Source organism: Pseudomonas sp. H11T01 (assembly GCF_048515765.1).
In the GTDB taxonomy this organism is placed as follows: Bacteria; Pseudomonadota; Gammaproteobacteria; order Pseudomonadales; family Pseudomonadaceae; genus Aquipseudomonas.
Genome location: NZ_JBLYED010000026.1, coordinates 1 through 57,671 on the forward strand (window position 1 = coordinate 1; position 57,671 = coordinate 57,671).

The 57,671-nt window shown below is 58.1% G+C and carries 42 protein-coding genes and 1 pseudogene (1 of these 43 running past the window's edge); 14 read left to right on the forward strand and 29 right to left on the reverse strand.

The genetic code is table 11. The features are described from left to right. Window positions 1–161: 161 nt before the first annotated feature. The gene (locus tag ACN1C3_RS26550) at window positions 162–995 is read right to left on the reverse strand and encodes a phosphatase PAP2 family protein (protein WP_419118760.1); all 834 of its coding nucleotides are present in this window, start codon (window positions 993–995) and stop codon (window positions 162–164) included. A 35-nt stretch (window positions 996–1,030) separates the two neighbouring features. Beyond that, window positions 1,031–1,705 (reverse strand): histidine phosphatase family protein, encoded by a 675-nt coding sequence (locus ACN1C3_RS26555; RefSeq protein WP_419118706.1) that lies wholly within the window; start codon window positions 1,703–1,705, stop codon window positions 1,031–1,033. A gap of 442 nt (window positions 1,706–2,147) precedes the next feature. Here ACN1C3_RS26555 and ACN1C3_RS26560 point away from each other — a divergent pair. From ACN1C3_RS26560 to ACN1C3_RS26590, 7 genes and pseudogenes are all read left to right on the forward strand, one after another. Then, window positions 2,148–3,074: pseudogene (locus ACN1C3_RS26560) on the forward strand (methyl-accepting chemotaxis protein); the annotation flags it as partial. 144 nt (window positions 3,075–3,218) lie between these two features. Further along, window positions 3,219–3,932: a methyl-accepting chemotaxis protein gene (locus ACN1C3_RS26565; RefSeq protein WP_419118761.1), complete on the forward strand. Its 714-nt coding sequence runs from the start codon at window positions 3,219–3,221 to the stop codon at window positions 3,930–3,932. Window positions 3,933–4,125: 193 nt separating this feature from the next. Further along, a complete protein-coding gene (locus ACN1C3_RS26570; protein ID WP_419118707.1) occupies window positions 4,126–7,428 on the forward strand; it encodes a Tc toxin subunit A in 3,303 nt (1,100 codons plus the stop codon). A 26-nt stretch (window positions 7,429–7,454) separates the two neighbouring features. Beyond that, on the forward strand, window positions 7,455–11,324 hold the full coding sequence (locus ACN1C3_RS26575; RefSeq protein WP_419118708.1) for a neuraminidase-like domain-containing protein: 3,870 nt from the start codon (window positions 7,455–7,457) through the stop codon (window positions 11,322–11,324). After that, window positions 11,321–15,823, forward strand: coding sequence for a SpvB/TcaC N-terminal domain-containing protein (locus tag ACN1C3_RS26580; protein ID WP_419118709.1), 4,503 nt, complete (start codon window positions 11,321–11,323; stop codon window positions 15,821–15,823). Before ACN1C3_RS26575 ends, ACN1C3_RS26580 begins: the two co-directional genes overlap by 4 nt. After that, entirely contained in the window at window positions 15,820–18,621 is a 2,802-nt protein-coding gene (locus ACN1C3_RS26585; protein ID WP_419118710.1) for an RHS repeat-associated core domain-containing protein, read from the forward strand. Before ACN1C3_RS26580 ends, ACN1C3_RS26585 begins: the two co-directional genes overlap by 4 nt. Before the next feature lie 431 nt (window positions 18,622–19,052). Then, on the forward strand, window positions 19,053–19,421 hold the full coding sequence (locus ACN1C3_RS26590; protein WP_419118711.1) for a DUF6124 family protein: 369 nt from the start codon (window positions 19,053–19,055) through the stop codon (window positions 19,419–19,421). 66 nt (window positions 19,422–19,487) lie between these two features. Here ACN1C3_RS26590 and ACN1C3_RS26595 read toward each other — a convergent pair whose 3' ends face one another. The 3 genes from ACN1C3_RS26595 to ACN1C3_RS26605 all read right to left on the reverse strand — a co-directional run bounded on the left by ACN1C3_RS26595 (window position 19,488) and on the right by ACN1C3_RS26605 (window position 22,687). Next, window positions 19,488–20,948 carry an N-acyl-D-amino-acid deacylase family protein gene (locus tag ACN1C3_RS26595; protein ID WP_419118712.1) on the reverse strand — a complete coding sequence of 487 codons (1,461 nt, stop codon included), beginning with the start codon at window positions 20,946–20,948 and terminating at the stop codon, window positions 19,488–19,490. Window positions 20,949–21,009: 61 nt separating this feature from the next. After that, window positions 21,010–21,921 carry a LysR substrate-binding domain-containing protein gene (locus ACN1C3_RS26600; protein ID WP_419118713.1) on the reverse strand — a complete coding sequence of 304 codons (912 nt, stop codon included), beginning with the start codon at window positions 21,919–21,921 and terminating at the stop codon, window positions 21,010–21,012. A 175-nt stretch (window positions 21,922–22,096) separates the two neighbouring features. Beyond that, on the reverse strand, window positions 22,097–22,687 hold the full coding sequence (locus ACN1C3_RS26605; protein ID WP_419118714.1) for an NAD(P)H-dependent oxidoreductase: 591 nt from the start codon (window positions 22,685–22,687) through the stop codon (window positions 22,097–22,099). Window positions 22,688–22,887: 200 nt separating this feature from the next. Here ACN1C3_RS26605 and ACN1C3_RS26610 point away from each other — a divergent pair, with 200 nt between their 5' ends. Then, window positions 22,888–23,202 (forward strand): putative quinol monooxygenase, encoded by a 315-nt coding sequence (locus ACN1C3_RS26610; protein ID WP_419118715.1) that lies wholly within the window; start codon window positions 22,888–22,890, stop codon window positions 23,200–23,202. Here the strand turns inward: ACN1C3_RS26610 and ACN1C3_RS26615 are convergent. Next, the gene (locus ACN1C3_RS26615) at window positions 23,192–23,956 is read right to left on the reverse strand and encodes a sulfite exporter TauE/SafE family protein (RefSeq protein ID WP_419118716.1); all 765 of its coding nucleotides are present in this window, start codon (window positions 23,954–23,956) and stop codon (window positions 23,192–23,194) included. The genes ACN1C3_RS26610 and ACN1C3_RS26615 overlap by 11 nt on opposite strands. Window positions 23,957–24,209: 253 nt before the next feature. Between ACN1C3_RS26615 and ACN1C3_RS26620 the strand changes: the two genes are divergently transcribed. The 3 genes from ACN1C3_RS26620 (at window position 24,210) to ACN1C3_RS26630 (ending at window position 26,305) form a co-directional block, all read left to right on the forward strand. Beyond that, the gene (locus tag ACN1C3_RS26620) at window positions 24,210–25,106 is read left to right on the forward strand and encodes a LysR substrate-binding domain-containing protein (protein ID WP_419118717.1); all 897 of its coding nucleotides are present in this window, start codon (window positions 24,210–24,212) and stop codon (window positions 25,104–25,106) included. 53 nt (window positions 25,107–25,159) lie between these two features. Continuing rightward, entirely contained in the window at window positions 25,160–25,738 is a 579-nt protein-coding gene (locus ACN1C3_RS26625; protein WP_419118762.1) for an NAD(P)H-dependent oxidoreductase, read from the forward strand. Window positions 25,739–25,921: 183 nt separating this feature from the next. After that, window positions 25,922–26,305, forward strand: coding sequence for a MerR family transcriptional regulator (locus tag ACN1C3_RS26630; RefSeq protein ID WP_419118718.1), 384 nt, complete (start codon window positions 25,922–25,924; stop codon window positions 26,303–26,305). A gap of 129 nt (window positions 26,306–26,434) precedes the next feature. On the opposite strand, the gene ACN1C3_RS26635 is transcribed toward ACN1C3_RS26630, so the two are convergent. The 14 genes from ACN1C3_RS26635 to kynU form a co-directional block, all read right to left on the reverse strand. Then, window positions 26,435–29,044 carry an efflux RND transporter permease subunit gene (locus tag ACN1C3_RS26635; protein ID WP_419118719.1) on the reverse strand — a complete coding sequence of 870 codons (2,610 nt, stop codon included), beginning with the start codon at window positions 29,042–29,044 and terminating at the stop codon, window positions 26,435–26,437. A gap of 32 nt (window positions 29,045–29,076) precedes the next feature. Beyond that, window positions 29,077–29,913: an outer membrane lipoprotein-sorting protein gene (locus ACN1C3_RS26640; protein WP_419118720.1), complete on the reverse strand. Its 837-nt coding sequence runs from the start codon at window positions 29,911–29,913 to the stop codon at window positions 29,077–29,079. Window positions 29,914–30,025: 112 nt separating this feature from the next. Continuing rightward, window positions 30,026–31,309, reverse strand: a complete 1,284-nt coding sequence (locus tag ACN1C3_RS26645) for a hypothetical protein (RefSeq protein ID WP_419118721.1) — start codon at window positions 31,307–31,309, stop codon at window positions 30,026–30,028. A 2-nt stretch (window positions 31,310–31,311) separates the two neighbouring features. After that, window positions 31,312–32,076: an SDR family NAD(P)-dependent oxidoreductase gene (locus ACN1C3_RS26650; RefSeq protein ID WP_419118722.1), complete on the reverse strand. Its 765-nt coding sequence runs from the start codon at window positions 32,074–32,076 to the stop codon at window positions 31,312–31,314. Then, on the reverse strand, window positions 32,073–32,810 hold the full coding sequence (locus ACN1C3_RS26655) for a 3-oxoacyl-ACP reductase family protein (protein WP_419118723.1): 738 nt from the start codon (window positions 32,808–32,810) through the stop codon (window positions 32,073–32,075). The genes ACN1C3_RS26650 and ACN1C3_RS26655 overlap by 4 nt, the downstream gene beginning before the upstream one ends. Before the next feature lie 9 nt (window positions 32,811–32,819). Continuing rightward, the gene (locus ACN1C3_RS26660) at window positions 32,820–35,690 is read right to left on the reverse strand and encodes an aminotransferase class III-fold pyridoxal phosphate-dependent enzyme (protein ID WP_419118724.1); all 2,871 of its coding nucleotides are present in this window, start codon (window positions 35,688–35,690) and stop codon (window positions 32,820–32,822) included. A gap of 45 nt (window positions 35,691–35,735) precedes the next feature. Next, window positions 35,736–36,938 (reverse strand): beta-ketoacyl synthase N-terminal-like domain-containing protein, encoded by a 1,203-nt coding sequence (locus ACN1C3_RS26665; protein WP_419118763.1) that lies wholly within the window; start codon window positions 36,936–36,938, stop codon window positions 35,736–35,738. Next, window positions 36,938–38,233 (reverse strand): beta-ketoacyl-[acyl-carrier-protein] synthase family protein, encoded by a 1,296-nt coding sequence (locus ACN1C3_RS26670; RefSeq protein WP_419118725.1) that lies wholly within the window; start codon window positions 38,231–38,233, stop codon window positions 36,938–36,940. The genes ACN1C3_RS26665 and ACN1C3_RS26670 overlap by 1 nt, the downstream gene beginning before the upstream one ends. Continuing rightward, window positions 38,230–39,312 (reverse strand): beta-ketoacyl synthase, encoded by a 1,083-nt coding sequence (locus tag ACN1C3_RS26675; RefSeq protein WP_419118726.1) that lies wholly within the window; start codon window positions 39,310–39,312, stop codon window positions 38,230–38,232. The genes ACN1C3_RS26670 and ACN1C3_RS26675 overlap by 4 nt, the downstream gene beginning before the upstream one ends. A gap of 1 nt (window position 39,313) precedes the next feature. Further along, a complete protein-coding gene (locus ACN1C3_RS26680; RefSeq protein WP_419118727.1) occupies window positions 39,314–40,588 on the reverse strand; it encodes a beta-ketoacyl-[acyl-carrier-protein] synthase family protein in 1,275 nt (424 codons plus the stop codon). 10 nt (window positions 40,589–40,598) lie between these two features. Next, window positions 40,599–41,168 (reverse strand): acyl carrier protein, encoded by a 570-nt coding sequence (locus tag ACN1C3_RS26685; RefSeq protein ID WP_419118728.1) that lies wholly within the window; start codon window positions 41,166–41,168, stop codon window positions 40,599–40,601. Between the two features lie 377 nt (window positions 41,169–41,545). Continuing rightward, entirely contained in the window at window positions 41,546–42,955 is a 1,410-nt protein-coding gene (locus ACN1C3_RS26690; protein WP_419118729.1) for an amino acid permease, read from the reverse strand. Window positions 42,956–43,043: 88 nt separating this feature from the next. Further along, window positions 43,044–44,357, reverse strand: a complete 1,314-nt coding sequence (locus tag ACN1C3_RS26695; protein WP_419118730.1) for an OprD family porin — start codon at window positions 44,355–44,357, stop codon at window positions 43,044–43,046. A gap of 105 nt (window positions 44,358–44,462) precedes the next feature. Further along, window positions 44,463–45,713, reverse strand: coding sequence for a kynureninase (gene kynU, locus ACN1C3_RS26700; protein WP_419118731.1), 1,251 nt, complete (start codon window positions 45,711–45,713; stop codon window positions 44,463–44,465). A gap of 220 nt (window positions 45,714–45,933) precedes the next feature. Between kynU and ACN1C3_RS26705 the strand changes: the two genes are divergently transcribed. Further along, window positions 45,934–46,407, forward strand: coding sequence for an Lrp/AsnC family transcriptional regulator (locus ACN1C3_RS26705; protein ID WP_419118732.1), 474 nt, complete (start codon window positions 45,934–45,936; stop codon window positions 46,405–46,407). Between the two features lie 148 nt (window positions 46,408–46,555). Here ACN1C3_RS26705 and ACN1C3_RS26710 read toward each other — a convergent pair whose 3' ends face one another. The 8 genes from ACN1C3_RS26710 to ACN1C3_RS26745 all read right to left on the reverse strand — a co-directional run bounded on the left by ACN1C3_RS26710 (window position 46,556) and on the right by ACN1C3_RS26745 (window position 53,871). Continuing rightward, window positions 46,556–47,335, reverse strand: a complete 780-nt coding sequence (locus ACN1C3_RS26710) for a 1,6-dihydroxycyclohexa-2,4-diene-1-carboxylate dehydrogenase (protein ID WP_419118733.1) — start codon at window positions 47,333–47,335, stop codon at window positions 46,556–46,558. 27 nt (window positions 47,336–47,362) lie between these two features. Then, entirely contained in the window at window positions 47,363–48,376 is a 1,014-nt protein-coding gene (gene benC / locus ACN1C3_RS26715) for a benzoate 1,2-dioxygenase electron transfer component BenC (protein WP_419118734.1), read from the reverse strand. A 10-nt stretch (window positions 48,377–48,386) separates the two neighbouring features. Next, entirely contained in the window at window positions 48,387–48,875 is a 489-nt protein-coding gene (gene benB / locus ACN1C3_RS26720; protein WP_419118735.1) for a benzoate 1,2-dioxygenase small subunit, read from the reverse strand. Next, a complete protein-coding gene (gene benA / locus ACN1C3_RS26725) occupies window positions 48,875–50,233 on the reverse strand; it encodes a benzoate 1,2-dioxygenase large subunit (protein WP_419118736.1) in 1,359 nt (452 codons plus the stop codon). The genes benB and benA overlap by 1 nt, the downstream gene beginning before the upstream one ends. A 138-nt stretch (window positions 50,234–50,371) precedes the next feature. Next, window positions 50,372–51,328 carry an AraC family transcriptional regulator gene (locus ACN1C3_RS26730; protein ID WP_419118737.1) on the reverse strand — a complete coding sequence of 319 codons (957 nt, stop codon included), beginning with the start codon at window positions 51,326–51,328 and terminating at the stop codon, window positions 50,372–50,374. 109 nt (window positions 51,329–51,437) lie between these two features. Next, window positions 51,438–52,367 carry a catechol 1,2-dioxygenase gene (gene catA, locus ACN1C3_RS26735; RefSeq protein WP_419118738.1) on the reverse strand — a complete coding sequence of 310 codons (930 nt, stop codon included), beginning with the start codon at window positions 52,365–52,367 and terminating at the stop codon, window positions 51,438–51,440. Window positions 52,368–52,419: 52 nt separating this feature from the next. Next, window positions 52,420–52,710, reverse strand: coding sequence for a muconolactone Delta-isomerase (gene catC / locus ACN1C3_RS26740; RefSeq protein ID WP_419118739.1), 291 nt, complete (start codon window positions 52,708–52,710; stop codon window positions 52,420–52,422). 12 nt (window positions 52,711–52,722) lie between these two features. Beyond that, window positions 52,723–53,871 carry a muconate cycloisomerase family protein gene (locus tag ACN1C3_RS26745; protein ID WP_419118740.1) on the reverse strand — a complete coding sequence of 383 codons (1,149 nt, stop codon included), beginning with the start codon at window positions 53,869–53,871 and terminating at the stop codon, window positions 52,723–52,725. Window positions 53,872–54,007: 136 nt separating this feature from the next. Here ACN1C3_RS26745 and ACN1C3_RS26750 point away from each other — a divergent pair, with 136 nt between their 5' ends. Then, complete coding sequence (locus ACN1C3_RS26750) at window positions 54,008–54,892, forward strand: LysR family transcriptional regulator (RefSeq protein WP_419118741.1); 885 nt, start codon at window positions 54,008–54,010, stop codon at window positions 54,890–54,892. A gap of 12 nt (window positions 54,893–54,904) precedes the next feature. On the opposite strand, the gene ACN1C3_RS26755 is transcribed toward ACN1C3_RS26750, so the two are convergent. Then, on the reverse strand, window positions 54,905–55,918 hold the full coding sequence (locus ACN1C3_RS26755; protein WP_419118742.1) for a helix-turn-helix domain-containing protein: 1,014 nt from the start codon (window positions 55,916–55,918) through the stop codon (window positions 54,905–54,907). A gap of 584 nt (window positions 55,919–56,502) precedes the next feature. Between ACN1C3_RS26755 and antA the strand changes: the two genes are divergently transcribed. Beyond that, window positions 56,503–57,671: the 5' portion of an anthranilate 1,2-dioxygenase large subunit gene (gene antA, locus ACN1C3_RS26760; RefSeq protein ID WP_419118743.1), read on the forward strand. Its footprint extends 220 nt past the window's final position; the window shows 1,169 of its 1,389 coding nt (coding positions 1–1,169); it begins with the start codon at window positions 56,503–56,505; the stop codon falls past the right edge of the window.

Here is a 57,671-nt window from a genome sequence, read left to right on the forward strand (position 1 = left end):
GCGTCAATTGATGGCATTGATGGGCTGAAAGGCCCTTTTTTCCTGAGCACCTCAGAAAAACAAATGCCCCGACAAGTCGGGGCATTTGTTTTTTGGCCTTGGCCGGCTGTGTTTTCACACAGTCTGTTCAGGTGCCGTTTTTTTTTAGACCATCGCGGTTGTCAGCTAATGGACTGAGGCTTGGCAACCACCACCGGTTCTTCGTCCTTACGCAGAACCGGCAGCTCCAGCCGCCCTCGCCCATAGAACGCCAACGCCGTCAGCAAGCAGGCAAGCCAAACGAAGATCCCCGCCCAAAAGGTGTGGGACATGTAGTGCCAACCCTGCAGAACCCGGGTAGTGCCGTAGACGAAACCGAGCAACAGCGAGCCATACAGAATGGCTTTGGAATGGCGCCAGCGATAACGACGAGCCACAAAGTACAAGGCGAGCATGGTGAAGCCACCCGAAGCATGACCGCCCGGCCAGCAGCGTCCCTCGCCTGCGACCTTCAACAGGTCAAAATTCTCGTACCACTCTTTATGTTCGATTTTCCCGGCGTACTGGGTGGTTTCAACCGGGCAATACACGCTGGTATGGCCTTTCAAATAGTGGATGACGCCGGTACAGATGGAAAAAGCGAACACGATGAACAGGAAGTCCCGACGGTGTTTTGTCGCAAACCTGAGCAGCGGAGCGACTCGGATCTTTTCCAGGTACGCGATCAGTTTGACGTGTTTGTCGGCCTTCAGTCGCGGCCAGAGGAATGACAACAACGCGCCGATAATCGCCGCCTCGCCTGTCCAGTTCGGAATGATTCGCGCCCATTTATGGGTGATTTTTTCGAAGAGTTGAACATTATCCAGCGGAAACATTTGCGTCGCCGGATCATAAAAAAGATCACTGAAGGCAATGTCTATTTTTGTCATATCAAACAACAAAAACACCACTGCAGCGCAAATAAGCGGGATACCGAAATTCACCCAATAAAATCGGTAGCGAGAAGAGGTCAGCATCTTTTTTCCTGGTTGAAGAGACAAATCCGTCTCTTTTATTTGAGAGCGACTGAAGGCCAATCGGCGGCTTCAACGAACCCGAGCATCTGAGGTTTTCCAGCAATACCTGCGGTTGAAACAAACAGCGATGCGCCATAGCCCTGCGTCGACGTCGAAAATTTCATTTCTTTTTCGAGTTCCGCCATGCACTCGCTGTGCGTCACCAGAATCAGGTTTCGGCCGGCAACCTTATGGCTGAGGGCATCGGTAAGCATGCGGCCTTTGCAGTTGATTAGCCACTCCTGGGCTGCGCTGACCTTATTGAACATATAAGAAGACGACTGCACCGCACGGGTCAAAGGGCTGTTGTAGATGTCGGCCTTGTCCAGGCCCATGTGTTGAAACTGCGCACCGATCGCCATGGCGACGCTACGGGAGCGCTCGGTAATACCGTCGGCGCTGTCCAGGCAGGCCGCTTTGGAGTGGTCACAACGCTCGACGTGACGAATCAGCACGATCATGTCGCCCTTGGCCCACCCCTCTCGCAGCAGCGCCAGTCCCGAAGCATTGCCATGGGCTAGATCAGGCACTGCCGCCGGCCTTAAAAGAAAAACAGTCAAGGCAATAACAAACAACGCAGACAGCAGCACAGCGGCCACTTTTCTGTAGTTCGTACTGCCATTCAAGCCCAGAGAGCGCTTGATGCCAATCAGATCGAGTCTTAATTCCACGATCAAGCCGCCCCTTTATAAAGATGTATTAACAAGCCGCGCGGGGCATACAAAGCAGTAATGACAGCTGCGCGATGAGAACGAGTGCCCACCGATCGGGCACACGAGCGAGAGCAAACCTAGAGAGAGTGACGTAGGGGAGCGGTGAAATGAATGTGAAAAAAAGCTTAAAGGGACGAGAGAGCTCGAAAAACCGTTTCAGCTCTCGCGTTTGCTGCCGATACATCCCCACACCTTGCTGGCTCAAAAAACAACAATCTTCCAGCCTACTGACGATCAACACGCGCAACGTTCCTGGAGGAATTTGATGAATAGCTGGTTCGGCAATATCAGCGTCAACCTGAAACTGGGCCTGGGTTTCGGCCTGGTACTGGCGCTCACCATGATCCTGGCTCTCACTGGCTGGACCAGCCTGGGCGGGCTGATCGATCGCAGCAACTGGATGAGCGACATCACTCAGTTGAACGCCGGCTTGACCAAACTGCGCGTCAGTCGTTTGCAGTACATGTTGACCAATGGCGACGAGACCGCCGCACAAAATGTGCAAACCACCCTCGATGGTTTCGTTGCCCAGCAACAATCGCTGCTCAATAGTTTCAAAAGCCCGGAAAACCTCAAGCTGCTCAAAGAGCAAAGCGCGACCATCAGCGCTTACCAGCAATCACTGAACAAAATGCGTAGCGCCTACCGCGCCGGCAACGCCGCTCGCCAGACCATGGGTGACAACGCCGAAACCGCCAACACGCTGATCACCACGATCAACACCCTCGTGCAGCAAATGCCCTTGAGCGACCAACGCTTCGAGCAGTTCCAGGCCATCACCCAGGCTAAGGAAGACTTCCAGCTCGCCCGTTATGAAGTGCGCGGCTATACCGGCAATACCAACGCCGAGAACGAACACAAAGCCATAGCCCAACTGGACGCGGCCATCGCTAGCCTGAAACAACTCAACACGCTTTTTGCCGACACGCAGCAAGACGCCCTGCGCCAGCTGGAAAGCGCACTGTCCGGTTATCGCAGCGCGTTGCTGGCCTATAAAGCGGCGAATAGCGACGCGGTTCAGGCCCGCAAGGAAATGACCGACCAAGGCAATGACATCGTTGCCCGCAGCGATGAACTGTACCAGATTCAGCTGGACCGTCGTGACGCCGAAAGCGCCCGGGCCCGTAGCCTGCAACTGATCAGCACCCTGCTGGCGTTGCTGGTTGGCATTCTGGCGGCGGTGATCATCACTCGCCAGATCACCCGTCCGCTGCGCGAAACCCTGGCCGTGGTCGAGCGCATCGCCTCGGGCGACCTGACCCACGATGTGCGCGTCACCCGCCGCGACGAACTCGGTGTGTTGCAGCAAGGCATTGCGCGCATGGGCGTGACCTTGCGTGATCTGATCAGCGGCATTCGCGATGGCGTCACGCAGATCGCCAGCGCCGCCGAGGAGCTGTCTGCTGTCACTGAAGAAACCAGCGCCGGGGTCAACAGTCAGAAGATCGAGACTGATCAGGTTGCCACCGCCATGCACGAAATGACCGCCACCGTGCAGGAAGTCGCGCGCAACGCCGAACACGCCTCGCAAGCCGCTGCCCACGCTGACGGTCAAGCCCGCGAAGGTGACAGAGTGGTCGCCGAAGCCATCGCCCAGATCGAACGCCTGGCCACGGAAGTTGAACGCTCGACCGACGCCATGACCGTGCTGCAGCAGGAAAGCGACAAGATCGGCAGCGTCATGGACGTGATCAAAGCCGTGGCCGAGCAAACCAACCTGCTGGCCCTCAACGCGGCCATCGAAGCGGCTCGCGCCGGTGAAGCCGGTCGTGGTTTCGCGGTAGTCGCCGACGAAGTCCGTGGCCTGGCTCAGCGCACGCAAAAGTCCACCGAAGAAATCGAAGGTCTGGTCGCTGGTTTGCAGAACGGTACCAAGCAAGTGGCCGCAGTGATGAACAACAGCCGCAGCCTGACCGACAGCAGCGTCGAACTGACCCGCAAGGCCGGCACCTCACTGGAAAACATCACCCGCACGGTGTCCAACATCCAGTCGATGAACCAGCAGATTGCCGCTGCCGCCGAGCAACAAAGCGCCGTGGCCGAAGAGATCAGCCGCAGCATTATCAACGTGCGCGACGTCTCTGAACAAACCGCCGCCGCCAGCGACGAAACCGCCGCGTCCAGTGTTGAACTGGCGCGGTTGGGTAGTCAGTTACAGATGATGGTCAGCCACTTCCGGGTTTGAGTCTCAGCTTGCTCCCCCCTCCAGCGCTCGAGCCGACCGGGGGAGCAAGCAGTGTCGAACTCCTACAGGTCGATAGGAGTCTCTTCCGTCCAAACGGCGACTTTTCCAGTTCTCCATACAATGGACGCCTGACGGCTCTCAATCCTCCCGTGCAGTAACGTCGATAGTTCCACTTCATAGGAGACTTATCGGCATGGACGGCTATCCATTACTCCAGGCACTTATCAAGGCCAGCAGTCCCGAGAAATACCTGGAACTGCAAAAACTCTTCAAAGACACACTGCGGCTCACTTCAGTGTTCGATATCACCCGGCTGACCGAAGCCAGCTTCAAGGATAACGTCAAGGCCGCGATCAACCGTGACCATACGCTCAAAGAGCACGCCTCCAGCATCGACATCGGGAGGCTCTACGACAACGCCAAGTGTCTTGCCGCCCAGGTCAGCCATTTGTATCGGGAACAACAACTCTCATCCGGACAAACGCAACACCATTGGCATCCCCCAGGCATTCGTGCCGTCGAGAAACAAGGCCCCACCTATACCAATCTGTTTCAGGAAGACTGGGACGAATCCTGCAAAATCGATTCGATTGCAGCAATCGATTCGCCAGCCGCCTACCTTAGAGCGCTGTACCTGTTTGCCAAGCAACTGGAAACCAGTGCCTCGCAATCAGCAAATGAGGCCGTCAACCGAATCCTGCTGGAAAAACGGCGCCCGGATCTCTCGGTTCTATCGATCGACCAGCAAAATACCTTCACTGCACAGCCCATGCTCAAAATCGTCAATGACATCCTGAACACGAATATTCAGGAGGCACTGAAGAGCACCGCCGACAAAAACAAATCAACGTATGACGTATTGGCGCAACGACGTTATCCCTTCGCTCTTCCCTATGAAATTTACCATCATCAGTGCCTGTTGGGCCTCAGTGCGAATAAACCATCGTTGGGGGAGTTGAACTACCTCACCAGCACCAGTCTCCCCATCACTCAGACAGTCAACATTCAGTATGGTCAGGTACTGGACTCCTCGGCGACCGAAGCCCAACAGCTGTTATCCGGACTAAGTCCGCAGCAGCAGCTATTGCTGACAGATGAGGGAAAAAATAGAGAGAAAGATGACTATTGGAAGAACCTCTATGGCATCGATTCGCCTTCCGGCCTTAGCAACATGAACACCTTTCTGGAGCGTACCGAACTGAAGGCAGAGCAACTCGAAGCGCTGCTGTCTCAGGGCAAACATACTCCACGCCAATCCAGCAATTACCCAACAGCAGTTTCACCTCCCGGCCCCTATGGCGCCCGTTACGTAAACGGCCCGTCCCCTACCGGCAGTACCGCTGCCAACAGTATGGCAATCATCAACAATCAGGAGGGCAAAGAGATCGCCCGGACGACAGATCAACGATTCGAGCGCCTACAACGAATGATCCGCTTGCAACGCTGGCTCGATATCCCTTTCGCCGAGTTGGACACCCTGATCATCAGCGCCTTGGAGTCTCAAGTGCCGAGTAACACGCTCATGCAACTCGACACCTATACCGTGCGCGCCTTGGGGGTTTATCGCTATCTGAGCCGTCGGTACTCGATCAACGCCGAAGAGTTTGGAGCCTTGCTTCATCAGGTGTCCCCCTATGCCACCGGCGATACTCCCCCCCTATTCGACCGGGTATTCGATCAAGCCGGGCTGTTCGACACACCACTTGTACTCGATGGGCGATCATTCTCTGTTGACGACTCGAACCCGGACTCGCACACCATCCTCCAATACTTGAGTGCCAGTCTTGGTCTGCCCCTGACCGAGGACTCTCTATTACTGATCGTCAAGAACACAGAAAAACACCTTGGCCCCCTGAAGTGTGATCTACGTACCCTGTCCTCGATCTACCGGCAGGCGCGGATTACCCGGATGCTCGGTATTTCGATCGCCGAAAGTGTAACCCTGGCACATTTGCTGGGTGGTGAAAGCATCTCTAGATGTTTGGCAAAAGGAAACAACTCAGATGTCCGCACAATCCGAATAGAAGCCAGTGAGGGTAACGAGTATTTCAAGTTGGTAGCACGCTTCCGTTTACCCGAGCAAACCGATCCCGATAATCCTCCCCTGCTGCTGCCAGGATCAACGCTGACACTCAATACTTCACGGTTCGCCAATAAAGATACTTTCAATGAGATTAACGTCAGTTTCCCCGACACCTCGACCCGCGACCTCCCCAGAATCAGCATCGGCCTGATCGAGATGGTTTTCGCTGATGTAAAGACTTCTCTGACGGGGCTTCCAATAACACTGTCCAACGGTGATCTCGATGCACTAATACACAATGAAGTTCCGTTTGCGACTCTAATTACGACGCTGCCCGATAACAACAATCGAAGTCGTACCTACTCCAATGTCACGCTGAGCCAAGATATCCCCCAGGGCGTAGATACGCTTAATCTGCTCGATGTACTGATGCAAATGGACTGGATCACAAACTGGCTCAGTGAATCCGCCTACGACATCCCCAAACTACAACGCCTGTTGGAACCCATGGGCAGCGATGAGCATTCGTTTCCAGGTTTGCAGCAACACCTCACCCAACTGAACGGCAATGCCATCCAGTGCGCAGTAACCCCACGAGAAATAGCAGAGCTGTCGCTTCCAAAAGACGTCGACTGGCGCAAGCTACTGGCTAACACATTGCTTGATGACAAAGGTCTGGTGAGAAACTTCGCGCCAGCAATCGAAGACGATGTGCCACTGAAACTGACCTCTGCGCTGGATAACATCATCGACCCACTGGCACTGGGCAAAGCGCTCAAAGACGACTGCAAGAAGAAACTCAAAGATCTGCTGCTGCTTGCCCATGATCGACAACTGCACCTGATCGAAAAGCTCTTGCAGGAAATCTCCCTGCTACCCATGAACTGCACAAAGGGGGTGCTGTCATGGGCAAATACCCCGGCCCACCAGATCCTGACCGATGCCCTGGACCTAGTACACCCGACCAGGCTTTGCGAAACACTACACCCTGTTCTGCGCCATGCCGAAGCGGCCGTTCAGCTGCACCTGAGCAACAGTGCCCTGCGTTTGTTCCTGAGCCATCCCGACTGGTTGGAAACGCCGAACACGCAACTGAAACTGACACTGACACTGAGCAGCTTGTACTTGCTCGATCGCTTCAACCATTGCATGACCACCCACCAGCACCCTGAAGAAAGCCTTCTGAGCTATATACGGCTCGCCAATTCGGACGCTCCCAAGACAGTAACGAACAGTTTCCTGGCCAAATTGCTGAACTGGACAACAGCTGAAGTCAGTGTGCTGACCGCAAAGCTAACGCCCCAACGAGCCCGAACAATGAAGGACGTGGATTGGGTCATGCGCTGCCACTCGACCTGCAAGGCCACCGGGCTGTCTGCCGCTTCACTCCTCAGCGCCACCACCCTGAACAACACCCGCTCAGCAAACACCTGGAAGAAAGTCGGTGAAGCCGTCATGGCTGCGAGTCATTGATCCCATTACATGCTCAAGGAATGAACATGTCTGCCTCCATTGAAAAGCAACTCAACGAAAGTCTGCGTGATGCTCAGCTCGCGCTCTATCTGTCAGGGATCGTGCCTGATAACGAGACATTGAAGTCCCTGAAGATCGCAGAGCATCTCAAGACGGCCAATGACCTCTACCATTACTGGCTACTCGATGTGCTGGTCACCCAGAATGTGCCCACCAGCCCGGTGGCCTGCGCCACCGCAAGCCTGCAGCAATACATCAACAGCATCCTGGCCAACATGGAGCCCGGGTATCACACGGCGAACATCCCGGCAGACCAGATCGAAACCTGGCAAACCGTAATGCATCACTATCCAACCTGGGCGGCCAACCAGCGGCAGCATTATTTTCCTGCGGTCTATCTGGACCCGACCCTTCGCCAGATCAGGACCGACAGCTTCCAGCAACTGGAAAACGATATCAACCAGAACCAACTCACCTCCGAGTCCGTTCAGACGGCAGTACTGGCCTACCTGACAAGACTCGAAGAAGTTGCCAACTTGACCACGCTCAATGGTTACATCGACGGAAGCGATTTCGCTAACAGCACCTATTACTTCATTGCCAAGTCCCGCGCCGCGAATACCTACTATTGGCGCTCGCTGGACATGGCTCAGCGTCCCCTCACGGGAGCCTCTTCAGCATCCGGCTCTGTCCCCCTCAAATACGATGCACCAGAGCCACAGGCCTGGTCGGACTGGAAGCGCGCCAATCTGCCCATTTCCGAAAGTGCCATCGAACACACCATTCGCCCAGTCATGTTCAACAATCGTCTATACGTGATCTGGGCGGAATGCATCGCTCAGGACAAGTCCGCTGGAAAGGACGACAGTAAAAGAGTCAATCCCCTGTTCCGTTTGAACCTGTGCTACAAAAAATACGACGAGAGCTGGAGCACACCACAGACCTGTCTACAGGGTTACGGTTCGAACGATTTGCTTCACTCTCAGGACGTTGCCCACCTCAGGAAGAACACACACAGCCTTGCCTTCCATGATCATGTTCACTCCCCAGAGTCACTCCTTATTGCTCTCTATGTTGACGGCGACGGATACACGTTGCCATCGAACTTGAAGAACCTGCTTTGGATGTCGGTGCATATCGACAAAGACTCTCATGCCACGCCAACAACCTACTTCGACGGGCTGCCCACACACGTAGTTAATGAAGAGGTGCCAACGTCATTCTTTGAACGACTCCAAACAGAACTCGAAAAATGGACATCGTTATTCCTGCCTCCCAAAAACCGGACCGAGAGAGATGTAAGGCTCCAATTCAAGCAAATGCCGTCAGACATGGAACCTAAGGTACCCAGTATCAAGTCCCGCCAGGACAGCGCTTTAGGCACTGCAGAATTTATTGACTTCTCAGACTCGAACATCAAATCCAGCGATGGCATAACGAATCAAACACGCACACCCATTCGAATGAATATCACCTTCGCCAGGCATCTGATCCAGCGTGCGGAAACGAGCATGGACAGCCTGCTGAGCTGGAATTCTCAGCACCTGCACGAGCCTGCTATTGGAAAACAAGGTACCTCTGAGAGCATGGATTTCTACGGTGCCTATGGTCGCTACTTTGTAGAATTGTTCCTTTATCTTCCATGGTTGGTGGCACACCGCTTTAACCTGGAGCGCCAATACGGTGAGGCCGAACGCTGGTTGCAATACGTGTTCAACCCCGGCCGCAAAAAAGTCAATAACGGCAATCCCGACTATTGGAATGCCGTGCCATTAATCAGCGCCACCCCAGCCCCCGGCCAACCCAGCTACGCCATCCAGGGCCCACAAGACCCGCATCAGATTGGCCTTAGTTATCCAGTGCACTTTCGCAAAGCCTTGTACATGCTCTACATCGATATCCTGGCCAATCGCGGTGACACTGCGTACCGCACGTTGACCCCCGATGGGCTGGCGCAAGCCAAGCTCTGGTACATCCGCGCACTGGACCTGTTGGGCCCTCGCCCGGATCTCAAACAAACCGACCTCTGGTCTACCGTCACACTGCAAAAATTCAGTGACGAGACCAACACCACACTGCGCGCTTTTGAAAATGATCTTGGCAAAAAGAAAAAAAACCAACCTACAACAACAGCCCCCAACGTTGCGCCTCAGGTGTGCGTGCGCCCTTATGCACCACCCCCCTCGGTACACGCGATTGACACGCCACACTTGCGTCTACCGTTCAACCCGGTGCTGATCTCGCGCTGGGAAAAGCTGGAAAGTCGCTTGCACAACCTTAGACATAATCTCGACATTGTCGGCAAGCCACTGAGTCTCTCCCTCTTCACGGCGCCCGCTGCACCAGGTGACTCACTGCGCTCCAATCCTCAGCGTGCGGCAGAACCCGGCATTGACCGACGCCTGAGTCTGGATATCCCGCCTTACCGCTTCAGCACCCTGCATGCCCATGCCATAAGCGCGGTAGATACCGTGATTCAGTTCGGTACAACACTGTTGTCATTCATCGAGCGTACCGAGCAAGCCAGCCATCAGGAAATTCAGCAGCAACACCTCTGGGATCTGGCGAACATTACCGTAGACCTACAAACCCAGGCGTTGAAGATCGACCAAAAGAACAAGGAGGCCTTACTTGCCAGTAAAGCCATTGTCGAAGGGCGTATGGATTATTACAGTCAACTGGTCAATGAGGTGGTCAACCCGGGAGAAGTCGCCGCCGCCGCATTGCACCTGACAGGACGTATTGCTGAAGCCTCTGCCTACGCGGCCCAAGTGGCCGGTCACAGCCTGAAGGTCATCCCCAACATTTTTGGCATGGCAGACGGCGGTCATCGCGTCGAGGGGGTGCCCTTTGCGGTCATGGCCGGAGCTCAAGGAGTGGCAGCAGCTGCTCATGGCGCCGGCGAAGCCCTCGAACGTGCAGCACAATACCGTCGTCGCCATCAGGAGTGGACGCTCGCTCGCGATCAGACAAGGCTCGAAATCGCACAACTCGATGCACAACTGGCACTTGAAGCCGAACGGGAGACAGCCTCCCTGCTGCTGTTGCGACACACTCAAACGGCACTCACCCAAGCCAGAACCACCTACGACTTCCTCAGCAAGCGCTTTACCAACTCGCAGCTTTACCAGTGGTTCGCTGGCCAGTTGTCCATCTTCTATTACCAAGCGTATGACGAAGCCTTGTCGCTGTGCCAACTCACCGAGTTATGTTGGCGCTACGAGATGGCCGACCATTTGACACAGCCGTTCTTCCAACCCCAAGCCTGGAACAGTACCTATCGCGGACTCGGCCCTGGGGAGTCGATGAAGCTGGGCTTGCTGAAAATGAAGAAAACCTGCCTTTTGGGTCACGAACGAGAGTTAGAGATTCGCAAGGCTGTTTCTTTGCGCCACGTGAAAGCCAAAGACCAAAAATCGACGATCAACCTGAACTGGGCAGAGCTCCACAGTAAGTTGAAAGCCAATGGAACCTGCGATTTCGAGCTGACAAACGCGATGTTCGAGGACGACTACAAAGACCAGAATCATTACCTGAGGCGCATCAAGACCATCAGCGTCTCTCTGCCAGCCTTACTGGGTCCCTATGAAAACGTCAGGGCAATGCTGACTCAGACCTCCAGCAAGGTGTTCATGTCCGCAGGTAGCACAGGACCGAGCATGGAGAACCAGCGAGCCAACCAGCAGATCGCCCTTTCCACCGGATTCGACGATAACGGTTTGTTTACCCTGAACTTCAACGATGAACGCTACCTGCCCTTCGAATACACCGGCGCCATCTCCACATGGCGACTGACCTTCCCGAACCACGAAGCGCAGCAAGCCATGCTCGAATCATTGACCGACATCATCGTGCACGTGAGCTACACGGCCAGAGCAGGCGGAGGTTCGCAATGAGTGAACAAACCGCATTGCCGGTTATCGCACCGTCGCTGCCCAAAGGTGGAGGAGCCATTCAAAGCATCGGCAAAGGATGGGGCGCCATTGGCGCACACGGTGCAGCATCGTATGAAATTGCATTACCCATTTCGCCGGGCCGTGGCTTCGCACCGTCGTTGTCGCTGAACTATGGCAGTTCAGTCGGCAATGGCGTGTTCGGTATCGGCTGGGGAATGACATTGCCCACCGTAGGGCGACGCACCAGTAAGGGTGTTCCCACCTATACCGAAGATGACGAAATTGTCGGCCCAAATGGGATTGTGTGGATGCCCGAGCGCAATCCACAAGGCACCATTACCTCAACCGGAATCAATCATTACAACGATCTGAAACTGAATACGACCTACACCGTGGTGCGCCACTTCCCCAGAGTCGAAAGCACCTTCGACCGAATTGAACATTGGTCCTCTGCGAGCGACAAACCGGGTTTCTGGCTGGTGCACAGCGCCGACGGCAGCCTTCACCTGTTCGGGAAAAACCCGGTATCGCGTCGGGTCGATCCGCAAGATTCAACGCATGTCGGCGAATGGCTGCTGGAGGAGAGTCTTAACGCCCACGGCGAACACATCCTCTATCAGTACAAGGCAGAAGATCACAGCAATGGCGCCACAGCCCAGCGCTACTTGAGCCGTGTGAGCTATGGCAACTTCAAGGCCGATGCACACCTTTACTTATGGAACGCAGATCGGTTGGAATCTGTGCAATGGCACTTCGACGTGGTGTTCGACTACGGCGAACGAAGTACGGAATACGAACAGAAACCGGCGTACACCGGGCAACAGTGGCAAAGCCGTAGCGACGGGTTTTCCAGCTTCGCCTACGGCTTTGAACTACGCACGGAACGCCTGTGCCGCCAGGTGCTGATGTTTCACCGTTTTCCCGATGAGCTGGGCGCCTACCCCGTTCTGGTGCGACGCCTGCTGCTAGATTATCGTCAGACGCCTCTGGGCTATCACCTCCTGAGCGCGGCCCATGACCAGGCGTTTGGTACCGCGATCACCCCCGAAAGCCGTCCCCCCATCGAGTTCAGCTACAGCGAGTTCAAGCTCCCCTCTGATACCCATGCATGGCAGCCGTTTCAGAACATGCCCGGCCTCAACGACGGTCAGCGTTACCAACTGGTAGACCTGTACGGTGAAGGGCTGCCGGGGGTGCTGTATTCCAGTGAAAGTGCCTGGTATTACCGCGAGCCCATACGAGCCAAAACCAAAAGCAATGAGGTGGCTTACGATCAGTGGCGCGCATTGCCGAGTCTCCCTACCGCCGACACGGCTAAGCCTGCGCGCCAGTCACTGAGCGACCTCACGGGCGACGGACGACTGGACTGGGTCATCGCCCAGCCGGGGCTCAGTGGTTTTTTCTCCCTCGGCCCCGACCGCAACTGGTCGGATTTCGCCCCGTTCAATGCGTTTCCTATGGAGGTTTTCCATCCACAAGGGCAGTTGGCCGATCTGATGGGCGAAGGGCTAAGCGACCTGACGCTCATAGGGCCGCGTAGCGTTCGTCTGTACGCCAATCAACGAGAAAAGGGCTTTGGTGCTGCCCGCGAAGTGGCTCGTGAAGAGGACGAAGATGCCCTTCCCGTACTCACTTCTTCGCCCACCGAGCTGGTGGCTTTCAGCGATATCCTGGGCAGTGGTCAGCCGCACCTGGTGCGCATTCGCCACAATGAAGTGAAGTGCTGGCCAAACCTGGGACATGGGCGTTTCGGTAAAGGTATCGTGCTGGGATCACCGGCCCTTGCGTACGAGACATTTGACGCCTCGTGCATCCGTCTGGCGGATCTGGACGGCTCCGGTGCCGCCGATCTGATCTATCTGGAAGCGGCGCAGGCGCGGATCTTCATGAACCGTGGCGGCAACGGTTTCGGCCCTTCAGTTGCCCTACCCTGGCCGGAAGGTGTTCGCTACGACCGTTTATGCCAGGTGAGCATCGCCGACCTGCAAGGGTTGGGCTGCTCCAGCCTGATACTCAGCGTGCCGCACATGGCCCCCCAACATTGGCGCTACGACTTCGTCAGTGAAAAACCGTATTTACTCACCGCTACCAATAACAACATGGGCGCCGCAGGCAACATCCGCTACCGCAGTTCAGCGCAGGAGTGGCTGGATGAAAAAGCGGAGAAAAACAAAGCCGCAAAGCCACTCACCTGTCATGTGCCCTTTGCCCTGCATCTGGTCGAGAAACAGACTCAGCTCGACGAGATTACCGGCAATCGACTGACCCAGAACGTTTCCTATCGCCAAGGCTATTACGACGGTATCGAACGGGAGTTTCGTGGCTTTGGTCTGTTACTGCAAACCGACAGTGAAGCCAACCCCAGCGATGTCGACTCGCAAGGTTTTACGGCGCCGTGTCTGAAAAAAAGCTGGTTCCACACTGGGCAAGCAGTCGATGCGTCACGTAGCGGTTATCACCGTGCCGACAAACAGGCGGTAGCGCTGGGCAACGCACTGCTCTGCGAGTACTCGCCTGACACCCGGAGCGACACACTCATCCTCTCACCAGATGAGCTGACCACCCTTGAAATGGCTCGTGCCCTCAGCGGTCATTTACTACGCACCGAACTCTTCGGACTCGATAGGCGTCTGAAAACCAGAACGCTGTATTCGATTCAGGAAAACCGCTACCGGGTGCGCCTGCTACCAGCGCCAGGCAGCAACCAGCGCTACGCCCGGATGTTGCCGCTGCAACTGGAGTCCATCAGCTACCAGTACGAAGGCATCACCGATGATCCGCGATGCCAGCACACCTTCAGTCTGCAGCACGACGCCTACGGCGCACTGACGCATGGCGTGAGCGTCCATTACGCCCGACGCAAAACCGGCAGCGATACCCCACCGTTCAGCGATGCCGACCAACAACAATGGTGGCGCGACGCTCATGATCCGGCGCAACAGTTCTACTACCTGAACGAAACCCGAGCCGAGTTCATTCATCTCGATAGCGCCCAAGGATGGCGGCTGGGTCTGCCTTACCGCCAGCGCACCCATGCGTTGAAACGTCCCAAAGCACCCGAAGCCTTGGGGCTGACCATAAAGGACATGACTTACGAAAAGCTCATCGAGCTCGTCAAGGGAACGGCCTGGACGACCCAGAGCGTCCTGACGGGTCTGTCCGTGCAACGTTACAAGAACACCGCCGCAGCAGAAACCCTGCCGGACGGCGTCGCCCACTTCGAAGCCTTGGCCGACCACCTGGAAACAGCCGAGCTGGACGAAACAGCCCTGAAAGCCTTCAGCGTATTGCCGCAAGACTCTCGCCCCAAGGGAAAACTGCTCGAACGAAGTGGCTATCACCGCATGACCGATTTTCTCCCCGTGTCCACGTCTCCCATAAAACTCTGGTCAGTCAAAAGCGGTTTCGCGACCTACGCCGCGCTGGAGGGCTTCTACAAAGCACAGACCCTACAGGCGAGCAAAAGCCACGGTTTGATCGAGGTCAGCTACGACAAGTACCGCTACCTCATCACCGCGTTCAAACTGCCCGATGGCTGCATCACCAAGGCTACCTACGATTACCGCTCACTCCAGCCCCGGTGCATCACTGACCCGAACGGGAACATTCAAGAGGCTCTCTACGATGGTTTCGGTCAAATACTGGCCACCAGCGTTTACAGCAACAAGAGCAAAAAGCTCATCGGTTTCAAGCCTATCGCCCACTACAAACGTCCGGTGTTCACCAGCCCGGCCGAGGCGATCAACAATGCAAAAGGCGCACTGCTGGACGCCGCCAATGCCATCTATTACGCGCCATTTAGCTGGATGGGCCGCGTCTCGGACACAGCCCTGAAGGACACCGGCTGGCTGACGCGCTGCGTGGCCAACGGTGACTTGCTGTCGACCGGACATATCTGCGCTTCGGTCCGAAGTCGTCTGGCGCACCTAAAGACACTCTCGGCCGATGAAGCGAAACTGAAAATCGAACTCGACACCTCGACCCGTGAGCCGGCGCACATTGCCTCACTGATTGCTGATCGTTACCCCGATGACGACCAGAGGCAAATCCGTATCACCGTCACCTGCTGCGATGGCTTCGCTCGGACACTGCAACACAAACAAAAGGTTGAGTCAGGAACAGCCTACGTCGTCAACGCGAACGGAGCGCTGGGCATCAAGGACGGAAAACCGCAGGAGCAGACCGCTGCAAACCGCTGGCACGTCAGTCAACGGGTGGAATACAACAACAAGGGATTGGCAATCCGAACCTACCGCCCCTACTTCGCCGATCAGCACCGCTACATCAACGATGTGTCCTTGCGGCAGTTCGGCCACTGCGATCTGCAATTTTACGATCCGTTGGGGCGCCCGACACAGACTCGCCTCGCCAAGCAAGGCGATCTTTCCTATATGCGGCGGCAAACCCGCTATCCCTGGTACACCCTGGATGAAGACGAGAACGATACGCTCGAGGAAATAACGCCCAAAAAACCTTCCATTGCCGGGGGTGATGCATGAGCGCGCAACTGCATCGCAAGACTCCGACGATCAACGTGGTCGATAGCCGAGGCCTGACAGTCCGGCATGTCACCTACTGGCGTCGCGACGCTACCCAAAATCCGCAGGCACTCATTACACGCCACCAGTACGACATTGTCGGACGCCAGATTGAGCAGTGGGACCCTCGACTGTTTGGCAAATCCACGAAGGCCAACCTGACGACCGCTTACAGCCTGTCGGGGGCGACACTGCTGAGCGACAGTGTCGACGCCGGATGGCGTGTGAGTCTGCCTGGCGACGCTGGGCAAACGCTACGCAGCTGGGATCAACGTGGCAGCCATTGGCAAACGACCTACGATAATCAGCTAAGGCCGACCGCCATTCAGGGGCAAGCGGCAGGCCAGGATCTGCGCGTGGTCGAATGCTTCAGCTACAGCGATAGCTCACCAGAATCTGCGGCGCGCAACCTATGTGGTGCGCTGACCCGTCACGATGACGGCGCCGGTACCCTGCTCATCAATGACTACGCACTCTGCGCCAAACCCCTTAACCAGATACGGCGCTTCCTCTTCGCCCCCGAACAGCCAAACTGGCCAACAGATGAGAAGGACCGCGATGTACTGCTTGAAGAGGGGGATGGCCACGAAACGATGTGGCGCTACGACGCACTCGGAGAACCCATCCTGCAGATCGATGCCAGCCAGCATCAACAACGTTTCTCGTTTGATGTCGCAGGCCAACTCAAGGCAATAAGCCTGCAAATCAAAGACGCAGCAACTGAACAGATCATTGTGAAGGATCTCGCCTACAACGCGTTTGGCCAGGTCCACTCCCAGACTGCCGGGAACGGTGTTATCAGCCACGCAGTGTTCGATCCGGCCAGCGGTCGATTGACCTCACTCACCGCGTCCGTGTCCGCCAATACATTGCAGGACCTGCACTACACCTATGACGCGGTGGGCAATGTGACGCAAATCGCCGACAAGGCCCAGCCGGTGCAATTCGGCAGTAACCAGCGGGTCGAAGCCGTCAGCACATTCACCTACGACAGCCTCTACCAACTAACCAGCGCGACAGGGCGTGAAGCGGCGGGACCGAACCTTCCCAACCTTCCCACCTCCAGCAGAGCACCGATTGATGCCCGGCAACTGTTCAACTTTATCGAGCACTACGATTACGACAGCGTCGGTAACCTGACCGAATTGCGTCATGTTCGCGACCGCAATAACTACACCCGAACCCTGAACGTTGCAGTCACAAGCAATCGCATGCGGTCCTGGAACAAGGGCGACTCATCACCTGACGTTGCAGCAGACTTCGATGCCAACGGTAACCAGCAGGCACTGCAACCGGGTCAGACTCTGGAATGGAACATCCGCAATCAACTCGGCAACGTGATGCTGATCACGCGTGAAGACGGGCGTAATGATATTGAACGCTACTGCTACGACAGTAGCGGCCAACGCGTACGCAAAATACAAACAACCTATGCCGCGTCGATCACTCATACCCGAGAAGTTCGTTACCTGCCAGGCCTCGAGATCCGCACCCGCAACAACGAACGCCTGGAAGTCATTACTGTGCAAACCGGTCGCTGCAGTGTGCGTTACCTGTACTGGACTGAAGGCCGACCGTCCGCGATTGCAACAAACCAGTTGCGCTACAGCCTTGATGACCACTTGGGTTCCAGCACGCTGGAACTCGACGACCAGGCCTGGCTGATCAGCCAGGAAAGCTATTTTCCCTACGGTGGAACTGCTTGGACAGCGTCCCGTTCTGCCGTGGAGGCCGACTACAAAACCATTCGATATTCCGGTAAAGAGCGAGACGCCAGTGGGTTGTATTACTACGGGCAGCGATATTATGCGCCATGGCTACAGCGTTGGATCAGTCCCGATCCGAAAGGAGTCGCAGACGGGATGAATCTGTATTGCATGGTTGGCAATAATCCAATTCGTTACGCTGACAAACTTGGCACTAACAAAGAAGAGCTAACCACTTACCAAACTATCTTATCCGAAGTGCAGAACAGGGTTAGCCGGCTCAACGACCAGCTCTACAACAGCTTTAGCGAAAAAGACATCTATAAAAGATACGCACAAAGCATTGGTTATAATTTAGCGCGAAACGCCACTGCCACTGCTGCTGGCGTTGGCGCATTGGTACTGGGTCCCGCTGCGGCAGTCGCCGCTGCATCGATCACATCACTGGCAGTCGATGCTGCCGCAAACAAGTTCGAGGCCACTCGCCACTTAACGGTTTCATTAGTCCCACAAGCCTCTCTCCTGGATCCTGAAAAAATAGAAAAGGCAGGGAGAACTGCCTTTTACGATATACACACAAAATCACAGGACACTGTCAAAGAGCACGATATCCGAGTACCGGAAGGGCAAAAGAAACCTTCATTGATACTAACGCGAGCACTATTGGGAAAGGTTATGGTATTGCCCGGCGCGTGGGTTGCAAACTTCGAAACTTCCGTCCAGGTAGAGACTGCGCTCAGAGGATTGGCCCCGAGAAAAATTGAAAAACTGAATAACGCACTTTATCTGCTGGATGACTATTTGAAACACGATACACATGAAATAAAAAAAGCTTTCGACACGCTAGGAATAGAAGAATTTTACTCCAGCGATCCTCTGGGCACGTTGAAATTTTCCTTCGACCAAGCGACCAACAAAATTAGCACCACGGGCTCAAACTCAATAAAACATTCGGATATACAGCGCGACATACACATTACCAGAGCAACAATCCAACGAGGGAAAGAGCTACTTTTCAAACATTCCGAATACAATAAATCACGGCCCACCTAATGGGTGAAATAGCTGAGTCGGTCAGACACTGATCAAACACCAACCGATTCCCGAACGGACCACTGATTGTCATGTCCTGGCTCCCCAGGGCATGGCCTGAATCTGTGGGTAGGCGAAGCGATATTTCCTTGGCCAACAATTAGGGATATTTCTGACAGGTTTTGAGGTTCCGTTGATTTGGGCACGCGGCTAACCTTCGCCAGTCGCTGCACATCAGCGACCGGGCGTCGCGGCCTAGAACTTGATGCATAATCGCTCCATCCGACAGCACGCACTTTTGTGCCTGCTGTTTCGTGTCATGGCGGCTGTGCGCGGGATACCTTCGGGTATGCCGGGTTCCAAGTTCTCGGTCCGCGAACCCGCGTACAGTTGCCACCCTCAATCGCGTCGCGGCGATCGGTGGCAGCTCCATTCATACTTGGAGCTCCACTATGTTCAAAGTCACCCCCAATCCCCCTGCAACCCCAAACGTTTCCCCTTGCGAATCACTCGATTCCAGCAAACTTCACGAGGCTGCGAACCGTGCCCTCGATCATTATCTGACGCCGCCTTCTGGCAATCCCGGATCCACCAGCAACCGTCCGCTGCAAGTCTTCACCGTCGCCCCCGACATCAACACCGAAGCCCTGCTGCCCAACGCCTACGAAACCTTCAGCTCGGCCACTACTCTGGTTTTGGATCTTTGCGATGATCTCGATGGCAAAGAGCGCAACCTGGCCTTGGCCATTCATCAAATGATGGAGTTGGGTTTGTTGTTGATCGAAAAGGCACTGGATAACGAGTGTTCGGTGAAGTCATAGAACTGGGGTTGTCAGTTAACCAGTTGTTTTGATCGTTCCCACTCCCGCGTGGGAACGATCAATTGATTAATGACCAAACCCCAACCGCAAATCCCCTTCCCGCGCCAAAAACCTCCCTTCCCGCCGCCCAGTCACCCGGCCATCCACATAACTGCGCACACCATTGACCCACACCCCTTCAATGCCCTCGGCGGCCCGTTGCGGGTCGGTGAAGTCGGCGACATCACGTACCCGCGCAGGGTCAAACAACACCAGATCCGCCCAATGCCCTTCGCGGATTTCACCCCGCTCGGTCAGGCCGAATCTCGCTGCCGAAAGCCCGGTCATTTTGTGCACGGCGGTATGCAGCGGGAACAGGCCCACATCGCGGCTGAAATGCCCGAGTACCCTTGGGAACGTGCCCCACAAACGCGGATGCGGGAACGGGTCTCCTGGTAAACCGTCGGAGCCGATCATCGATAGCGGGTGCGACAGGATACGCCGCACATCAGCCTCGTCCATGCCGTAATACACCGCGCCGGCCGGTTGCAGGCGACGGGCCGCGTCCAGCAGCGGCATGCCCCAGTCGGCGGCGATGTATTTCAGATCGCGGCCGCCCACCTCAGGATGCGGCGTCGACCAGGTGATGGTGATGCGAAACGCATCGGTGACTTGTTTGAGGTCCAGGGTCGAAGAACTCGCCGCATAGGGATAACAATCACAGCCCACCGGATGGCTCAACGCGGCACGTTCCAGGGACGCGAGCAGTTGCGAGCTGCGGCCCCAGTTACCGGCACCCGCGCATTTGAGGTGGGAAATGATCACTGGGGCTTTGGCGTGACGGCCGATCTGAAACGCTTCGTCCATCGCTTCCAGCACCGGCTCGAATTCGCTGCGTAAATGGGTGGTGTAGACCGCACCAAAGGCTGTCAGCTCTTCGGCCAGTTGCTGCACTTCATCGGTCTCGGCGCAAAAAGCACTGGCGTAGGCCAGGCCTGTGGACAAGCCCAAGGCGCCCGCCTCCAGGCTCTCGCGCAGTTGCTCACGCATGGCTCTGATTTCGCGTGGCGTGGCGGTGCGATACAGATCGTCCAGGTGATTGCTGCGTAACGCGGTATGACCCACCAGCGCCGCCACATTCAGGGTCGGATTCGCCGCTTCGACCGCAGCCCGGTAGTCGCTGAAACTCGGATAGACGAAAGCGCTGGCGGCACCCAGCAGGTTCATCGGGTCCGGCGGCTCGCCACGCAAACTCACTGGCGAGGCGCTGATCCCGCAGTTGCCGACGATCACCGTGGTCACGCCCTGGCTGAGCTTGGGCAGCATCTGCGGCTGACGGATCACCACGGTGTCGTCGTGGGTGTGAACGTCGATAAATCCTGGCGCCAGTACGCGACCGGTCGCGTCGATTTCCTCGTCAGCGCAAGCACCGTTCAGGTCACCGATGCGTTGAATGCGACCCTCCAGAATCGCCACGTCGGCGGCATAACCCGGGGTGTTAGTGCCGTCGATGATCAGGGCATTGCGGATCAGCGTGTCGTACTTCATTTCAATCTCCTGACGGCAGGCAATCAGCGCCGCCTCGGTAGTCGTCCAACGCCAGTTTAATTCAGCCTTCAAACACCGTCATGGCGTAGGCCGCCAGCTTGCTCTGGATGAAGTCGAGGAAGCATTGAATGCGCAACGCCAGCTGCGAGTTACGGTAGTACACCGCGTTGATCGGTTGGCGATAGCCGCTATTGGCCTCGGCCAACACCACCTTCAAGCGGCCGGCCTTGATGTCATCAATGGTCATGAAGTGCGACAGGCACGCAATGCCCTGCCCCTCCAGCGCCAGATGGCGCAAGGTTTCACCACTGGAGGCAGAAATCCCTGGCTGAATCTGCCAGCGATCACCTTGGGCATGCCGCAACGGCCAATGGTTGAGGCTTTCGGTCTGGGTGAAGCCCAGTAGCGAATGCCCGGCCAGTTCCGCCACGGTGGTCGGCGTGCCGTGTTTTTCCAGGTATTGAGGGCTGGCAAGGATGTGCAACGGGCTGCAACCCAAGGAGCGCGCATGCAGCGTGGAATCCGCCAACGACCCGATACGAATGGCGATATCGGTGCTTTGTTCCAGCAAATCGATGATCAGGTCATTGCTGTTGAGCTCCAGCTGGATGTCTGGATACAGACTGCGGAACTCGCTGATGTACGGCACGATGGCGTGGAGCATGAACGGTGAGGCGGCGTTGATTCGCAGGCGACCTGACGGCGTTTGCTGACGCGAGGACAGCCGCTCTTCGAGATCATCCATTTGTTCGAGAATCAGTTTAGCCCGTTCGAAGAAATACTTGCCCTCTTCGGTCAGGTCCATACGCCGCGTGGTGCGGTTGATCAGCGTGGTGTCGAGCTTGGCCTCGAGCCGCGACAGCGTGCGGCTGACCGCCGAGGGGGTTTGCCCGACCTGTTCAGCCGCGGCGGAAATCGAACCGCACTCAATCACACAGACGAAAATCTGCAACTCATCGGATCTGGCTTTCACGTGCGTCCTCTTTAGCGATTCGGTCTGCAGCAAGATCGCAGCCTGCGGCAGCTCCTACGCGGTTCAGGTACACCTTGATCGTGCGGGTGTATCCAAATCCGTAGGAGCTGCCGATAGGCTGCGATCTTTTCGCGGTAACCACCGATATTAGCCGTATGTCACACAAAAGGAACGCTTACGCCCGCAAGTTGAAAACCTCGGTCAGGTGCTGTTCGTAGCGGGCCACGTCAGTTTCGATGTTTGGACGCTTCATCACGTCGACGCACAGGAAGGTCGGCAGACCGGTCATGCCGAGGAAGGTGTTGGCTTTGTGGAACGGGAAATACACCGCGTCTACGCCCTTGGCTTCGAAGAAGTCGGTCGGGTCGTCGAAGGCTTGCTGCGGTGCGTTCCAGGTCAGTGAGAGCATGTACTGCTTGCCCTGCAACAGGCCGCCGCTGCCGTACTTTTGCGACGCATCGGAACGGGTGCGGCCATCGCTGGCATACAGGCTGCCATGGCCTTCGGTGAAGACTTCATCGATGTACTTCTTGACGGTCCACGGCGCGCCCATCCACCAGCCTGGCATCTGATAAATGATCACGTCGGCCCAGACAAACTTCGCCACTTCTTCAGCGAGGTCGTAGCCCTCGTCGATGTGGGTGACTTTCACATCGACGCCGCCGCGATCCAGCACGCTCAGCGCGGCGTCATGCAGCGTCGAGTTGTAGCGGCCGTCGGAGTGGGCGAATTTTTTACCACCGTTGAGCAACAGTACTTTTTTCATGAGGAGCCTCATCAGGGTCCAATCCGCAGCGCTGTGGATAAGTCGCTGGATTGAGAAGGTTGAAATTTGATGACGGCAGGGTATCGATGGGAGGCTGAGGGAATAAGCCCGAAGCGGTCAAAATACATTTGACCCATACGCACGAATCATCGACGGATTGTTGTCGTAGACTTTTCGAACCCAGACTTGAGGAGATCTACATGAGTGAGTTGCACGGCTTTATCTTGCACACCCAGACCAAACCGGAAAAAGCCGAAGCGTTCGAAGCGCTGTTCCGCGCTTACGTTGAACCGAGCCGCGCCGAGCCCGGCTGCATCGAGTACCACATGCTGCGCGACCAGCAGGACCCGACGCTGTTTATTTTTTACGAAATCTGGCAATCCCAGGCGCATCTGGACGTGCATTCGAACCTGCCGCACATGAAGCAGTTTTTCGAGCAACGCATGGATTACCTGGAGCGCGATTTCGATATCCGCCGTATCGACATGCTCAGTCCGTCGTCCGCTAGCCGCTGATCAACAGATGGCCTGCGAGCAATCCGAGGCCAATGAAGAACACCCGTTTGAACAACACGGCACTGATTCGCTGGCGCAGCCACTGCCCCAGCCACATGCCGAGTACGGCCGGTATCAGGGCGAGCAGCGAAGCACTCAACTCGCCGCCGCCCAACGCCCCGCGCCACAACAGACCGGCGGCCAGCGCCAGTGTGGAAACGGTGAATGACAGGCCCAGCGCCTGCACCAGTTCATCCTTGTTCAAACCCAATGCCTGAAGATACGGCACGGCCGGAATCACGAAGACTCCGGTGGCCGAGGTAACAATGCCGGTCAGCACGCCGCAGACCGGACCGAGCCAGCGCTCGGTGCTGACGTCCATATGCAGAGTCGGCAAAAACAATCCGCTCAAGGCGTAGAGCAATAACGCCGCGCCCAGCGCCCGCATCACCCAACTCCCGCCCTCGATACCGAGCCACAGCGTGCCCAGGCCGGTGCCGATAAAGATCGCCAGCAGCATTGGCCACAGCCGTTTGATCAGCGAACACAAATGCCCACCGAAAGCCAGTTGCCAGATATTGGTCAAGGTTGCCGGAATGATCAGCAGCGCCGCAGCCTGCGTCGGAAGCATAGCCAGACCGAGCAGGCCCATGGCGATGGTCGGCAGGCCGAGGCCGATGACGCCTTTGATCATACCGGCCAGCAGGAATGTGCCAATGACCAATAACGACAGGGCAAGACCGAGGTTTTGGTAGAACGCGATGAGTGTATTCATGGCGTTATCCTGAGGCCTGTGATCGACCTTGAAAATTCGCCATATACTGAGGTAGCCTCTTGCTCAACAAGAGCCTATAGATTTTCGCTGAGGCTGCCGACGTCATCGCGAGCAAGCCCGCTCCCACTCTAAATCTGTTTGAAATGAAAATTTTGTGTGCACTGCAAATCTAATGTGGGAGCGGGCTTGCTCGCGATGGCGTCGGCCCGGTCAACTCAATATCTGAATCAATCACTCATCTCAGGCGCCCCTCATGCACTTCGACCTGACCGACCTGCGCCTCTACTTGAACATCCTCGAAGCCGGGAATATCACCGCCGGTGCGGCCCGCAGTCATCTGTCACTGGCAGCCGCCAGTGCGCGGATTCGGGCGTTGGAAGCATCGCTGGGCACTCCCTTTCTGGAGCGTGGGCGCCGTGGCGTCAGCCCTACGCCAGCCGGCAAGGCCCTGGCCCAACATGCGCGCGTGCTGCTGCAACAGGCCGAGCGCATGCAGCAGGATCTGGCCGAGTACGCCAAGGGGGTCAAAGGTCAGGTGCGGTTGTTGTGCAACACCACAGCGATCACCGAGTACCTGCCGGAATTGCTGGCGGACTTTCTGCGCAGTCATCCCAACCTCGACATCGACCTGCAAGAGTTACCGAGCTTGCGCATCGCCCACGCGCTGCGTCAGGGTGCGGCCGATCTTGGTATCGTCTCTGATGCCGTGGACACCCACGACCTCGAAACCCGGCCCTTTCGCGACGATCCGCTGGTGCTGATCATGCCACCCGATCATCCCTTGGCCGACGACGGGCCACCGAGCTTCAGCGATACCTTGTTTCACGATTACGTCGGCCTGGCCGCCAATAGCGCGCTGGCGGTGTACCTCGAAGAACAGGCGCTGCACGCCGGCATACGCATGCAAATCCGCATCCGCGCCGAAGGCTTCGACGGGGTGATCCGCATGGTCGCCCGTGGCGCCGGGTTGGCGATTGTGCCGCTGGCCGCGATCCAGCGTTGGGCGGTCGATCAGCCGTTCAAGCGCTTTGCGCTGAAGGAAGACTGGGCTCAGCGAAAACTGCTGCTGTGCGCACGCTCGTTCGACAACCTGCCCGGTTATGCCAGGGCCTTGCTTGAGGCCTTGTCTGTTGAGTCAGCCACCCATTGACTCTCCCGTTAGGGGCAGACTCTACCCTGACGGCTCTATTTTCCGGAGCAGGTCTGATGAGCAAGCGAGTACTGGTGATTCTGGGTCACCCTTCAACCGATAGTTTCTGTGGAGCCCTGACCGACACCTATGTCGAGGCCGCAAAAAGTGCCGGACATGATGTGCGCCTGTTACGCCTCGATGCTCTGAGCTTCGACCCGGTGCTGCACGATGGTTACAACCTGGTCCAGATGCTGGAACCCGATCTGCTCAACGCCCAGGCCGATATCACCTGGGCTGAACATCTGACGTTTGTCTATCCGATCTGGTGGGGCGGTATTCCGGCCTTGATGAAAGGCTTTTTCGACCGGGTTTTCCTGCCCGGCTTTGCCTTCAAATACCGCAAAGGCAAAGCCTTTCCAGACAAACTCCTGAAAGGACGAACCGCTCACCTGCTGGTCACCATGGACACTCCGCCGTGGTACTACAAGTGGGTCTACCGCATGCCCGGGCTGCACCAGATGCGCAAGACCACGCTGGAGTTCTGTGGCATCAAACCACTAAAGACCCTGACGTTTGGCCCGATCCTCGGCTCGAAGTCAACTCAACGGGACGCCTGGCTCAAGCAAGCCCAGGCTATCGCCAGCCACTGAATCCCTCACGGTGCAGCATCGCCTTGCAACGGGCGATGCCGGCTTCGTCCCTGCCCTCATCCCCTCCACCCCCGCCATTTGACCCGTCCGGGTTCCAGCCTCGTCATGCTTGTGTAAAGATGCCGCGCCCGCGCCAGGCGCGGGAACGCTCAGCCTCTTTCTACACATAAAAAAGGACTTTTCATGTATATCGGCAAAGCTGCCCAACTGTCGGGCACGACGGTCAAGAGTATTCGGCACTACGAGGAAATCGGCTTGTTACCGCCGCCACAACGCGAAGGTAAATATCGAATCTATACCCCGCAAAGCGTTGAGCTGCTGACGTTCATCAAGTGCGCCCAGCAACTGGGTTTCAAGCTCAAGGAAATGCAGGCGATCCTGCAGGATCACCGGGGCCAGGAACTGCCATGGGACCTGGCGAACAAGGCTATCGCGGACAAGAAACAGGAGTTGATGACCCAGATTGAAGCGTTGCAGCAGGTGCACGCGGGGTTGGTCGAATTCGAAGCCAGCCTCCAGGACGCCCAGCATCAATGCCAGTTCGAACACATCGCCAAAACCGCCTGAATACCGTCAACCCACTGCACAGAACTGAAACGGCTATTAACCCGCGTTGCGCTGCCAAGGCACGCCGGCAATGAGTGGTTCCTGAAAACCCAATGCCGGCGTAACCCGTTGCGACAGCCGCCCTTGTGCTTAACTCAACGCGCCGTCACGCAGTGGGTGCTCGCGCTCACCCACCGGTGGCTCAGGCACGATCGCGGCGAAGAACCACGGCGAAATCAATGTCACCAGCAAGATGGTCATCACACCGCTGGAGAATAGCGCCAGCGCCACCAACGTTCCCAGGTCAACGACCGGCTTATAGGCGGAAAACAGCAACGCGAGGAACCCCACCGAAAAAATCACCACGTTGACCACGGTCGAACGCCCGACGCTGTGCATGGCCGCGAGAATCGCCTCATCGATATGCACGCCTTGCTGAACCAGCAACTTGATCCGCGACAGCAGGTGTACGGCGTAATCGACCACCCCCACCACCAGGAACGTCACCAGCGTCGTGCCGATATTGAGCTCGATGTCCAACAGGTACATGCAGCCATAGACCGTCACTGAGGTGGTCAGCAGCGTGAGCATGCCAAGAATCCCCAGGCGCACCGACTTCAACCAGTACATCATCATTAGCGTGACCACCAGCAGCGCCAGGGAGAAGCTCAGCACCTGGCCCTGGGTGATTTCCTGCAACACGCCGGTCCAGATGTAGGGCGTACCGGCATGGGTCACTTGCAGGTTGGCCGGCTTGTTCACCAACAGCCAGGCATCCAGCCGATCGAGCATGTCCTGATAATCGCTGGCGACCGAGGAGGTCATGGTGTACAGCGTCAGCGCCTTGGAATAGTCGGCATTGAGCACGTTCTGCAAATCCGATCCGCCGCCGTTCTCGAACATCATGATGTGTTGCTCGATCAGCGAGTTGCCGTCCACCTCAAAGGTTTCCGTCTGCCCCTCATCGTTGACCGAATTCACGCGCTCCAACGCCTGCGGCACACGCAGATAGTCGGGATTCATGTCATTGAGCACCAGGTTCATGCGCTTGACGTACGTGGCCACCGAATAGGTGTAACTGACGTTCGGCTGGGACTTGATGAATTGGTCGAGCCGGTCGAGGAACTGCACCACCTCGGTGGTCAGGACACCGCGCGGGGTCTTGCTGTCGAAGGCGATCCAGCCCGGAGACGTGCCGGCGACATGGGCCCGGTTGATGAACTCATCCGAGACCCGGACCGGGCTGTCTTTCTTGAAGTAGGCAATCCCTGAGTCTTCGATATTGACCATGAAGGTGAATACCGTCATCAACGCCAACAACGGCAAGGTGACGATCAGGACGGGTTTGCGCCATTGGATCAAGCGCGCACAGAACGCCACCAGATAGCGCGAGATGATCGACTCTTTATGGACAATTTTTTGCGGCGGCTGATCCTTGCCCCAGATGGAGATCCACGCCGGAATCAGCAGCAGGGAAATGATCAAAGCCGCCGTCAGCCCGATGGACATGAAGACGCCGAAATTGCGGATGCTGACGATATTGTTGGTGGTGGAAATCATGAACGTGGCGATGGTGGTCACGGTGGTCAACACCACGGGGACGACCATCATCCGCATGGTTTCGCGGTTGGCTTCACGATAGGACTTGCCGGCATTGAGTTGCTCGTAATACTCGGCCATCACGTGGATCGCATCGGCGCAGCAAATGGTGAACAAGAAGACCGGTAACACGCTGGTCAGCAGGTCAATCGGTACCCGAAACAGCGCCATCAGGCCCAAGGTCCAGATGGTGCAGAAGAGGATATTGAACAGCGGCAGGAGCACGCCCAAGGGCTTGCGGAAAAAGAACGCCAACAGCGAAGTCACCAGCAGGAACACGATCGGAAACAGCAACGCCAGGTCGTGATCGATGATCTCCTGCTGTGCCGCAATGAAGATCGGCATCCCGGCGATGAACACCTCATCGGTGAATTGCGGATGCCTGGCCTGGTAGTCCGCGATGATCTGACGAACCTGGTGATAGGCACGTAGCTGGGCCTGGGCGTCGTCCTGTTTGGTGCCGAGTTCGGCGACCACCATGGCGACCTTCTTGTCGGCGGAAACCACCCCGCCGACCATCTGCTCGTTGCCCATGATCTGCGCTTCGACGACCTTGGGGTCCATGTCCAGGCCATGCAGAGTCTTGTGAATCCACAGTTCACCGTCAGGGCTCAGGCTGATGTTTTCCAGGTCGGCCATGGAGGCCATTTCCTTGATCGGGTTGATCCGCTCTGCGAGAAAACCGAGAAACTGCTGGTCGCGCTCGTCCCAGCCCTGACTGCGAGCGTGATCGAGCAAAACCTTGGCCTGGGCGTAATCGTTCTGGGAAAATCCCTCACTGAGAATGTCCGCGGCCAGCAGCTGGGCACGACTGTCCGCCCCATGCTTGCCGACGATGCGCTGCAGTTCGACTTCATCCTCCGCGTTGGCCAGCATCAGCCGCCGCAGGGCTTGCGAGATTTCGAACTGGGCATTCAGTGACTCGGTATTAAAGACGCTCTGCGGATTGTTCAGCGCCACCATGACCGAATCGTAGGTACCGGTGAATTCGTGCTGAAGGTCGAGAATGGTTTTGCGCGCCGGATGGGTTTCCTTGAGTAAGTAAGGATTGGTATCCGACATCAGCGAGCCGAGTGTGTAGGTGAAGTAAGCGGTGATCGCCACCAGCACAAACACAATCGCCCGCGCATAGCGCTCAACGAAGTTCAGGTATCGTTCCATGATCATGCGTTCCAGAAAGGTCAGGGCAGCGCTTAGCGAGCGGACACAGCAAATTCAGGCAGGTCGCCGCTCTTCAGGCCGCGTTTGATGGCGGTCTGGGTAAACAGCCGGTCGTCCAGCTCGACGTTGTACTGCAACTGGTTGAAACGCAGCTGGGAGCGAGTGCCCGCGATGAAGTCTTCGGTCTCGCTCAGGGTGATGCTGTCGATCTGATCGACTGTCTCGACTTTCAGCGTGCGCATTTGTTTGAACATCACGCCTTTGACATCGAAGAAATCCTGACGCATGACCAGCAGGTTCTTTTTGTCGATCCAGACCTTGAGCATGTTGTAGCCGGTCTTGGCCAGGACTTGCGCAGACGCAGGCGCGCGCTCGATGACATAACAGTCACGGCCTGCAATGTTCTCTTCTGCGACCAGGGTCTGGCGATAATCGTTGGCCCGTATCTTGTCCAGGTCGGCATAGGAATAATCACTGCCCATGAAGGCGCCGCGCTTGTCGGTGGTCGAGATGCGCCGGGTCTGCCGGCTGACCGGCAAGTACATCCACTGGCTGTCTTCGGCGCCCAACGCTTCGTGGGGGTTTTCGATATGGAAGGCGACATCGCGCACGTCATTGGGCGCCGAGAAGTACATGGTGAACTTGTCGCTGTCCGGATAATCCTTTTGCAGGTAGCTGAACTCCCGTACCCGGCTGTTGCCCTGTTTGTCGAGCAGGATCAACGACACCTGCGACATGAAGCTCTTACCGTCGTTGCGGTCTCTGGCCTGGCGGATGATGTCATCGGCGCTCTGGCCCTGAGCGGCCAACACCGAAGCACTCGTCAGCATCAACACACCGGCGGTCAAGGTCTTGAATAGCGGCAACATTGAGATTTCCTTTTCATCATATGAGTGAGTTGCTCGCCGGCGCACGGTGCACGCAGGCGCTGTATGTTCAGAATCTGTATGTTCAAAACCTGGATGTTTAAAACCTGTATGTTCAAAATAAATAGCCCGCCGAAAGCCGAACCTGATCGCGCTGGTCGTATTCGCCAAATGGCCGGTCGTCCTTGCCAAAAAACACATCCACCTCCAGCCCCAACTTGAGCCAGTCGACCGGTTTGTAAGTGAAGATGCCCTGCAGCAACGCGTCGTCTTTGGCCGGCGGTGACATGGCCAGCACTAATCGGCTTTTGAGTCGGTCCCGCAGATGAGTGCCTTCGGCGGACAGGGTGAACAGATCGTCACGCTTGTCCTGCAACATCCCGACCTGCCAGTCGAGCAGTTGCTGTTCCTGCCATTGCACGGAGATCAGCCAATTGCGCACCAGATAGTCGACGCCAAGCAGCGACTTGATCATCGAACTCTCGTCGCTGCCGTACTGGCGGTAGGGATTGGTCACTCGCCAGTCGTCGAAATAGGCCACCTCGCTGCGCACGACAATACTGTGCCCGGCATCGATCGCCAGGCCGGCACCGCCCATGCTGTAACGCGGGAACTGCCGTTCGAGGCGAATCCGCTGATCGTCGGCCACACCCTCGACCGCATACACCGGGTCTTGCTGACGGGCATTGAGGGCGACGAAGCTGGCGTCTACCGCGCCGATCCGACCGTTGGCGCTCACGCCATAGGCAAAGCCGTCTTGAGCGTTGTAGTCGGGCGTGGAGTCGACAATGAAGGTTGCCGGATCCGGCCGGGCGAACAGCGGTGCGTCAAACTCACTGCCTTGGGCCGGCGGCTTGTTCTTTACAAAGTCAGTCACCCACAAGGCTTCCAGCTCCCACTCGCCCACCGGCTGGGCCAGGCGCACCATCGGCACCGCAATGCGACTGTCTTCGAGCAAAGCGGTAAGCCCCTCGCGGTAGTCGAGCGGGTTGATCTGATCGAGCACTCGCAGTTCATCCGCCCGCCCCCAGACCACTTGCTGCCAACCCACCGTCAGTTCACCGTCACCGACGTATTGCCCCCAGTACAGATGCCGCCAGTCGGCGCTGATCCGGTAGTCATCCCGGGCGTCCTGGCTGTAGGGGTTATTGCCGTCATAGCGGGCGTCATAACGCACCCGGCCTTTGGCCTTGTAATAGCCGCTGTCCCAGTTGTCCTCCAGATTGGCCTTGAAGTAGACCTGCTTCTGGGTGATCTGGTCGTCACCGTGCAAACGCAGCGCGGTGGCCACGCCGACTTCAGCATCGGCATGGGCCGGCATGATGTCGGCCCAGGCCAACTCCGGGCCGAGGCAGGCCAGCACGGCAACCAGCCCCTGCCTGAATCGCTCTCTGGCCATGACTACATTCCCAACCCGACGCCGCCATCGATCATCAGGCTCTGCGCTGTGACGCCGCCCGCCTCGGGGCTCGCCAGGTAACGCACCATCGCCGCCACTTCATCGCCCTGAATGAAGCGGCGCAGCGGTAATTTCTTCTTCGCGTTGCGCAGGATCTGCTCGTGGCTGATCCCCGCAATGCGGGCCTGAGCCGCCAGCTCGCCCTGCAACATCGGCGTGTCGATCCAGGCCGGCAGGATCGCATTGACGGTGATCTGGCGAGGAGCCAGATCCATCGCCAATGCCTTGGTCATGCCAATGATGCCGTGCTTGGAGGCGCAGTAAGCGCTGTTACGCACCTTGCCGGCGCGCCCCAGAATCGACGACATGTTGATGATCCGCCCGCGGTCGGCCATCAGCGGCAGGCACAGCGAGGTGACGTAGAACGTCCCGTTCAGGTTGACCGAAATCACCTTGTGCCAGTTGTCCAGATCCTCGGGCTCGTTCTCGTCGCAGACACCGGCGCTGTTGACCAGCACATCGACATAACCGAGACGCGTGGCCAGCGTCTTGAACAGCACCTGCAAACTGGCAAGGTCGGCGATATCGGCCCCATAGGTTTCGATGCTCGCAGCAAACGTCTGCCCGGCCACCCAGTCCTGCAACTGCGGCAGATCCAGATCGAGCAAAATCAGACGGTTTCCAGCGTCGGCGGCGAAGTTTTCCGCCACCGCCCTACCGATGCCTTTGGCCGCACCGGTGATCAAAAGCGTTCGTAGCGCGCTCATGGCATTTTCAACCCGCCGTTGACGGACAACACTTCGCCCGTCAAGTAATGCCCGCGCTCGGCGATGTACAGCACCGCCTCGGCAATTTCCTGTGGCTCGGCGAAACGTTTGATCAACAGTCGCGACTGGACTTCCTGCGCGTGAGCCCCCAGCAACGCGGCCGTCATGTCGGTATTGACGATGCCCGGCGCCACCGCGTTGACGCGGATGTTGCGCGGTGCCAGCTCAACGGCCAGGGCACGGGTCAGCGCTTCGACTCCACCCTTGGCGGCGGCATAGTTGCTTTGGCCCTTGCCGGGCTTTTGCGCGGCCACGGAGCTTAAGTTAACGATGCAGCCGCTACGCTGGCGCATCATGCCGGGCACCACCTGCTGGCAGCAGAGCAAGGTGCCGATCAGGTTGGTCTGAATCACCTCGGTGATGTCATTGATCGACAGCGTCGCCAGCAACCCATCACGCGTGATCCCGGCGTTATTGACCAGCAAATCAATGCGCTCGAACTGCTGTTCGACGCGCTCGAAAAAGCCCTTGATGCTGTTGCCGTCCTTGACGTCGCATTGCGATGCCAGGCACTCGCGCCCCATGGCCTCGACCTCGGCACGCAGCGCCATCGCCGCCTCTTCGTCACGCACATAACTGAATGCAATCTGATAACCGGCGCCGGCCAGTGCCAGGACAATGGCTTTGCCGATGCCGCGACTGCCCCCGGTCACTACCGCTATTTTTTGGGTCATGGCCGTTCCTTAGAGTGAGTTGTTGGTCTTGAACTGAGCGAGGCCAAAGCCATGGATCGCCGCCAGTGCGCGGATCTGCTGCACTTGCTCACGGCTGATATCGCCGTAGGAGTAATGCTGCTTCATCCCCGACAACCCCATCAGGACCGACTCGGCCATGCAGGCATACAACTGACCCTGTTTCAGATAGGCCCGCACATTCGGTGCGAGCCCATCGCCGAGCGGCGTCTGGACAATGCCGCCATGCATGTAGAGAACATCCGCACGCTGACTGGAAAGCGCCTGATCAACGTTCAACGGCACCGCGATGTCGCAGATCACACTGTTCTCGGCAAAATGTCCGGCCTCCAGGAACGGCTGCGGAGCGTTCGCCGCACACAGCACAATGCGGGCTCGCTTGAGGGCTTCCAGGTCATTGGTGACGGTGATGAACGCATTCACCCCGACACGCTCCTGCACCAGCCGCGAGATACGCAGCCCCAGGTCCGGGCTGCTGCCATTCTCCTGGAGCAACTCCTCGATACCGTTGAGCTTGAGCAGACGCATCGCCAGCCGGTCCTGTTCGGCGTTGCCTTTGAGGATTGACCGGGCGGCGTCGGCGTAGATCAGCTGCGCGGTTTTCTCCAGGCGGCGCACCGAGCCGTCGCGACCGCTGCCAATCAGGATCAGGTGATCGACCGTGGCCGACAGCAGGGACGCGTAGGTTGAAGCCACGTTGCCGGAAGCCCCGACCACGGCCGCAGTTTGCTCATGCAACTCAAGTTGCTGTTGCTTGCAGCCTTGCTCGATGGCCTCCAGCCCCATCCCGATGGTCAAAGCGTTGCCGGATGTCAGGGCCATGTCCGGGATTTTCAGTGCCTGACAGTTGTTGGTCACGATGGAGGTGTACATCCCCAGCCCGGCGATGCTGTAACCATCGGCGCGTGCGTCAAGGATGCGGTTGCCGACCTCTTCGCGAATGACCTCCAGATCACCGCTGACGATGTAGTCCGCCATGGCGTTGGAGTCCATGCACAACGGATACAGGGTGAACTCCACCGCAGTACCGAGCCGCGAGCGAATCAGCACCGGGCCGACTGGCGCAGCCCGTCGCTCTGGTGCCGTGCGCGTCATGAAATCGCGTTTCTGGTCGGCGCTCAGCTGGCCTAACGAGGGGTCGACATCACCGAGAATGTCGGCATCGATCAAGTGGTTGATGAAGGCCACACGAGCGACGACCTGCGTGCCTGGGTCGAGGTTAATGTCGTTGGCAGGCACCTGGAAACTGAGGTCACGCGCAGCCACAACAGGGATCGAATCAGCACAAATAGTCGCCGCCAGCGGGAAGGCGTCGCCCCGCTGAAGCATGTCGCAGACTTTTTGCAGCGCGCCGATCAGCCCGTCGATTTCAGCGAAGGTGATGCAGGCCGGCGGCTCCAGGCGGATCACATTGGAGTTGCTGCCCGAGGGTGCCACGCGCAACGCTTCGAACTGCAGCAGGTAGCCGGCGATGAGGTAACCCAATGCATCGTTGTACTGGGCCGAAGCCTGTACCAGCGAACTGTTGGAGCTCTGGTCATGCAGTTCGAAACCGAGCAACAACCCCCGGCCGCGGACATCGGCAATCACATCGGGATAGGCCGCCTTCAGTTCGAGCAACGAAGCCTTGAGGTATTCGCCCTTGTTGTGCACGTCCTTGAGCATGGCATTGTCGTTGGCGAACAGGCGCTTGAGGGCCGACAGCGCGATGTGACAAGACGCGTCGTCTTCGGCAAAGGTCGAGCTGTGGATGTAGCTGAAGTCGTTTTCATAATGGCTGCTGCGGATCACGGTTGCCGCGATCTTCATCAAGCCACCGCCCAGCGCCTTGGACAGGCAGTAGTAATCGCCTTGCAGATTGAAATGGCTGCTGGCCAGGAAGGTGCCCGTGCGCCCGAAACCCGACTGCACTTCATCGACGATCAACGGACATTGCTGTTCATTACACAGACGCCGCAACGCACGGTAGAAATCAGCGGCGAACTCGATGATTCCGCCTTCCCCTTGAATTGGCTCAACCAACACCGCCGTGAGTGCACTGAACGCCTGCCGGCCGACCAGTAACTGCTCACCGCTCCACTGCAGGGTCAGCCAGTGATGGGTATGGCGAGCCGGCAGTTCCTCGAGTTGATGCGGCTGTTGCGGATCGATGAACTCGACGTTCAGCCCGAAGCGCGCGAACGGCTGGCGATATTGCTTGCCGTACGTCAGCTGCACGGTGTTGACCAGCTTGCCGTGGAAGCTGCCACGCAGCGCGACGAATACCGGCTCTACATGCAGCAGCGCAAGGTTGTGCTGACGCACCGCCTCGACCACCTGACGTACCGTTACACCCGTCAGATGGGCCGGTAGCAGACCGGCCGGCAGGTCAAGGTCATCGACGTCCAGTTGCCGATAAGCCCTGTCGCTGGCCGTCAGATTGGCCAGGGCAAAATCCAGTTCGTCGAACTGCTTTTGCAGGGTTTTCTGACGACGAAATTCCGCATGCTTGACGGCGATTTCCACCGCTTCGGCACCGCTGTTGGAAAAAGTCGAAATGTAGCGCTCGGTGTTTTTCAACTCGCGGTTGAAGGCTTCGCTGAGTGCACGACCCAACTCGCCGGCCGTGCCGCGTATCGACATTTGCGCGTTGAACGGCACGTCGTCACGCAGCAAGGTGCAGAGCTGGTCGACGAACTGCGGATCGTTGTGCCCGAACAAAGCTGCGCCGTAGCCACCGAGAAAGTCGGTGACAGTGACTTGCGCACCGTGGCGGTCGCGATAGAACAATTTACTGCCCAGCGCCCGCTGGAACTCACACTCCAGGCCCAGCGCCTGCAGCAAATCAACGAACTTGGGGCGAACAAAATTACGGTAATCCATGACAGTCATATCCCTTGAAAGAAGAAGTCGGTTCACAAAAAAGCGTCAGGCGCCGTGCTCGAGGTGGTAACAAGCGCTGAAACCGTTGTCATCGCGGTTGATGACCAGACAATCGCGCAGGTTCGCCGAGCGACTGGCGCCCATTACAAAGGGCAAGTGCGCAGCGACGGGCTGCTGCAAGCCGAGAATCGGCGGCACGCTCTGGGCCTGCAGGGCGCTGCGGGCCAGAATCAGGTCGACCAGGCTGGGGGCCGCGCTGAGAATTCCGGTCACCGGCAACCCACTGGTGATATGTGCAGCACCCGTACGGGCCAGGGTTTGGCTCAGCTGACGATCCTTCTGCGGATCGCCGCTGCCCGCGCACACCAGCAAATCGACTTGCTTGTCGGGCAGGTTCAACGCTTCAAGATCGACATGGGCGGTCATGCCCAGCAGGCACGTCTGCGGGGCCTCGCACAGGTCCTCGCGTCGGCGCAGGATTAAGGCCGCCGCGCCCTCTCCGGCAATGCCGCCCGTCCCTTGCGCATCGAAAGGTCGCAACGTTTGCGAGCCGTCGGCGCTGATAACACCCGCCTGCACCAGCGCGCAAAGCGCCAGTGCGTCGAGCTCACTCCCGGAGCCGACGATGATAGCGGCGTCGATACGCCCGCTCTGCAGCGCCGCGCTGGCCTCGCGCAACGCTGCCAGATTGCCGGCGACGCCCTGCATGTAGGCATTGCATTCGCATTCCAGCTTGAGGGCCAGGCTGACCACCCCGAGCAAGATGTTGCTCAGGCCTTTGAGCACCAGAAAAGGATCCTGCACCCGCTCCTGCAAAATCCGTCGGGCCAGCAGGCGCATGTCGGCACCCTCGCCCTTGCGGCATTCGTGCAGCAACTCGCCATAAGAGGCCAGCGATGGGTGGGTGTATCCGCCCTGGCAGCAATAGAGGCCATAGCGCAAACCGTCCTGGCCCGGCGCAAGACTCGCTTCGGCCAAGGCCTGGCGTACCGCACTGACACCCCAGATCACCGCCGGCGTGCAGTAGCGCTGCAGGTTCTGTGCGAGGTCCTGACGGCTGCGCTGGTGATCTTCATCCAGGATTTGTCCGAAGGCCGTCACCCGCTCGCTGTGAAACTGCCTGGAGTGCAACGGCGCAATGCCACTGCGCGATTCACAGAGCGCCGACCAGAAACGCTCGACGCCCCAGCCGCTGGGCAATACACAGCCAGCACCGGCAATCGCGACCGGCGTTTTTGCAACACCCATCATGCGTGCTCCCGATATTTACCCAGCACCAGCGAGGTGTTGAGACCACCGAAACCGAATGAGTTGCTCAGCGCCACATCGACCCGGCGGTTGACCGCCTGATGGGCGCAGTAGTCCAGGTCGCACAGCTCATCGGCGTCGTGCAGGTTGATCGTTGGCGTAATACGGTCGTGCCGACAGGCCAGTGCCGTAACAATGAATTCCGGTGCGCCGGCCGCCGCGATCAGATGCCCGAATTGCGACTTGTTGGCGCTGATCGCCAGCCGTCGGTAGTGCTCGCGTTCAGCGAACACCGTCTTGATCGCCAGGGTTTCAGCGGCATCGTTGAGCGGCGTCGACGTCCCGTGAGCGTTGATCAGATCCACCTGTTGCGGCGCGATCCCGGCGTCGTGCAACGCGGTCTGCATGGCCAGGGCCGCACCACGTCCTTGCGGGTCGGGCGCGGTCACCTTGTAACCGTCCAGACTGCTGCCAAAACCCAGCACTTCGGCGTAGGGGATGACGCCACGCGCCAGCGCTCGCTCCAGGGTTTCGAGTACGACAAAGCCACCGCCCTCGCCCGCAATCAAGCCGCTGCGGTGGCGATCGAAAGGCCGGCAAAGCTCGGTTCCCCAGCGCTGCTCGCTGCTTGCCGCGCCCAATAAATACAGCGCGGTCATGGTGTCCAGGCTCAACACGGAGTCAGCCCCACCCGCGATCGCTACCTCCACCTCGCCACGACGAATCATCTGAAAAGCATTGCCGATGGCCTGGGACGCGCCGGCACAGGCACTGCTGATGTTGATCACCGGCCCTTCGCAACCGATTGCGTCGGCAATGACCCGCGCCAGCCGATCGTTGCTCTGGCACAACGAACCGGTAGGGCTGACTTGATCCACCCGGGCCATCAGATGGCGCCAGGCCGGGGTGTCATTGGGTTCGCCGGAGAACGTCAGCAGCATGTCCTGGAGACTGTGCGCCGGTGCGCCGGAGGCACACAAGACGGCGGCTTCACGCAGCTGAGCGAGATCCAGACCACTGTCAGTCACCGCCTGGCTGGCGGCAACCCAGCCAAATTGGCTGCGTTTTTCCAGGGCCATTTGCCAGGCCGGATGGCCCTGCAGATAAACGGGCAACAGACCTGAATCCACCGGCGCCGCATAGCGGACCGGGAATGCTCCGGCCTTCACGCCTTCGGGCTGCCACGGGCGGATGCAGTGTTCGCCGCGCAATATTTTTCCCCACATAGACTGCCATTCGAAACCGAATCCGGTCACGGCGCCCATACCGGTTATCACAATCCTTGTCGCGCTCATGCGTGTTTCTCCATGACTTCACTCGCCAGCAATAGCGCACCCCAATGCCCTGCACGACTGTGATTGAGCAGCAGCGTGTAATGCGCTTGCGCCTGTTCACTACAATCGTTGTGCAACGTCAGGGCGATCTCCGTCAGCAAGGCACTCGCCCCCAGATCGCCGGTCATGTGCCGGGAACTGTGAACAACCCGCCCTGTCTCGGCGAACAGACTCATGAGCCGCGAATCCTGGGTGTCCGCCACGATGCGTTCGACGTCGCTCAGGCAGAGTTTTTCCTGACTCAATGCCTGCTTGATGACGCTGTTTGCCACAGCGCTTGAGCGCTCCGGCGACGCGCTATAACCGCGAGCGAATCCAGCGATGCGCAACGCCATCGAGCCGGATGTCGACGCAGAGGACGTCAATAACAGCGCAGCGGCGCCTTCCCCGTAAAGCTGCGGCCCCGCGTTGAGCGGGTGCTCGGCCTTCTCTCGCAGGTATAACGCCGGGGTGATGTTCGGACTGCTGCTGACCACGACAGCCGCATCGGCGCGGCCTTCGGCGAGGTGTTGCCAGGCTTCGATCAAGGCATCGACGCCGGCATTGCCCTGCGAACAGAAACCACCCATAGGGCCATTGCAATGCAACGCTTCGGCGACGTAGGCCATGACACTGCTATTGAGCATCATCAATGCATGCAAGGGCGGCGTGTGGGCAAAGAGCTGCGCAAGCAGTGCATCAGGTTGCTCGCCGATGGCCTGCACTGCGTCCCAACAGGAGCTTGGCCCATCCACTTCAGGGATGGCAGCGGTGAGCGCAATCCGCTGCGCAGGCAGATTCAAGGCACTCAACGCCGGGGCGATACGCCCTGCGCAGTACAACAAGCGCGCGCCTTGAGGCTCAACACCGCGCTGAATCTTGCGATCGAAAATGTCGGCAGGCAATCGTGGCGTTTTCACGCAATAGGCCAATCGAGCCGGGTCGAAATCCAGGGGTTGCGCGGTCGTCAGCGGGCCGTGCAAGTCGGCGCATTCGCTGCCGGCAGCGTTGAACACCGAGGCCGCCGTGATGTAAACGGATCTTTTATCAAGCGTATTCATCTCATGCCCTCCCCAGAACCAGTGAACTGTTGACGCCACCGAAGCCGAACGAGTTGGACAGCACGACATTGATCGGCTGATGCAATGGCTCGCTCAGAAAGTTCAGCTCGGGGAACTCAGCCTTGTCCGGGTCATAGTTGAGCGTTGGCAACAACACGCCATCGCGAAGACTGATCAGCGACAGGACTGCCTCAATGGCGCCACTGCCCGCCAGGGAATGGCCAATGGCCGATTTGTTGGCGGTGAACGTCACGTCGTTCAAGGAGTCGCCAAATACCTGCTTGAGTGCCAACGCTTCGCTGCGGTCGTTGGCCTGTGTCGAGGTTCCATGGGTATTGACGTGCTCGACGGCGCTGCTCCTCAGGCCGGCATTTTCAATAGCGGCTGTCATGCATTCGGCGTACTTGCTGCCATCCCGGCTGCTGGAGGTGATCTTTTGCGCCTCGCAATAATTGGCGTAGCCCAATACACGACCGATCGGTTTGGCCTTGCGACGCTCGGCATGCGGCCTTGATTCGAGAACGATCAGCGCCGAGCCTTCGCTGAGCACAAAGCCGCAACGATCCGGCATGAACGGGCGACTCTGTTGATCCGCGGCGAAATCGGAGCGCTGGCACACTGCGCCAAGGCCGTCGAAGCTGTAGTACGACAATTCGTGGGCCATCAATTCCACGGCGCCGCAAATGGCCAGGTCGATTTCACCGCGCTCGATGGCGCGATACGCGCTGCCTATCGCCATGGTCCCGGCAGCACAGGCATCGGAGTGAGTAGAGATGTGATCACGAATGCCGAGAAATCGGGCAAGGTGCAGGGTCTGTTGGTCGACCCGACGAGAAAATGCTCCGCCCACCGGTTCGTGGTTTTGCAGATACCGATCAAGATCCACGCTGCCGGTGTCATCCATACACCGACTGGCGTCCTGCAAATCCCGGCTCACGCAGTGTTTGTTTGAGCCCAGGAACAACCCGCTGGCGACTTGAGCAAAGGCCGAAGGGCTCAGACCTGCATGCTGCAAAGCCTGCCTGGCGACGTACTCGGCCAGCACACTCTGTCGCGGTAACGTTAGAGCATCGCCCGAAGCATCAGCGGTCATTTCCTGCCACTGACGGTGATCGATATAACCGGCTGCGGTATTTGCAAATCCAAGCTCGGCAAACACCGGATGTTCACGAATACACGAACGCTTCTGGCTGATCCGCGAAAACAGCGTGGCAGCGTCCAGCGCCATGGGCGCCACCAGTCCGTATCCCGTGACATAAACTTCTCGCAGCCGCATGAAGAAACTCCTAGGCCGTTTCTTGCAAGCAGGACGCGGCATATTTTTCCACCAATTGGCGAGAGATCTCGTCCCCTTCCATCGGGACCAATCGTGCGCTGCAGCCGGAACAGACCACCTGCCGACGGTCATTCAGACGCGCTTCGACGGCGCCACACTCGGGGCACGCCTGGGGCAGATAGTTGAAGACGCTGTGGCACTGTTGCGCCCAGTTGCGCACCGTGGTGGCAGCGAACACGTCCGCGGGCTGCATGCCGACCCGCAGTTGACCCGGGGCATAGGCGCTCAGGCTTTGTTCGAGAAGCACCACACCGGCTTCGGTGATACGGCCCTTATCGACAAATTGGGTGACGTCGCCAAAAACCGCTACCGCGTGATCCAGCACGCTGGTTTTCGGCAAGGTGCAGCCATAGGTGCGACCCAGCTGAAAACTCAGGTCGACAATATCCAGAGAGTCGGCGCTGAGGTCTTCCACGATACTGCTGTGCTCATCGATAGCATCGACTTCCATCACCAGTAACTGCGCGAGCATTTCGCGAGTACTGGTAATAACGCTCTCCAATTCCAATGGATTGTTCATCATCTATCTCCTTTTAAAGTGTGCGCTTGGGTATTAAGCAGTACCGCAAGAGGCTTAATTTCCTACAGCCTTTCCCTACGGCGCGGGAGTCTAAACTCTCCCCTAGAGGGGAGAGTCAACGCGCCATCACGGTTTTTTAGACGAACTGTTTTCCGCTCAAGACCGGCACTTTGAGTACCTGTTTGATGCACAGAAAAAGTGGGGGGCTGAAAGAGTCGAGATGGAACGGAAGTTCCATTTATTCGCACTCTTTAAAAGAGAGTTGATTAACTTAAGAGGGAGAGCTCTGGCCATTCGCCAGTCTCGAGAAGGCTCAGGAACAATGCCGGCTCGACAGTCCATGAAAACTGCCGGCCGGTAATGTACATCTTCTGCGTCTAAACCTTTGGCAGTGGATTCAACGCGGTGGTTGCCTTGGGTTTTCTAAAGAAGAGGCAATAGACAACCGTGAGGACCAGCAGGAACGGCACACCGAACACCAGGGTCATTTTGAAGGCCTCGGTGAAGTAGGTGGTGATCATCACCGCGCCCATCAGCACCAGACCCAACAATGTGGTGTAGGGGAACAGGCGCATGCGGAAGGACAGTTTCCGCTCGCCGTTGCGCTCGTGGTAGCGACGGAAACAGTAGTGCGTCAGGAAGATCATGAACCAGGTGAAGATGGCGCCGAACATCGAGATCGCCATCATCAAGGTGAAGGAGCTTTCCGGGTACACCACGTTCAGCAAGGTTGCCAGCGCAATGCCGGAACTGGACAGCAACAAGGCATTCAGCGGGATCCCGGTTTTGCTCAACACGCCCATGGACTTGGGTGCGTAGCCGCCACGGGACAGGCTGAACATCATGCGCGTGGTGATGTAGAGCTGACTGTTCATCGCCGACAACGCGGCAATCAGGATCACGAAGTTCATCACGCCGGTGGCGCCGGGAATACCGATGGTTTGCATGACCGTAACGAACGGGCTTTGGGCGTGACCGGCCTGAACCCACGGCACAATGGCCAGCATCAGCGCCAGGGTCAGCAGGTAAAACACCACCAGCCGCACAATGGTCGCGCGAAAAGCCTTCTTCACCGCCCGCTCCGGATCCTGCGCTTCACCGGCGGCCACCGCGATCATTTCCACGCTCAGGTAGCTGAAGATCGACACGATCACCGCAATCCACATGCCTTGCAGACCATTGGGGAAAAAGCCGCCATGGGCCGTGTAGTTATGCACGCCATAATCTGGATTGCCGGAACCGAACACCACATACACCGCGAGGATGATGAAGCCGACAATCGCACCGATCTTGATGGTGGAGAACCAGTACTCAAAGGTGCCGAAGGTCTTCACGCTGATGGCGTTGAGCACGATCAGAATGCTCGAGAACGAGACAATCCAGATCCACTCCGGCACGTTGGCGAACCAGTACTTCATGTACATCGCCACCGCCGTCACTTCCGTGCCCACCGCCAACACAATCGCCGCCCAATAGGCGTAGCGCACCAGAAATCCGGCCAGCGGGCTGACATAGAATTCGGCATAGGCGCCGAACGAGCCGGAGGTCGAATGGGCCACGGTCATTTCCGCCAGACAGCCCATCAACAGCAAGGTGATGATCGCGCCAATCGCGTAGCTAAGCAGGACGCTCGGCCCGGCATAACCAATGGCGTAGGCACTGCCCATGAACAGCCCGGTGCCAATCGCACCACCAATGGCGATCATGCTCATCTGACCCGAGGTGAGCTGGCGCCTGAGGCCCTGCTCACGCTTGGATATGCTTTCAAAACCGGTGTTATCGGTCATTTTTCTGTCCTCTGAATATTGTCTTTCTTGAAGAGAGCAAGTCGTTGGGATTACCCGTGGGGATCAGCCACACACAGCAGGACACGGATCAGAAAATACTCAGCGGATACTCGATGATCACCCGGACTTCGTTGTTGTCGGTGGTGTCCGCCCGGGCCACCTGGGCGGTCGAACGCAAACTGGCCTGACGCACGCGCACCGACAGATCCTTGGCCTTGCCCTCTTGCACCACGTAGCGCGCTTCAAGGTCGCGCTCCCAGCGCTTGCCGTCACTGCCGTAACGCCCATAGGCGCCATTGGCACCCCCGTCGTAGTGGCTGTCGTCGATGTGGTCACCGCTGACGTAACGCGACATGAAGCTCAGGCCCGGTACGCCGAAAGGCGCCATGTCCAGGTCATAACGCAGCTGCCAGGAACGTTCGTTGGGTGCGTTGAAATCGACAATCTGCACCGAGTTGGCGAGGAAGATCGAGGTGCCCGGCTGCTGATCGAAACCCAGATAATCGAACGGCTCATCGCCATCGACCCGTTGGTAAGCCAGGGTCAATCGATGTGCACCGACCTTGTAAGCGGCGGCCAGCGACCAGGTGGTGTTGTCGATCTTGCCGGCCAGGCGCTGGCCATAGTCGCTGGTGCGGTAAATATTGAAATCCAGGTTCAGCGACTGGAGTTCGCTCAGCGCATAGCTGTAGTTAGCGTTGGCGTAGTACTGCCGCCAGATATCGGCGAACTCAGAACCGTACAGACTGACGCTCAATTGATCGCTCAGGGCATAGCTGCCGCCCAGATAATCGACGCTGCGGGTTTCCACCCCGGCATACAGCGCCTTGAGGGCGCCATCGTCGTTGGTCGAGGCACTGTCATTGCCGGAGGTGAAGTGCCCGGCGTCGAACAGCAGCCCTTTCAACTCGCTGCTGGTCAGCTGGAAACCGTTGGCATAGGTGGTGAACAGTCGCGCGTTGCCGGTGCCGAACACCGGGTTGAGCGGTGTCAGGTTGCCGTACTTGAGTTCGGTCTTGGAGATCCGCGCCTTGAGCGCGCCACCCGCTTCGGAATACTCATCCTCGGCGCGACCATCGGAACCGACCGGCAGCAAACCGGTGCCGGTACGGCCCTTGCCGCTGTCGAGTTTGAGCCCCAACTGCGCATAGGCGTCGACCCCAAAGCCCACAGTGCCCTGGGTATAACCGGAACGGTAATCGAGCATGATCCCGTGGGCCCATTCGTCCCGATAGTTCTGACCACCCGGGTTGTTGAGGTTGTTGCGGTAGAAATAGAAATTGCGGTTGGTCAGGGTCAGGCTGCTGTCTTCAACAAATCCATTGTCGGGTGTGGCAAAGGCCACTTGGCCGAGACAGCTAGTGATGGCGAGCGGCAAGGCGGGCCAGAGGGACAGTTTCATTCTGCGTGCTCCTTATTATTGTGTTTTCACAGAACTGCTTATTGGAGGCGACCGAAGCCCTGCTGCCGGGAAATTCGCGGCAGCAAGACAAGGGCGTCGGATGTATCAGGTGACGCTGTGGCGGACCTGGAACTGCTCTTGCGACCAGGTTTTCTGATCAAGTATTTCGCCGAGGATCTGCACCGCATCCCAGACCTCGGTGAAGCTGGTGTACAGCGGAGTGAAGCCAAACCGCATGATCCGTGGCTCGCGGTAGTCACCGATCACGCCACGGGCGATCAAGGCCTGGATCACCGCATAGCCTTCGGGATGTTCGAAGCTGACATGGCTGCCACGCCTGGCGTGTTCGCGTGGGGTAATCAGGGTCAGCTCATGAGCGGCGCAACGCTGCTCGACCAACTGGATGAACAGGTCAGTCAGGGCCAGGGATTTGTTGCGCAGGCTGGCCATGTCGGTCTGAGCGAAAACATCCAGACCGCACTCGACCATCGCCAATGAAGTGATCGGCTGGGTGCCGCACAAGTAGCGAGCGATCCCGCTGCTCGGCTCGTAGCGAGACTCCATGGCGAATTGCCGCGAATGCCCGAACCAGCCGGACAGCGGCTGCGCCACCAGATCGCACAGTTCAGGAGCCACCCAGACAAAGGCTTGAGAACCCGGGCCGCCATTGAGGTACTTGTAGGTGCAGCCGATGGCGTAATCGGCGCCTGCTTGATGCAGATCGACTGGCACCGCGCCGGCGGAATGCGCCAGGTCCCAGATGGCCAGCGCGCCACACTCGTGGGTCAGCGCGGTCAGGGCCTGCATGTCGTGCATGTAACCGGTTTTGTAGTTGACGTGGGTGAGCATGACCACCGCAGTGTCCTGATCAATCGCTTGCGGCAGCGCTTCGGGACTGTCCACCAGACGTAGGGTGTAGCCCTGCTGCAGCATGTCCGCCAGACCTTCGGCGATGTACAGGTCGGTCGGGAAGTTGCTGGTCTCAGTGACGATCACCCGCCGCGTCGGCGCCCGCGTGGCCTGCACACGCAGGGCGGCGCTGAGCACCTTGAACAGGTTGATCGAGGTGGTGTCGGTCACCACCACTTCACCGTCACCGGCGCCAATCAGCCCTGCCAATCGATTGCCCAGACGCTCAGGCAGGTCGCGCCAGCCGGCGCTGTTCCAACTGCGGATCAGGCCATTGCCCCATTCCTCGGCGATCACCGCCTGAGCACGCGCCAACGCGGCGACCGGGCGAGCGCCCAGGGAGTTGCCATCGAGATAAATCACGCCTTCGGGGAGCGCAAACTGCTGACGCAAAGGCGCCAGAGCGTCCTGCGCATCGAGCGCCAGGCAATCGTTTCTTGTAGTCATTGGATGTCCTGTTTTTTGAAAGAAGTGCCGTCCGGGCAGATCGATATAGTCGGGTCGGGCATGGGTGTGAGCGTCGTGTTTCAGGCGCTATTTGCGCCTTCACGGTGAGGAGATAATGAACGAAGTATTGGAGAATTTTCGTGCAAAGTAAGCGGTCATAGCGTAGTTATCTCGAAGATAATTCGAATCAAACTCCAAAAAACGAGGATTTATTCTAGCCATGACTCTCGACTCGACAGACCTGCGGATCCTGCATCATTTGCAACAGGATGGCCGCATCAGCAATCAGGAATTGGCGGAGAAAGTCGCACTGTCGCCATCGGCCTGTTTACGCCGTTTGCGCCTGCTGGAAAGTGAGGGAATCATCACCGGCTATCGCGCAGTGCTGAACGCCGAACGACTGGGAATTGAGCTGGAAGCCATCGTCCATGTGTCATTGCGACAGGACGTCGAGGACTGGCACGAGACCTTCATCAAGAAGGTCCAGTTGTGGCCGGAAGTGGTCACCGCCTACGTGATTACCGGGGCGAGTAACTATGTGCTGCGGGTCCAGGCGCGCAACCTCAAACACTTCTCCGATTTCATCGTCAACCAGCTAAACCGCACGGCGGGGGTTACCGATATCCGCTCGGAAATCGTGTTGCAGAAAATCAAGGAACGGGAGGAGTTGCTTGATTTGGTGGTGCGGAAGTGAGGGCTGTCAGTTAAGTAGGTGCAGTCTACAAAACCATACAGATCCAGTGTGGGAGCGGGCGTGCCCGCGAAGCTTTTGGCGGCCGTGAGGGCCCCTTCGCGGGCAAGCCCGCTCCCACAGGTTTGGCGTTCAGACCTTGAGGCCATCATCAACCCTGATCACCACCACCCACCGGCAGTGTCATGCCGGTGATGTAAGACGCCTCATCCGAGGCCAGAAACAATATCGCCGCAGCCTGTTCGTCGACCGTGCCATAACGCTTCATCAGGCTACTGTCGCAGGTCTGCTCAACGATCTGCTGGTACCAGATTTTCTCTTGAGGCGTTTGCTCGGCGCTGTTGCGCGGGATGCGCCGGGCCGGTGCTTCTGTACCTCCGGGGGCCGTGGCATTGACCCGGATGCCGCGCTCGGCGGTCTCGAATGCCAGGCATGCCGTCAGCGCATTCACCCCACCCTTGGCCGCGCCGTAGGGCACGCGATTGATGCTGCGGGTGGCAATCGACGACACGTTGACGATAGCCCCACTGCCCTGCTCCAACATGTACGGCAACGCGGCATGACAGCACCAGAGTGTCGGGAACAGCGAGCGCTGTACCTCACTCATGATCTCTTCTGGTTTGTAATGCTCGAACGGCTTGGCCCAGATCGTCCCGCCAACATTGTTGATCAGAATATCCAGCCGACCGAAGCGCTCGATAGCCTGAGCCATGACCCGGCTGCACTCTGTGTACTGCTCAAGGTCGGCGGTCAGCGCCAGCACTTCGCTGCCGGTCGCCAGTTCATCGCGCAACTCGAAAATCAGTTCCGAACGATCGACTACCACCAGCTGCGCACCTTCGGCAGCCATGCGCTCGGCGACTCGTCGGCCAATGCCCTGGGCTGCGCCGGTGATCAATGCGACCTTACCGCTGAAACGTAAACTGCTCATGTCATCTCCTCAACCATGGGATTGGATTCAGGCCGCGCTGGCAGCGAATTTCTCGTAGTAGAAGTTCGCCGGCGCAATGCCCTGCTCGGCCAGGTAGCGGCTGACCCCATCGACCATCGGCGGCGGCCCACAAAGGTAGACGTCGACATCACCGGCGTTGAGGTGCTGCGGTTCGATATGTTGGGTGACGTAACCCTTGAGCGGATGCCCGCTGTCCGGATTGGCGACGCACGCGCTGAAGCTGAAATTTGGAATGCTCGCCGCGAACCCTTGCAGCCGCTCCATTTCCACCAAATCATGGTCGTTGGTCACGCCGTAGATCAGGTGCAGCGGATACTCACTGCCCTGCTCGGCAATGCGCTCCAGCATCGCGGTAAAGGGCGCCAACCCGGTCCCGCCCGCCAGCAACAGCAACGGCCGGCGGATTTCCCGCAGATAGAAAGAGCCCAACGGACCAGCCAGGTTGATCGAGTCGCCGGCCTTGGCCAATCCGGTAAGGAAACTGCTCATCAACCCGCCTGGCACATTGCGGATCAGGAAACTGACCTCACCGTCACGCTGCAGCGAGCTGAAGGAATAGGCGCGAGTCTGCTCGCTGCCGGGTACTTGCAGGTTGACGTATTGCCCCGGCAGGAACGCCAGTTTGCTCAGTGCCTCGCCCTTGATCGACAGCGACAGAGTACTGTCGGAGAGCTGGCGAATCTGACTGATGGCGGCGTTGTAGCTGCTCTGCTGAGTGCGACAAACATCCGAAGACACCGGGACGCGCACCACACAGTCGCTTTGCGCGCGCATCTGGCAGGTCAGCACGTAACCTTGGGCCGCTTCATCCTCGCTGAGCGCGTCTTCGATGTACTCATCGCCCAGATCATAGCGCCCGGCTTCAGCGAAACATTTGCAAGTACCGCAGGCGCCGTCGCGGCAGTCCAGCGGAATGTTGATGCCTTGGCGATAGGCGGCGTCGGCGACGGTTTCACCGACATCGGCGGCGATGAAACGGGTGACCCCGTCTTCAAAATTCAATGCGATTTGATGGCTCATGGCAGCGGCCTCACAGATGGTAGATGTCGATGACCTGACGGACGTAATCGTTCTTCAGGATGACTTTCTTGGCCTTGATCAGTGGGGTCTCGCCACGCACATCGAGGGTGTAGAAACTGCTCCCGAAATAGCTGTCCACGGTCTTGTAGCGAAAGCTCAGGGTGTGCCAGTTGAAACGCACCTTGCATTGGCCATCGGCGACTTCCAGCAGCTCGATATTGCTGATGTTATGGGAGGTCCGGGTGTCCGGCACGCTGGCGCTGGAGCGCTCGGTCTTGATCCGGAAGACCCGGTCTTCGAGACCTCCACGGTTGCCGTACCAGATCAGCGAAATTTCTTTCTGTGGGTCTTCGGTCAGCTCGTCGTTGTCGTCCCAGGACGGCATCCAGAAACTCGCATCGGCGGCGTACAGCTCCAGCCAGTTGTCCCAGTCCTTGTCGTCCAGGTAGCGCGCTTCGCGGTAGAGGAAGTCACGCACCGCGTCATGGGAAATGCTCATCACACGGCCTCCACGGGGATGGTTTTCGACTGTTCGGCGGCCAATGCCTTGAGCATGGTCTCTTGCCAGTACTTGTGCTGCAGCACGAACAGACCTTCGTCTTCAGTGCGCACGCCACTGAGCAGCGGGTGCAGATCGATTTCCTGGGCTGCCGGATCAGCGCCTTCAACCCAATGCATGGCGCCGCGCGACATGTCGTTCCAACCGGCGCTGCCCTCATAGCCGACCTGGCAGGAGCGGAACTCTTCCAGGTCATCGGGAGTGGCCATGCCACTGACGTTGAAGAAATCTTCGTATTGGCGAATGCGCTTGGAACGGGCGTCGTCGCTCTCGCCTTTCGGCGCGATGCAGTAGATGGTGATTTCGGTGCGATTCACCGAGATCGGCCGGGCGATACGGATCTGCGAGCTGAACTGGTCCATCAGGTAGACGTTGGGGTACAGACAGAGGTTGCGCGAGTTCTCGATCATCCAGTCGGCGCGGGCCTGACCGAAGTCCTTCGCCAGTTCATCGCGGCGCTCGTACAGCGGGCGGTCTTCAGGGTTGGACCAGCGGGTCCAGAGCAGCATGTGGCCCTTGTCGAAGGAGTAGAAACCACCGCCCTGCTTGGCCCAGCTGCCGGCGCTCATGGTCGGATTGCAGTCACCGGCCTCGCGCTGTTTGCGCTGGTTCTGGGTGGCGGCGTAGTTCCAGTGCACGGAGCTGACGTGATAGCCGTCGGCACCGTTTTCGGCGGTGAGTTTCCAGTTGCCTTCGTAGATGTAGCTGGACGATCCGCGCAGCACTTCAAGGCCATCGGCGGACTGATCGACGATCATGTCGATGATCTTCGCCGACTCGCCGAGATGCTCGGCCAGCGGCAACACGTCAGCCTTCAGGCTGCCAAACAGAAAACCGCGATAAGACTCGAACCGCGCGACCTTGGTCAGGTCGTGGGAGCCTTCGCAGTTGAAACTCGACGGGTAGCCCGCTTCGGCCGGATCCTTGACCTTAAGCAGCTTGCCGGAGTTGTTGAAGGTCCAGCCATGGAACGGGCAGGTATAGGACGCCTTGTTGCCAGTCTTGTGCCGGCACAGCATCGCGCCGCGATGACTGCAGGCATTGATAAAAGCATTGAGCACGCCATCCTTGTTCCGCGCGATAAAGATCGACTGGCGGCCCATGGTGGTGGTGTAGAAATCGTTCTTGTTGGGGATCTGGCTCTCATGGGCCAGGTACAGCCAATTCCCTTCGAAGATGTGTTCCATTTCCAGATCGAACAACCGCGGGTCAGTGAACATCTCGCGCTTGCAGCGGTAGACGCCCTGTTCCGGGTCTTCTTCAAGCAGTGAATGAAGGTATTCAGGTCGCAAAGACATGGTCACAGCCCTCCGTTGTTTTTGTTCAGGCAAGGCTCATGCTAGGCAGGTGACGCAGGCGGCAATATCCGCTGAGTGCAGATCGCTATCCGTTTTCTGCACAGGGGACGGGGGATTCAGAGGGGGTGGAACGCAGATTCAGTGACGACGCTTGAGGGTGTCCGACGGCAATTCGCCGAACTGCTGGCGATAGCTTTGCGAGAACCGTCCCAGGTGCAGGAAGCCATAGTCCATGGCCAGTTCCGTGACGTTGCGCACGTTGCACGTCTCATCGCTGAGACAGGCATGCACCCGCTCCAGCTTCTTCAGGCGAATGTAGTTATTCGGCGTGGTTCGGGCATGGCGCTCGAACAGCGAGTACAGCGAGCGCAGGCTCATGCGGGCCTGAAGCGCCAGCTCTTCACTGCCGATGTCCTGTTTCAGGTTCTGATCGATGTAGTCGACGATGTGCTCGAAGGTAGCGCCACGGGAGCTCAAGTGGGCACGGCTGACGTTGGTTTTCATCAAGCTCAGCATCTTGCTCGCAATGATCTGCGCGTAATGCTCCTGGACCTGGAGCATGGGTTCGCTCGCTTCAGCCTCCATGCAGACCATGGCCAACAAATTCACGAAGCCTTCCAGCTCTCCGAGGGTGTAGCGATTCTGCATAAAACGCACACCCGGCCCCGGGTGTAACCAACGCTGCTCCAGACAGGCCGATTCCAGCAGGCTGGTCGGCACTTTCAGAATGAATTTTTCGCAATCTGCGGAATAGGTCAGATCGACCGGGTCATCGGGATTGATCAGCAGCAGTTCGCCCGGTGCCAGGTAGTGTTCCTGATCACGCCCGCGCCACAGGCAATTGCCCCTGAGCAGGACTTGCAGGTGATAGATGGTTTCCAGTGCGGGAGAGGTGACATGAACGCTGCCGCCATAGCTGATGCGGCACAGGTCAAGGCTGGCGAATTTGCGGTGATTGAGGCTGGCCTGTGGGTTGGAGGCCCTGGGCAGATGGATGCAATGCACGCCGACGTGCTGATTGACGTAACCGGACACCGCATAGGGGTCGGCACGCTCAAACACCATACTGCGCTCGCTCAGCAGACGACTTTCCATTACCGGTCACTCTTATTGTTCTTCAGCCGTGATTCTAAGCCTGCCAACACTGCAAAAAACGCCGCGAGATAAACGGTCGGTTATCTCGCGACGCTGCGGTAATGGACGATCAGTCTTCCAGGGCGCGGACTCGCTCCATACGCTTCTGTTCAACCGGCTCGGCAGCGGACTGCACGGTGAAGTCAAAGTCGATCTGTGCGAAACGCCCTTCGACGCCCAACTCGCGGGCCATGTCCTGGTCTTCGCTGAAACGGATCTCGGCGATCAGCTCGTCACGGGTCGCGTAGGCGAAATCGTCGTGCAGGTACGGATCACCGGACAGGTTGATCTGCGTGGTCAGGTGACGATGGCCGGGCGCCGAAATGAAGAAGTGGATATGCGCCGGACGCTGGCCGTGGCGGCCCAATTGATCCAGCAACTGCTGGGTCGGACCGGTCGGCGGGCAGCCGTAGCCGGACGGCACGATACTGCGGAAACGGTAGTTCCCCTGGGCATCGGTCTCGATACGGCGGCGCAGGTTGAACTCCGATTGCGTGCCATCGAAGTAGGAGTAGGTGCCGCCGGTATTGGCCTGCCAGACATCGACGATAGCGCCAGCCAACGGTTTGCCGTCGGTGTCACGGACCTGACCCTGCATGAACAACGGGACACCCGGATCCAGGCCATCATCGAGGCGCGCTTCGTATTTCGACAGCGGCGCACCGGCCACATACAGCGGCCCTTCGATGGTCCGTGGCGTACCGCCCGACTTGCCGGCCTGCTCGTCCGCGGCATCCATCAGCAGATCCAGATAATGCTCAAGGCCTAAACCTGCCACCAGCAAACCGGCTTCCTGGTTTTTGCCGAGTTCGTTGAGGTAGTTAACCGCTTTCCAGAACTCTTCCGGGGTCACTTCCAGGTCTTCGATGATGTTTACCGAATCGCGCAGGATCCGGTAAATCAACGCTTTGGCCCGTGGGTTGCCGCCGTCATTCAGGTTGCCGCTGGCTTCTTCGAGAAACTTCTGGGCGCTGGCAGTGTGGGAAATTCTGACTGACATGATTTATTCCTCATCTTGTATTTATTAGGTTAGAGCACAAGGGTCACACGGCTTAGCGATCGTCTTCGTGAATCGACGAAGGATGCCGGCACAGTGCATTCACTTCGATGGCCATGTACGGATAAAGCGGCAGTTGCATCAGCAAGTCATGCAGTTCCTGCACGCTGTCGACGTCGAATACGCTGTAGTTGGCGTAGAGACCGGCGATCCGCCACAAGTGCCGCCATTTGCCTTGCTGTTGCAGTCGCTGGGCCAGGGCTTTTTCGTCAGCCTTGAGCTGGGCGGCGCGCTCGGGATTCATGTCGACCGGCAGGTTCACGGTCATTTTTACGTGGAACAACATGGCTTGATGTCCTCAGGCGTGTGAAGTGATAGGGGAAGACTTGTCGCGTCGGAAGAACGCCAGGCGCTCCTCATCAAGCGTCAGACCCAGGCCTGGCTCGTTCGACACATGCAGCTGAAAATCGCGGTAGACCAGTGGCGCGGTGAGAATGTCTTCGGTCAGCAACAGCGGACCGAACAGCTCGGTATCCCACGCCAGTTTGGCCAGGGTCAGAAAAGCATGGGCCGACGCCAGCGTGCCAATCCCGCCTTCGAGCATGGTGCCGCCATAGAGGCCGATCCCCGCCGCTTCGGCAATCGCTGCAGTGCGCAACACGGCACGCGGGCCGCCGTTCTTGGCGATCTTCAGGGCAAACACCGACGCCGCGCCTTCGCGGGCCAGATTGAACGCGTCCTCGACGCATTCGATGGATTCGTCGGCCATGATCGGCGCCGGGCTGGACAGGTTGAGCCGGGCCATTCCGCTACGGTTATTGCGCGAAATCGGCTGTTCGATCAGATCGATGCCGTTGTCGCCCAGCACCTGGCAGGCACGCAAGGCAATAGCTTCATCCCAGGCCTGATTGACATCGACTCGCACGCTGGCGCGATCGCCCAAGGCTTTTTTGATGGCGATGACATGGGCCAGATCCTGATTCACCTCACCGGCGCCGATCTTCAGTTTGAAGATCCGGTGACGGCGCAGATCGAGCATCTGCTCAGCTTCGGCGATGTCTTTTTCCGTGTTGCCGCTGGCCAGGGTCCAGGCCACCGGCAGGGCATCACGGACGCGTCCGCCGAGCAATTCGCTGACCGGCAGGCCAAGGCGTTTGCCTTGTGCATCGAGCAAGGCGGTTTCGATGCCGGATTTGGCGAAGGTGTTGCCGCGAATGCTGCGATCGAGCCGCAGCATGGCCGCGTTGATGTTGCAGGCATCCTGACCGATCAGCAGCGGCGCGAAGTGGCGGTCGATGTTGGTCTTGATGCTGTCCGGGCTTTCGTTGCCGTAGCTCAGGCCACCGATGGTGGTGGATTCGCCGATGCCTTCGATACCGTCGGCGCAACGCAGACGGATGATCACCAGGGTCTGGTTCTGCATCGTGTGCATCGCCAGCTTGTGCGGGCGGATGGTCGGAAGATCGACGATGATCGTCTCGATCGATTCAATGGCGCTAGCGTGCATGTCGATACCCGTCAGGTTCTTTGCTTGTTTTGCCCGATTCTGCCCCCCATTTTTTCGAGGTTCCAATATAGAATTGGTCTCGATCCATACCTTCAGGGTATGCAACACACTGAGCCGCTTTCTTTGAGGAGTCCCCATGGAGCTTCGCCATCTGCGTTATTTCCAGGTCCTGGGGGAAACCCTCAACTTCACCCGCGCCGCAGAGCGTCTGCATATCGCTCAGCCCCCCCTCAGCCGACAGATTCAGCAACTGGAAGACGAATTGGGTGTGGTGCTGCTGGAGCGCGGCCGCCCGCTGCGACTGACGGAAGCCGGACGGTATTTTTATGAACACTCCAACGTTTTGCTCGAACAACTGGGCAAAGTCTGTGACAACACCCGGCGCATCGGGCTGGGCGAGAAGACCTGGTTGGGCATCGGTTTTGCCCCTTCGACCTTGTACGGCATGCTGCCGGAGCTGATTCGCCGCTTGCGCAACAACGACGCCCTGGAACTGGAACTGGGCTTGTCGGAGATGACCACCCTGCAACAGGTCCAGGCGCTCAAGGCCGGCAGGATCGATGTAGGTTTCGGCCGCATCCGGATTGATGACCCGGCCATTCAGCAACGCGTACTGATCGAGGATCGGCTGGTCGCCGTCCTGCCCGCCGGTCACCCGCTGCTGGCCGGGCCGACGACGCTGGCCGAGTTGGCCAAGGAGCCTTTCGTGCTCTATCCGGGCAACCCCAGACCGAGCTACGCCGACCATGTGATCGCGCTGTTCGATGCTCATGGGCTGAGTATCAAGGTGTCCCAGTGGACCAATGAATTGCAGACTGCCATCGGTCTGGTCGCCGCCGGCATGGGCACGACGCTGGTGCCGGCTTCGGTGCAGGTGCTGCACCGCGCCGACATCGGCTACACCCCGTTGCTTGAGGCCACAGCCACCTCGCCGATCATTCTCAGTCGACGGGTTGCCGACCAATCGCCAGGCCTCAATCATTGCCTGCAGTTGATTGAAGAGTTGCTGATTCAACCCTAGACGGCTGGATTTTCAGAGCCCGCGCATGCGCCGGGCTTCGTTGCGCTGCAAGGTCATACTCGGGGATTCGTCGAACAACTTGCGGTACTCGGCGGAAAAACGCCCAAGGTGCGTGAAGCCCCAGCCCATGGCGATCTCAGAGATATTGCGCGCCGAGCCGTGCTCAAGGATTTCCTGACGCACGGCGTTCAACCGATACTTTTTCAGGTAGACCATCGGCGACAGGGCGAAGTACTTCTTGAACGCCTCGAACAACTTGAAACGCGAGACCCCGGCCGCGGCTTCGATGTCTTCCAGATGCAACGCTTCGCGAGCGTTGTCGTGAATGTACTGCTTGGCCCGGATCAGGTAGTGCGGCAGCTTCACGCCCAACACGTCCCGCAGTTCTTCGGAATAGTTGTTCGGCTGAGCGAGGATCAAGCCTTTGATCAGTGAACTTTCGATGTCCCGAGTGAAGGCCACCTGCTCGTACAGTTCACTGCTGCGTTCCAGTTCGGCAATGAAATAACGCGCCATGCGCCACCACGAGGCCGACGCGCCGTCCACCGCATCCATCACCGACTCGAATCGTAGCGGCGCATCCAGCGGTCGCTGCAGCATGCCTTCCAGGGACTCGCTCATGGCGGCGCGGGTGATCACCACCTGGACTTTGCGACAGTCACCGGAGATCGCCAGCACCTGGCTTTCATTCGGGGAAATGATCACGCCCTGATCGCGGTTGGATTTCAACAGGGTGCCGTTCTTGCTCAACTCCTGCTCGCCCACCAAGGGCAAACTGAGGCTGTAGCTGCTGAAGTGCTCGGCGTCTTCGATATCGACGGTGACATCGGTGCCGTATTCGATAGTGCCCAAGGTCGTGGCCATGGACTTGAACACGTTGGCGCTGTGATGAAAGCGGATTCGCTCGGGGGTCGTGGTCACGAGTCGATGCGGGCCGCAGATACCGGACATCCAGTTCCTCGCGCCCTCGAGGTCATAGCGATCGATACGAATGTCGCGAAACTGCGGATCAGCTTTGCTACTCATCACGGCGCACCCACGGCAATATTTTTTAGCGCGCTCTAACGGCGCGTATCAGGCTTGAAAAGAGCAAGTTCCACGCCACAAAACGGCCCTGCCAACCCGGTGGATAGTAATCATCGACTAAGTGGATAAAGCAGCTGTTTTGAGGCCAGCGAACAGCGCTCGACGCCCCGTAAAACAGTACCTGATTGCTGCAAACAGGTGCAGCCGTTTGTCGTTTGGTGCGGGGACTGAGTATTAGTTGCCCAGCTTGATACACAGGGTGTTACCCCAAAGCGATCGTGGTGCTGGCTCAGCCTGGTGGGTATTTGTGGCGAGGGAGCTTGCTCCCGCTGGAGCGCGCAGCGGTCCTAAAATCTGCAACCGAGGTTTATCAGATAGACCCCATCCGCCGGCTTTAGGGCTGCTTCGCAGCCCAGCGGGAGCAAGCTCCCTCGCCACAGGGGGCGCGCTCGGCTTCTCTTCCTCAGATGCCCCGCCACCGAACTTTCTGGACTGCCTTCGCCGACAAACCGGATAGACCCCGGCCCGCCCCACTCTCTCTAATGAACGCACCCGATTGGCCCGAATAAAAAAGGTACACACCCATGAGTGGCGAAAAAAACGTCGAACAATGGAAAGCGTTTATTAAAGGCTCCCTGGACTTCCGTCCGGCAGACGGCGTGTTCCGGATCGCCCGGGACATCTTCACCGAGCCGCAGTTGTTCGATCTGGAGATGGAGCTGATCTTCGAGAAGAACTGGATCTATGCCTGCCACGAAAGCGAGCTGGCCAATAATCACGACTTCATCACGATGCGCGCCGGCCGCCAGCCGATGATCATTACCCGCGACGGTGACGGCCAGCTCAACGCGCTGATCAATGCCTGCCAGCATCGCGGCACGACGCTGACCCGCGTCGGCAAAGGCAACCAGTCGACCTTCACCTGCCCGTTCCACGCCTGGTGCTACAAAAGCGATGGCCGCCTGGTCAAGGTCAAGGCTCCCGGCGAATACCCGGAAGGTTTCGACAAAGCCACTCGCGGCCTGAAAAAAGCCCGCATTCAGAGCTACAAAGGTTTCGTGTTCATCAGCCTGGATGTTCACGGCGATAACAGCCTCGAAGACTTTCTCGGCGATGCCAAAGTGTTCTTCGACATGATGGTTGCCCAGTCGCCCACCGGTGAGCTGGAAGTACTGCCCGGCAAGTCGGCCTACACCTACGACGGCAACTGGAAACTGCAGAACGAAAACGGTCTCGACGGCTATCACGTGAGCACCGTCCACTATAACTACGTGGCTACCGTGCAGCACCGCCAGCAGGTCAACAGCGAAAACGGCACCAGCTCCAGCGGCACGCTCGACTACAGCAAACTCGGCGCCGGCGACGCCAATACCGATGACGGCTGGTTCGCCTTCAATAACGGCCACAGCCTATTGTTCAGCGACATGCCCAACCCGGCGGTGCGTTCCGGCTACGCCACGATCATGCCGCGTTTGATCGAAGAACATGGCCAGGAAAAGGCCGAATGGATGATGCACCGCCTGCGCAATCTGAACATTTATCCCAGCCTGTTTTTCCTCGATCAAATCAGCTCTCAGCTGCGCATCATCCGCCCGGTGGCCTGGAACAAAACCGAAATCATCAGCCAGTGCCTGGGCGTCAAGAACGAGTCGGACGCGGATCGCGAGAACCGGATTCGTCAGTTCGAAGACTTCTTCAACGTGTCTGGACTCGGCACCCCGGATGACCTGGTGGAGTTTCGCGAAGCCCAACG

Bases quoted from the DNA above. Each gene is read 5' to 3' on its own strand.
- ACN1C3_RS26550 (WP_419118760.1), bottom strand. From the start codon at position 995: ATGCTGACCTCTTCTCGCTACCGATTTTATTGGGTGAATTTCGGTATC.
- ACN1C3_RS26565 (WP_419118761.1), top strand. From the start codon at position 3,219: ATGCACGAAATGACCGCCACCGTGCAGGAAGTCGCGCGCAACGCCGAA.
- ACN1C3_RS26570 (WP_419118707.1), top strand. From the start codon at position 4,126: ATGGACGGCTATCCATTACTCCAGGCACTTATCAAGGCCAGCAGTCCC.
- ACN1C3_RS26575 (WP_419118708.1), top strand. From the start codon at position 7,455: ATGTCTGCCTCCATTGAAAAGCAACTCAACGAAAGTCTGCGTGATGCT.
- ACN1C3_RS26580 (WP_419118709.1), top strand. From the start codon at position 11,321: ATGAGTGAACAAACCGCATTGCCGGTTATCGCACCGTCGCTGCCCAAA.
- ACN1C3_RS26585 (WP_419118710.1), top strand. From the start codon at position 15,820: ATGAGCGCGCAACTGCATCGCAAGACTCCGACGATCAACGTGGTCGAT.
- ACN1C3_RS26590 (WP_419118711.1), top strand. From the start codon at position 19,053: ATGTTCAAAGTCACCCCCAATCCCCCTGCAACCCCAAACGTTTCCCCT.
- ACN1C3_RS26595 (WP_419118712.1), bottom strand. From the start codon at position 20,948: ATGAAGTACGACACGCTGATCCGCAATGCCCTGATCATCGACGGCACT.
- ACN1C3_RS26605 (WP_419118714.1), bottom strand. From the start codon at position 22,687: ATGAAAAAAGTACTGTTGCTCAACGGTGGTAAAAAATTCGCCCACTCC.
- ACN1C3_RS26610 (WP_419118715.1), top strand. From the start codon at position 22,888: ATGAGTGAGTTGCACGGCTTTATCTTGCACACCCAGACCAAACCGGAA.
- ACN1C3_RS26615 (WP_419118716.1), bottom strand. From the start codon at position 23,956: ATGAATACACTCATCGCGTTCTACCAAAACCTCGGTCTTGCCCTGTCG.
- ACN1C3_RS26620 (WP_419118717.1), top strand. From the start codon at position 24,210: ATGCACTTCGACCTGACCGACCTGCGCCTCTACTTGAACATCCTCGAA.
- ACN1C3_RS26630 (WP_419118718.1), top strand. From the start codon at position 25,922: ATGTATATCGGCAAAGCTGCCCAACTGTCGGGCACGACGGTCAAGAGT.
- ACN1C3_RS26635 (WP_419118719.1), bottom strand. From the start codon at position 29,044: ATGGAACGATACCTGAACTTCGTTGAGCGCTATGCGCGGGCGATTGTG.
- ACN1C3_RS26640 (WP_419118720.1), bottom strand. From the start codon at position 29,913: ATGTTGCCGCTATTCAAGACCTTGACCGCCGGTGTGTTGATGCTGACG.
- ACN1C3_RS26645 (WP_419118721.1), bottom strand. From the start codon at position 31,309: ATGGCCAGAGAGCGATTCAGGCAGGGGCTGGTTGCCGTGCTGGCCTGC.
- ACN1C3_RS26650 (WP_419118722.1), bottom strand. From the start codon at position 32,076: ATGAGCGCGCTACGAACGCTTTTGATCACCGGTGCGGCCAAAGGCATC.
- ACN1C3_RS26655 (WP_419118723.1), bottom strand. From the start codon at position 32,810: ATGACCCAAAAAATAGCGGTAGTGACCGGGGGCAGTCGCGGCATCGGC.
- ACN1C3_RS26660 (WP_419118724.1), bottom strand. From the start codon at position 35,690: ATGGATTACCGTAATTTTGTTCGCCCCAAGTTCGTTGATTTGCTGCAG.
- ACN1C3_RS26665 (WP_419118763.1), bottom strand. From the start codon at position 36,938: ATGGGTGTTGCAAAAACGCCGGTCGCGATTGCCGGTGCTGGCTGTGTA.
- ACN1C3_RS26670 (WP_419118725.1), bottom strand. From the start codon at position 38,233: ATGAGCGCGACAAGGATTGTGATAACCGGTATGGGCGCCGTGACCGGA.
- ACN1C3_RS26675 (WP_419118726.1), bottom strand. From the start codon at position 39,312: ATGAATACGCTTGATAAAAGATCCGTTTACATCACGGCGGCCTCGGTG.
- ACN1C3_RS26680 (WP_419118727.1), bottom strand. From the start codon at position 40,588: ATGCGGCTGCGAGAAGTTTATGTCACGGGATACGGACTGGTGGCGCCC.
- ACN1C3_RS26685 (WP_419118728.1), bottom strand. From the start codon at position 41,168: ATGAACAATCCATTGGAATTGGAGAGCGTTATTACCAGTACTCGCGAA.
- ACN1C3_RS26690 (WP_419118729.1), bottom strand. From the start codon at position 42,955: ATGACCGATAACACCGGTTTTGAAAGCATATCCAAGCGTGAGCAGGGC.
- ACN1C3_RS26695 (WP_419118730.1), bottom strand. From the start codon at position 44,357: ATGAAACTGTCCCTCTGGCCCGCCTTGCCGCTCGCCATCACTAGCTGT.
- kynU (WP_419118731.1), bottom strand. From the start codon at position 45,713: ATGACTACAAGAAACGATTGCCTGGCGCTCGATGCGCAGGACGCTCTG.
- ACN1C3_RS26705 (WP_419118732.1), top strand. From the start codon at position 45,934: ATGACTCTCGACTCGACAGACCTGCGGATCCTGCATCATTTGCAACAG.
- ACN1C3_RS26710 (WP_419118733.1), bottom strand. From the start codon at position 47,335: ATGAGCAGTTTACGTTTCAGCGGTAAGGTCGCATTGATCACCGGCGCA.
- benC (WP_419118734.1), bottom strand. From the start codon at position 48,376: ATGAGCCATCAAATCGCATTGAATTTTGAAGACGGGGTCACCCGTTTC.
- benB (WP_419118735.1), bottom strand. From the start codon at position 48,875: ATGAGCATTTCCCATGACGCGGTGCGTGACTTCCTCTACCGCGAAGCG.
- benA (WP_419118736.1), bottom strand. From the start codon at position 50,233: ATGTCTTTGCGACCTGAATACCTTCATTCACTGCTTGAAGAAGACCCG.
- ACN1C3_RS26730 (WP_419118737.1), bottom strand. From the start codon at position 51,328: ATGGAAAGTCGTCTGCTGAGCGAGCGCAGTATGGTGTTTGAGCGTGCC.
- catA (WP_419118738.1), bottom strand. From the start codon at position 52,367: ATGTCAGTCAGAATTTCCCACACTGCCAGCGCCCAGAAGTTTCTCGAA.
- catC (WP_419118739.1), bottom strand. From the start codon at position 52,710: ATGTTGTTCCACGTAAAAATGACCGTGAACCTGCCGGTCGACATGAAT.
- ACN1C3_RS26745 (WP_419118740.1), bottom strand. From the start codon at position 53,871: ATGCACGCTAGCGCCATTGAATCGATCGAGACGATCATCGTCGATCTT.
- ACN1C3_RS26750 (WP_419118741.1), top strand. From the start codon at position 54,008: ATGGAGCTTCGCCATCTGCGTTATTTCCAGGTCCTGGGGGAAACCCTC.
- ACN1C3_RS26755 (WP_419118742.1), bottom strand. From the start codon at position 55,918: ATGAGTAGCAAAGCTGATCCGCAGTTTCGCGACATTCGTATCGATCGC.